Source organism: Paenibacillus sp. RRE4, assembly GCF_031844205.1.
In the GTDB taxonomy this organism is placed as follows: Bacteria; Bacillota; Bacilli; order Paenibacillales; family Paenibacillaceae; genus Paenibacillus; species Paenibacillus xylanexedens_B.
This window is the reverse complement of record NZ_JAUZUT010000001.1, coordinates 519,044-576,714: the sequence shown is the minus strand read 5'-3', so window position 1 is coordinate 576,714 and position 57,671 is coordinate 519,044. Positions and strand designations below refer to the sequence as shown.

The following is a 57,671-nucleotide window of genomic DNA, read 5'->3' as shown; positions in this document are numbered from 1 at the left end:
GACCGCCCCCAAGAAACTTTGCATGACCACACCTGCCAGAATGAGGCTATGCGTTGGTATTTTCCGCCCTTCACGAGCCAGCGACAGCACAAACCATAACGTGACTACCCCGGTCAAAAAAGCAACCAGCGGCAGTGTCCAAATACCAATGATAGCGTACTGCAAACCAAAGAATATCAGGAACGCCGCCCCCACCGAAGCACCAGAGGAAACCCCCAGTGTGAATGGATCAGCCAGAGGATTGCGTAATACACCTTGAAACCCCGCCCCTGCAATTGCTAGTGAAGCACCTACGAGCATCGCAAGCAAGACACGCGGGAAACGCACCTTCCATATGATTTGTTCGGCGGCCTTGTTCCAATCAGGTGTAATCCAGTCACCCACCCATGGCAATTTGTGAACGAGAATACCAGCGATGTCCCGGATGGGCAACGCCACTGAACCGATGCCCGTGCAGATGAGCACGGTAAGCACCAGCAGCGCCATGCCCATCGTTCCGAACAGGATCAGCTTTCTGCTCATTTGAACAGGTCAGGATAGATCGCTTTGGCAACATCTTTCAACCCTTGAGTTACGCGCGGTCCTGGACGGCTCAGCAAGTTAGCATCCAGCCCAATCACAGCATTGTTTTTCACCGCCGTAATTTGATCCCAACCGCTACGTGCCTTGATGATCTGATCCAGCGTCTTGTTGTCCTCAACTACGTCATTGGCGTACAAGATAACATCAGGGTTAGAGGCAATGACATTTTCCTCGTTAATTTGGTACCAACTCTCTTTGTCGGCAGCAATATTGATGCCCCCGGCTACGTTGATCAGTTCGTCCATGAACTCTCCTTTACCAACCGTCCAGCCTGGGGAGAACTCGATGTATACTTTTTTCTTATCTTCCGGTTTCACGGCTTTTACCGCTTCGGTTACATCTGTTACATCTTTCTTCATCTGCGTGACAAGCTTCTGCGCCTGCTCCTGATGATCGGTAATTTTACCGAAGGTTTCGATATTGTTCATCACATCGTCGATGGATTTAGGATCGGTTTTGAAAATGGTGATGCCCAGATCACGCAGCTTTTTCACTGCATCCTCGCTCAATGAAATACCTCCGAATACGATATCCGCATCTGCTGCAATAACGGATTCTTCATTCGGCTTGTTAATACCGCCCATTTTTGCTTTTGTTTTTGCCGCCTCCGGATAATCATCATAATCGGAAACACCAATAATTTCATTATCCAGTCCGAGAGCAAACAGGGACTCTGTTTCGGCCGGAGATACGGATACGATTTTGGTCGGTGCTTTTTCAAAAGTGAAAGACTCACCTGTCGCATCCGTAACGGTCAATGGATATTGGGTTTTAAGATCCGTTTGTGTTTGTTCCTGGGACTGCTCCTGTGCAGGCTGCTGTGAGCTGCCCGCTCCTTCTTTTGTTGCGGCATTACCGCATCCAGCCAGCGCCAGTGCCAACATTGCTGCGCTTAACAGGGATGTGAGTGCTTTCCAGTTCTTAATCATTGATTTAAACTCCCCTTCTCTATCTGTACTATTGTTGTTGCCTTTGTTATATACACGAGGCCACTCCGATTGCAGTACCATTTTCCGATCGCTGTTATCCCCAGATTTTTTTGATTTCCTTATTCAAATGGAATAAATCCGGCGATAAAGGCGAGCACTTCGTTTCTCCAAATTGGTTCTGCACTCTCCGTTAAACGTGTATAAAATGACTCCACTACATCGTGTACAACAAGAAAAATCCCTTATCCTTAAACAAGGATCAGGGATCACGTCTCGCATACGGCAATCTGTACATGTAACAGCGGCTAGCTGTCCATGGGCACAGAATGGCCCGAAACGTTGTCCTTTCCTCGAAGGAACACCGGCTTGTACGTCCAGGGCTGGTAATCTGACTTACAGGATGGCTCCTGTTTCACAGTGGCGGGACCGTGCCGGATTTGCACCAGCTTCCCCATTTTACCCTTGTGCGCATCATCACTTGTCCTTGTTCTTCATGAACAACGGATTGGCACGCGGGACCCTTGGTCGCTAAAGATGGTTAATTCAGATTAAACATAGTCGCAGTACTCTTCGCACGAATCACGTCAGTTCAGACCTCTCAGCCTACCACACTAAATATGTCCGTCCGAGTCACACTTCTGTTGTGATTATAGGGTATATTACACCACCTTACAACCCGATGGACGGAAAATCCACTCGTCTGCCAAGCCAGTGATCACCCTGCTTTTCAAGATCAACCTGAATTGCCTGTCCAGGGATGACATGTGTATCCCAAAACCCGACGCCGTTGATGAGCCGGGACATCATATAACGGATGACACCGCCATGTGTCACAATAAGTGCTCTGTGTGAATTTTTGTGTGAATGCTCCGACCAGATCTGTTCGTGCAGAAAAGAATCCACTCGTTCCGCAAAAGTCTGCCACGCTTCTCCTTCAGGCGGGGTTACCTTGTGGGGATCATCAATCCAGCTCCGGTACAAGAGGTTATCCTTCAATTGCTCATAATTCAGGCCTTCCCATTGTCCAAAATCATTTTCGCGCAAGCGCGAATCAAACTTCGCCTGTTCAATCAGCTGCGGTGCAATGTGGGCCAGCGTCTGACGGCAACGAAGCAGGTCACTGCAATACACCGCATCCCATGTGAGCTCGCGGCACTGCTTGCCTAGCCGAGCCAGCTCTTCTTGTGCATCAGGCAACAGTCCCTTATCGGTATGCCCCAGATATTTTTTTTCCACATTCCACCGGGTTGTTCCATGACGGATCAGTACAATGCTTCGCCTAGAGGCAGACTGCTCTGATCCATTCTGTTCTGATTCACTAATCACCACAACAGTGCACCTCCTGCTAACCACACACCCAAGGTTGCTAAGAAACAAAAGCCCACAAAAGCTCCCGCTGACCAAAACATCAGTCGTGTCGTTCGCACAATATCTTCCGACTCCATCGGCCGCGTAGCCTCACCCATATAAGCTCGAAATGAAGCAACGCCGTGATATACGTTGTGCCCGCCCAGACGAATGCCTAGCGCTCCAGCCACTGCCGACTCGGGAAAACCGCTATTCGGGCTGGGATGCAGTCTCGCATCCCGGGCAACCATACGCGCCGCGCCTTTGGCATCCAGTTTTAGCACCCATGCGCCTACAATTAACAGCAGAGCGGTCACGCGAGCGGGAATCCAGTTCGCCCAATCATCCAACCGCGCGGAGGCCCAGCCGAGATGCAGATATTTATCATTTTTATATCCTACCATGGAATCCAGCGTATTGACGGCACGGTAGGCCATAGCCAGCGGAGCACCACCGATGAGTGCATAGAATAGAGGCGACACAATGGCATCCACAATGTTTTCCGCAACGGTCTCCACCGTTCCCCGAACAACCTCCGGCTCATCCAGATGTGCCGTATCACGTCCCACAATCATACCGAGTGAACGCCTTGCTTCAGGCCAATCCTGCTGTTTCAGATGGCGGTACACTTCCACGCCTGCATCACGCAAACCTTTGGAAGCAATCGTTGTTGCGATCAGAACAATTTCGGCTATAGCCGCCAAGATCGGATGAATCAGACCCAGCAGAACGAGAAGACCCCATGTGACAGCAAAAGAACCCCCTGCAATCAAGATCGGGAACCAGATCCCCGCTTTTTTCAGTCCCTTGTCTGTCTGCACACGTGCCCGAATAACACGCTCCAGTGCCGAGATGCCTTTCCCCATGCCGATAACGGGATGCGGAATCCAGCGCGGGTCTCCGATGCATCGGTCTAATATGTATGCAAGAATGATGATCCAGGCTCCGGACATACCGATCCAGAACGATGATGTCCATAGACGCTCCAATTCAAATGTCATGACTGTGCCCGTTCCTTTCTTTCCATTGCAATCCGGCCTGTAAGCTTTCTGTCACCGTGTCATATACCAGTCTGCCGATGGCCGCTCCCAAAGCAGTAGCCGTGCCCGCATATGTGTGAAGTGGCTGGCTATCATCTGCAACAGTCTGACGTACAGCAAGTACAATGGCATCGGTTGTTGTGCCTGTGGCAGGAAGTCCGTTCTCCGAATCGGCAATACCTGCATCGGCAAGGGCCGCAGCCTTGGCCTCCACTGCCGTCTGAACCGCATTAACCATCGCTCCCGGGGTCATCTGTCCGTTGAACCACAGCATGATATTAATCGTACCGGGGATATACGGAATTCTGTTTTGTTTTTTCCCATGCACATCAAAAACAGTTCTCTCGGAACCTGCCCGTGCTGCATTGGATACGCCGGCAGTCGTACAGCACAACAGACCAAATGCCGAACTCGTGTACTCCTGAATGGAGGTATGCTCCAATCTGACCGCAGTTAACAATCCGGCACACTGATCGGTTTGCTCTTGCCATTCATACAGCGCCTCCGCGATATCACGGGGTGGATCATCACAGCGGTAGTGTTTGTCCACATAAATGTTAAAGACCCGGTTTAATTCCAGCATTCCGCCGCCATAGACCGCGCTAGACAGAGCAAGAGCAGGATGTGTTACCTGTGCTTTGATATGCCGTTCATGAGCAGTGATGTGCAGACCCGGCCAGGAAGCGGATGCATAGATATTCTCGTCTTTTTTTCCATCTGTAAAATAGGGATAAAACGGGAGTGTCACAACCGCTCCCCTCCCTTTATTTTTTCGGAGTGTTGCGTATGATCCTGCTGACTCCCCTGATCGGCAGATGCCAGACCTTCTTCCGGATCCCCGCTTCGTTCAAGCACACTTCCGAGCACGTGAAGCAACCTGTCGTTTGCCTCAGCACCTTTGACCGCAAAACGTACATGTCCTGCCTCAAGCCCTGGATACATGGCACAGCTACGAATCAGAATGCCCCTCCGCCCCAAAGCTTCCTGCATGGAAGCCGCTGTCCAAGGTTCCGGCACACGCACCAGAATAAAATTGGCTTCACCAGGCGTTACGCTACACCTATACGACTCCAGTGCCTGGATTAAACGTGTCCGTTCAAGCGTTATCTGCGATATCGTATCCCGCTCGAAACGTTCCCCGCTACGCAGACAGGCTTCTCCTGCGATAAGAGCCAATCCGTTCACACTCCAGGTCACTTGTTTCTCCGTCATCGCTTGAATGTACTTCGACTGACCTATAGCATATCCGAGACGCAGACCCGGAATCGCATAAAACTTCGTCATCGAACGGATGATGATCACATGCGGATATTGATTCAGATCCGGAGCAAGTGACTGTCGCAGGGCCGGTGGAATAAAATCAATAAACGCCTCATCAATAACGAGCACGGTATCCGTTTCTTCGGCTTTATGTGCTAACCTGTGCAGTATCTCCAGCGGATATTGTACACCGTTTGGGTTGTTTGGCTGTCCAAGAAAAAGCAGGTCTACCTTTTCCATCAACTTTTCGATCTGTTCAGGGGGTGCTTGCCAATTCAGCGTTTCAAGACCTTCCGTATGCAGAACCTCCGCACCGAATTGCCGTGCCAAAGCGCGATATTCCGAGAAACCCGGTTCCACTGTTCCAACCTTGCGCGGAGCAAGTGCCAGCAGGATCAACGCCATACTTTCAGCCGCACCATTCCCTACCGAAATTTGCTCTTGTGTTACTCCCAAACGTTCACCCAGAAGCGCTTTGAATCCCCGATGGCCCGGGTCAGGATAACGGAGCACCGAATGCAGACTTTGCTGCAATGCTTCCAAAACCTCTTTGGGAGGACCTAACGGGTTGATATTAGCGCTATAATCCAGAAAATCCGCTGCACTGCCTCCAAACCGCGAAGCCGCTGTCTCCACGTCTCCACCATGTCCGAACACTTCGATATAACCGGTCATTCTTCCGTCATCCTCTCTGTATGTTCTTTTTATTATGGATGGCATAGGAGGGATGGGTCAATCCTGTATTCCTTCTCCGTTCATCTGTTTATCATCAGTCGGGCCCAATTCCTTCGTGTCTACTTGTTTTCTTTGTGTCCCAACGACAATTCGTTTACAATAGAAGAGGAATTTCAGGAACTTCGGTTTTCTGATTCTTTTGTACGAGTATCACTACATAAGGGGCCAAGCGCCTCTCACATACATTAATGGAGGAATGACCATGCTGTTTGTAGATAACCAGGGCATTACAGATCCTTCTGTAAACCTCGCGATTGAGGAGTACATTCTGAAACATCTGCCGATGGAGGATGACAGCTACCTGCTGTTTTACATCAACCGTCCGTCGATTATTATCGGTAAACACCAAAACACGATTGAAGAGATTAACATCGAATACGTTCAGGATAACGGTGTGCAGGTGGTACGTCGTCTTTCCGGGGGCGGGGCTGTGTATCACGACCTGGGCAACTTGAACTTCAGTTTTATTACTGCGGATGACGGCCAATCCTTCCACAACTTCCGCAAATTCACCCAGCCTGTGGTTGAAGCGCTGCACGAACTTGGCGTCAATGCCGAGTTGACCGGGCGCAATGATCTGCAAGTGGGAGAAAAGAAAATTTCGGGCAACGCCCAATTCGCTACCCGTGGTCGCATGTTCAGCCACGGCACGCTGATGTTTGATCTGAATCTGGAGCACGTTCAGGCATCTCTGAACGTCAATCCCGAGAAATTCAAATCCAAGAGCACCAAGTCGGTACGCAGCCGCGTTGCCAACATTCGTGATCTGATTGACACCAATCTGACGATTGAAGAGTTCCGTGATGAGTTGCTTCGTCACATTTTCCGCATGGAACCGCAGGACGTTCCTCAGTACAAGCTGACCGAGAAGGACTGGGATAAGATCAAGGAAATCTCGGCAGAGCGTTATAACAACTGGGACTGGAACTACGGTCTGTCACCGGAAAGCAATGTGAAGCATACCCGCAAATTCCCGGTGGGCATCATCGATCTGCGCATGAACATCAAGGATGGACGCATCGAAGATATCAAAATCTTCGGCGATTTCTTCGGTGTTGGCGATGTAGCGGATATCGAGGACATGTTACGAGGCAAGCGTTATGACGAGACTGAAGTGCGTTCAGCACTGGCAGGTCTGGATGTGAAGCATTACTTCGGCAACCTGGAGCTGGAGGACTTTATCGGTCTTGTTTTCCTGGAAGAGTAAATAAAGAAGGAAATACGACATTTAGATGGGTAGAGATTGTTTGAACGAAATTTGGATTACACATTTAACGGAAAAGACGGAATTCATATGAAGAAGCGAAGCGCTCGCGTCTAATGCCGGATTTTTACCATCTATTAAGTTGAATTAGTCATTTACACAATAACGGAGAAGACAGAACAAACCTGGAGAAGCGAAGCGTTCGCCTTTATCACCGGATTTTCTCCCTTACAAAAGGGATTCAAAAAATCCGGGGATAACAGCGATCGTAAGGTTATTCTGTCTTTGGAGTGTCCGTGTAAATCATCGGTAGTTCAACTTTTATAAATAAGCACTAATAAAAATCCGGTGATGATTAGAGCGGTCGTAAGATGAATCTGCATTTGTAGTGACTTATGTAATCTATTTATTTCGTTCAATGAACATAGAAACAGATAAAAAAGGAGAGAAACATCATATGACTTACAAACTCATTGCTATCGACATCGACGACACCCTCATCAATGACAACAAGGAAGTTACACCCGCTACGCAAACGGCTTTGGAACAAGCGGTAGCACACGGAGTAGTAGTAACCCTCGCAACAGGACGCGCTTACGCTTCCGCACAGGCACTTGCACGCCAAACCAAGCTGAACGTGCCAATTATTACCTATCAAGGTGCTTTGGTGAAAAACCTGCTGGATGAGAAGGTGCTCTATGAGCGCTATGTGCCGCAAGAAGCTTCCCGCAAACTGTTTGATTATTGCCTGGAGAAAAATCTGCACTTACAAACGTACATCGACGACAAACTGTATGCTCGCGAAGAAAATCAAAAACTGCTCGACTATGCCAAGTTAAACGGCACGCAATACTACATCGAGTCTGACTTCATTAAAGTCATCGAACAACCAACACCAAAACTGCTCATCATCGACGAGCCAGACTATCTGGACCAAGTGGCTGTAGAGCTGCGTGAGTTGCTCGGGCCTGAAGTGCATATCACCAAATCCAAGCCTTATTTCCTCGAAATTATGCATAAAGAAGGTACTAAAGGTCACGCGCTGACGTTCCTGGCTGACCATTTCGGTCACGAGCTTAGTGAGTGCATCGCCATCGGTGACTCCTGGAACGATCACGAGATGTTGGAAGTCGCTGGTCTTGGTGTAGCGATGGGCAATGCCATCCCTGCGCTGAAAGATCTGGCAGACTATATTACAGCAAGCAACAACGAAGATGGTGTTAAAGAGGTTATCGAGAAGTTTGTACTGAACGCCGAGTAAAATCATCCGCAGTTTTGCAAAAACAAGAAAGCCCGGATACCACAATAATTTGTGGTTCCGGGCTTTCTTGTTTCTAGTTTTATTTTATTTTTTATTTTTGGCCAGCAACACTGCGGTTAAAAAAGAAATCTGTAACGACACAGTAATCCCAACCGAGACCATGATATTCGTTGAATCGGATATATGAACGAAAAATAAAACAAGAATGAATACCAAGATAGAAATGATAACGCTTGCTGTAAAATTTAAGAAGATTTTTTTCATATTATCACCAAGAGATTGTGATGGGATAATCTAATACCTCAGTACCAATTGAAGGGTTAACAGCTAAACCACTAGGAAAAACAGACACACTTACAGAGCCGGTTGCAAATCTGTGCCCATATCTTAAGTTAATGTTAGATTTCCCACTTTTTTTAGTGGTATAAACATACTGTGTTATATCCCCTTGCTTAAAATTGGAATCTGCCCAAATATCATATTTCGCTGCCACACCTTGTCCAATATCATGATCTGAAGGAACATTGGATGAAGTACAAGTCCATTGACCTTTATAATTACAATTATTACTTTCATGACCCATTATTTTTCCAGAAGATGTTTTTAAATACCACTCATTAGTAACTGGATAGCCAATCGACATCTTATCTGTTAAGGCAAACAGAGGCTTTACCTTCCAAGTATAAGATCCATAGATATAAATTTTCTTACTTCCTGGTACATCGCTATTTACCTCATAAGCATTAGCATACAATGTAATATCAGATGTCGTTAAATCCATCGTACCAACAAAATCGTCACCTCTCTTTTGACTAGATAGAGAATAGTCCATAGGCTCACTAGTAGAAAGTTTAACAGCATCATTTTCAATTAAATATCTCAAAACTTTCGTAGAATAATACTTAAGCTCATCTTCTTTAATACCTATGTCATTAAGTATAGTAGAACGTTCCTCTTGTGTTAACTCATCTTGACTAGTCATACTGTCAGTCTCAGTAGCAAAAACTGACGGCGATAACAATAGTAGCAAACTGATAACCAGACAAATCGAAATTGTTTTTTTCAACCTTACACCCTCATCTCAATTTAATTTTTAAAACTTATTTTCACCCTCCAAAATTAGTTGTATAAAGCTCTTTTTACAAAAAGTAACTTTATACAACTAAAATATACTAAAATATTACAAAAATCAACTATTTAGAGTAATTAATTGTACTTAATGACTTTAAGTTCTTTCTACGCTGATTACTAGTTTTGAGCGTTGTGTCTTGTTTATTTATGTTTTTTAAAAAACTCTGTAACGACACAGTAATCCCAACCGAGACCATGATATTAGTTGAATCGGATATATGAACGAAAAATAAAACAAGAATGAATACCAAGATAGAAAGAGCCACGCTGGCTACGAAATTCAGGAAGATTTTTCTCATCATTTCACACGACTCCTCAAAGTAAGAACTCTTACTATCATACTATAGAAGAGATTCATCCGGTATTCTAGGAGCCTTGCACAATCACCTTCGTACGTCTCCCTTTCTTTAACCAGTTGTTTACCTTCTCATTCATTGTTAACAGCCCCGAGATAACCAAAACGACACCGACCCACGTCACCCAGCTGACATGCTCTCCGTACACGATCGCACCGAGCCCAACGGCAATTGGTGGCGATATGTATAACCAGGTTGCAGGGAACAGCGGATTCGTGCGTGACATTATCCAATAGAACAGACTGTGCCCGACCATTGAACCGATGACCGTCAGATAGATTACGGACGAGACCGCAGGCAGTACATCCAATGCCGACATATTCCATAACTCCGTCAATCCTGACAGGAAGAATAACAATACGCCGCCATACATCATCTGCACCGCATTTATTGCAACAGGATTCATGTCGCTGAATTGATGAATGACTTTTTTGGAATATAACGTACCTGCGGAATAACAGACTTCCCCCACCAGCACCGCGATACATCCCCACAAAAATAAAGACCCTGCTCCCAGCGATATCCCTGGCAAAACGACAAGCACAACGCCCGTAAAACCAATCAGGCAGCCAACAAGCATGCGAGGTGATGTTTTCTGCCGTAACAATGCCGTTTGCATAAGCATAATCATCAGCGGCCCTGTCGCCGATAGAATAGCCCCAACACCGGAACTGACATGTTGCTCCGCCCAATATAAAGTGGCAAAGGTGCCGAAGGTTAGACCTGCACCCGTAATCAGCATTTCTTTGCGGAACAAGAGAGACAAGCTTACTTTCCCCTTCATCCACATCCATGTAAACATTAAAGCCCCCGCAATCACAAACCGCAGTCCGGCAGATAGAAAAGGCGGCATGCCTGCCTCTACTCCAATTTTAATCGCCAGAAACGTTGTTCCAAAAACGAGACACATTACCGTAAATGCAATCCCTACCATGTTAACCACTCCTTTATCTGTTCTCCATCATAGCTCATGGTCTATAGAACAGAATGAACAAAATAGAACAGTTACCTCCCTTTTGCTGTTACAATGGAGATCAAAAGGAGCGTGGATCGGGTGAGCAGAACGGTAATGATGGCAGACAACAGCATGAAACGGTACGAGCAAGTTATCCACTATCTCATGGTACGGATTGAGGCTGGGGAGTGGGTTGAACAGGAAAAACTGCCTTCGGTACGAAGCTTGTCCGAACTGCTCGGCGTACACCGGCTAACGGTTTTCAAAGCGTATCAGGAGTTAAAACAGCGAGGGATCGTCTATGTTAGAGACAAATCTGGTTATTACGTCAGTCCGGCCAAACCACTAGCCGATACAGATCAGGGAGATGATCCCTCCGTGTCGGCTTGGCTCCATTGGGACACACTTGACCGGGTGCAATCGCTGGAAGCGGAATATCAGTTTTCCAAATCGTTAATCGATCCTGCTCTGCTACCCAACCGATACTGGGGCGAGTTAATGCGCGACCTGCTGGATCAGTACCCTCGTCTGCTCGGTACGTATTCGACCATCCAAGGCGATCTAGAGCTTCGTACCAGTTTGGCCAGCCATTTGACGGCAAAAGAACGCTTCTACCTGTCCTCTGATGAAGTGCTGATTACATCTGGTGCTCAACAGGCGATTGATGTCATCTCCCGTGCACTGGTCAAGCCCGGAGATCGAGTACTGATTGAGCGACCAACTTACGGCCCTGCCATGGAAATTTTCCGCAAACAGGGTGCACGGCTTGTTTTTACCGATATCCATCCCGAAGGGTATGATCTGGAGCAGATTGAGCATCTGATGAAAACAGAGAAGCCACGCCTCTTTTATATGACACCGACGTTTCAAAACCCAACAGGCATCAGCATATCTGTAGAGCAACGCAAACAGTTACCTGAACTGGCTGAACAATATGGCTGTTTCCTGGTGGAGGATGATAGCACATATGATATTTATTTTAAAGAGAAACCACCTGCGCCGATCTTCACTTATGATACTTCTGGACATACACTGTACATCCGCAGCTACAGCAAATATGTTGTTCCGGGTCTGCGAATCGCAGCCATCATGTGCCGTCCGCATCTCATGGCAGGACTACAGGCGATCAAAGCCCTGACCGATAACGGATCACCACTCCTGAACCAGAAGCTGTTTCTTCGTTATTTCCAGTCGGATCGTATGCATCAGCATCTGTCCAAGCTACGAACTGCACTTCAACTTCGAATGGAAGTGATGGAGCAGTGTCTGCTGGAGACAGACTGGACATGGACACGCCCCGACGGTGGTCTGAACATCTGGGCCGAGCTTCCGGAGGGGATCGACACAGGCAGACTGCTACATCAAAGCATGGAGCACTCCATTGCTTTTGTACCTGGAACCGTATTTGATCCCTCCCACAGTTCAGGAAATCGCAAGCTTCGTCTCTCCTTCTCTTATGCCCGTGAGCAGCAAATCCGGGAAGGGATGGACCGACTGATCGCCTTGGCGGGCAAAAGGTAAAAACGAAAGTTAGTTTTGGAACTACATCTTTTTGTCTATCGTCCAAATCACGGTAGCAACTTTTTACTCGCCAGCGCTAACGGTCACCAGAGGCCTTATTTAAGCGTTTTTCACGAACTAAAAAATGTAACGATCACCAGTGGCCCTATTTCAATGAAAACGTGCGCTTTGTGCCCATTTTCCATCGAAATGACTAAAATAGCGTCTCCTGAGATCGTTACATTTTCAAACTACCTGAAATGCAGCAAATAGCTTCATCTGTGATCGTTAGCAATAGACCGCATGTCGATCAGTTGTCTGAGTTGATAAACGAGTAATTCCACAAATAGGTAGTTATTAATGATTAGGGAGCTGTTTAACATTTCTATTTCAATACAACATATTCGCCACGCAACATCCATTTTAACGATAAAAAATAAACGTATTCTGATTGATCCCATGTTGAGTGATGCCGGAACGCTCCCACCTGTGCCCTTCACTCGAAATTTTCGTCGAAACCCGTTAACCCCCTTACCTGTCCCACTCCATGTTTTTGAGGATGTAGATGCCATTCTATTAACACATCGCCACTTTGATCATTGGGATAAAAAAGCCATTTCCATACTTGATAAAAATATACCTGTATTTTGCCAACCCAGTGACCAGGCCTCTGTTCAATCCGCTGGTTTTCTGAAAGCAATACCCGTCGATCATTCTTTGGAGTGGGAAGATATTCAAATGAAACGAATTAGCGGGCAACACGCTTTGGGACTTTCCAGAAAGCTATTAGGACCCGTTTCTGGTTTTATATTGAATGCAACAGAAGAAGGATCTATTTATATCGTTGGTGATTGTGTTTATACAACTGCGATTGAAGCCGTTTTTCGTAAGTATAGTCCGGATATTGCTGTTTTAAATACAGGAGAAGCCCAAATGATGTGGGGGACTACCATCACCATGACACGTGAAGATGTCGCTCGCCTAGCCCGTTTGTCGCCAAAAACGAAGCTCCTTGCCGTGCACCTGAACACCATCAACCACTGCAAATTGAGCCAGGACCAGCTTACCGAGTATATAAAAAAACAAGAACTTGAAAATTCTGTTTGGATTCCTAAAGATGGTGAGATCATTTCTTTTTGAATCAGCTGCTCACAGATTTTTTCTCTCAAATAACCGGATCGTGACGACATACGAAACAAGAAACAAAGCCACTATGGCTATGGCAATCCCCAAGATAATGGGTGTTGTAATCAGCCCTTCTTTACCTGCAACATCAAGAATAAACGCGGTCGGTTGAGCAAGAACAATTAAACAAACGAAGAAAACCGTATTGATGATGCCCGCTCCCTTTTTGCTGAGTGCATAGAACAGTGGCATATATATAGATACCAGAATAAGTACCAACCCCATAGAAATGAGGATATCCAACAGGGAATAATGAGGTTTGTTGAGTTCAGGATAACTCAGGTTAACAATCTTGTGAATGCCGAAGGATACAAGCACTCCAAACAGGGAATAGAGAATGGAAGACAGGTACTTTGCTTGCACGATCTGTTTACGACTGACCGGAAGTGTAACTAAAAAGTTATGATTATGGTTTTTGATATCAATCATCGTAGCTAGCATAATCGAACCAAAAGCCGTATAAATCCCTACGAGATACATGGACATTTCCATCTTCGGGATAAACGCCCAACTGAAAACCACCACATACACACCCACAATCCACAACGAACTTCTCAGTGCAATAAAGTCTTTGCGAAGCAGATTAAGCATGTTGACGCCCCCCTTTTGCCGTGAAATAAATCAAGTCTTCCAACGCGGGCCTATGCAAAAGAGCCTCATTGCCAAACATACGCTGTGCCTCCACTTTGTTGTCCGATAACGCTTCAAAACCAATCGATGTTTCACGTATGCCCACGAATTGACGCCGGGTATCCGCATCCAGCAGACCCATATCCCCTTTCACAATGGTGTAACGCTCAAGCACATCGTCTTTGGCTTCATTGAAAATCAGCTTGCCTTGATTAACAAAAGCGATATAGTCCGCGATCCGCTCCAGATCCGTCGTAATATGTGTCGAGAAAATGATGGATTTGGTCTCGTCCTGAATCACGTCGGCCAGTAGATCAAGCAGCTCTCTCCGAAAAATCGGATCAAGACCGGATGTCGGTTCATCCATGACAAGCAGATCGGCATCATGAGACAGAGCAACCGCAAGGGAGAATTTGATTTTCATGCCTTTGGATAAATCCTGGATTTTCTTTTTGTGAGACAATTCGAATTGTTCCAAATAACTCTTGAACACGGCATGGTCCCAGCGACTGTAAAAAGGAGCGATTAAACGTGACATCTCCCGGATGGTCAAATGTTCATAATAATAGCATTCATCGGACACAATACCGAGCCGCTGCTTGACAGCCACATCACCGCTCGGATTCTCACTGCCGAGCGTTCGCACTGTTCCCTGATCAGGATGGATGAGACCGGTAATCATGCGGATTAATGTGCTTTTTCCGGCTCCGTTTGGGCCAATGAGCCCTGTGATAAATCCCTGTTTCACATCCGTAGATATGTTATCCACCTTAAATAATGGATACCCTTTTGTAACATTCCGCAATTCTATCGCATTCATCGTGCCTATTCCTCCTCTAACAGCAAAGTAAGATGATGAATCAAATCCTGTGCGTTCATGCCCAGTTCCTTGCTCTCCTGAATAACCTCAAGCATCTTCGCTTCTAATTGCTTCATACGTCTCTCCCGAATAAAATCCTGATTTGCACCGGATACAAAACTTCCCTTGCCAACCACGGAATCAATCAGTTGCTCCTTTTCCAGCTCTTCATACACACGTTTCGTCGTAATGACGCTGACTTGCAAATCTTTTGCAAGTTGACGAATGGAAGGCAGGTGGTCTCCTGCTGCCAGTTCCCCATTCAGAATGCTCTGCCGAATCTGGGATAAAATCTGGATATAGATGGGATCGCTTGATGCATTGGATATCCGTATATTCATGTTCGTTCCTTCACCTCATTGCCATTGTTTCATATAAATAACATAGTGTATATATATAATATATACACTATGCCTGGTTAAGGTCAACCTATTTTTATCCATTTTTCTTCTCTCCATCAGAAAACAAAAAAAGAACGACAGTCCCCTGTCGTCCAAATCTTTAAATTCGTTGTTTCGATTATACTTGTTTTCTGTTCCACTCGCTTCATCAGTTTCATTTACGGTGACACTTACGCACCTGTAACAACCTTATCTACCAATCCATATTCCACGGCTTCGGCTGCTGTGAGGAAATAATCCCGATCGGAGTCTTTTTCAATCCGTTCCAGCGGCTGGCCCGTATGGTCTGCAAGCAGCTCATTCAAGCGCTGGCGGTGCTGGATAATGCGGTTTGCATGAATCAGCATATCCGATGCCTGCCCGCGTGTGCCTCCATGGGGCTGGTGAATCATAATTTCGCTGTTCGGTAACGCCATTCGTTTTCCTTTAGTGCCGCCCACCAGCAAAATCGTACCGAAACTCGCCGCCATCCCGGTGCAGATCGTCGAAATATCCGGCTTCACGAACTGCATCGTATCATAAATGGAGAATCCCGCTGTCACCGATCCCCCCGGACTATTAATATACATCTGAATATCCTTATCCGGGTCTTCCGCAGTCAGAAATAGCAACTGTGCCACGATGGCATTGGCCATCTGATCCTCAATCTCTCCCGACACCATAATGATGCGGTCTTTCAGCAAACGTGAATAAATATCATAACTCCGCTCACCGCGAGCGGTCTGTTCTACAACATACGGTACTACGTTCATATGTGACGCCTCCTTATATTAGGCAGCCATGATAACCGTATACCCGCCTCCATAAGACATCGAATTCGTGCCCGAAGTGGCGTAACCGTACATCACTGGCTGCATTTCTTGAGACGGCAGAGTCTGTTGCAGAATCGTACCCGCCACAGCCATCGGATCATCCGTGCGATTCAGGCACAGATCAATTAGACGCGCAGTATCTCCTTGGCGAAAAGCCATCAGATAATGGCGCAGCTGCTCTTGCTCCAGATCAGCAGGCTCTTCCATCGTCCCTTGTTCCAATGCAGACTCTGTCCCTGCATTCTCCAAATTATGCCTGACCTTGCTTAAAGCTGTGCGGGCACGGCTTAATGCCGCTTTTACAGCACCTTCAGTTGTGCTCAGCATCTCAGCAGTCTCTGCCGCCTTATATCCCAGGATTTCACGTAGTATATAGATTGCTCGCTGCCACGGTGGCAAGGTGTGAACCAAAAGCTGCACCGCGGACTCCAGCTCTTCAAAGGTGTCTTCATTCGTATAGTCGGATATGACAGGTTCCATCTCAGTGAGTATAGATCGCAACTTCTCCTGCTTACGAATTCCGTCAATCCATGTATTGCGTGCAATACGAATCAGATAAGCCTCCCAGTTAAACGAGGCGTCTGATCTTTGAGAAGCTTGCACCACTTCAGACGATAATCCCTTGAGGCAGGTTTCCTGAACGAGATCCTCTGTCTCTGTCACCGATTTGGTCAGTGACATGCAATACGCATAGAGTGAAGCCATTAAATCAGGCAATATATCGTGTAACGCGGGATACGAAATACGTTTCTCATCAACATCCTTGGTACAATCAATGACATATCTCTGATTCGTTGTAGTAATTTGTTTTATTGGACTAGCTTGATTCGTTTGATTGGCAATTCCGCCATTTCCAACATGATCCGTCTTGTAATTACGCGTGTTACTCCATTCATGCTGCAGTCTGTTGACTTCGCAATCTGCGGACTTCACAAAGGCCATCTCGGGGGCCCCCCTTTGCTGGTTCCTGATTAAGTGTTTCATTATGTAAACGAAGAACCTCCCGTAAAGGATACGCTCTTCTTCATTTATTTTTTTACAACAAAATCTATTCCCTAATTCCTTAATCCCAAATTCACCAATTTCATTGCTGAATCCCGATTTCACATTAAATCTTAGCCCAGCGTCACCGTCATGCCTGTTCGTGCTATGGTGATGCCCTGATCCAGTTTATAGTCCTGCCTTACATCTACATCATGGGACATATGTGTAAAATAGGTGTGTCCCGGCTTCAACTCTCGCAAAAGCTCCTGCGCCTCCTGCATATCATACACCGAACGCGTCGAAAACTCCGCCAGCTCATGCACAAAACTCGTCCCCAGAACCAGCAGATCCAGTCCATGCAACAGTTCCTTCTCATCTTCCTTCAAATCTATAGCATCGGAACAGTACGCCCACGCATACTCCTCACGCTCCAGCCGATATGCATACGAAAAACCGTTATGTCCATGACATACCTTCCAGGAACGAACCATCCATCCACCGAGTTCGATCCCGTTATCGGTTTCTAAAAAATCCATGTGACGAGCGAGCCACGGAAATTGTCCCTGTATCGTAACGATTACCTCACGCGGAGCATACAGTTTTCCCTTCGCGCCTAGCCAGCGGCACGCATCCGCCCATTCCGGCAAACCGCCAATATGATCAAAATGAGCATGTGTAATCAGCAACGTATGCACCATCCGCATTCCGTGATCTTCCATCTGAGAACGCCAATCCGGCCCGCAGTCGATCATAAACATCCCGTCTTCATGCTGATCTCGAAAGTCACCGCCCCTGTGAATCAGGACCGATGAACGTTTCCGCCGATTTTCCCCAGCCTGCCTTGCCTCCGCACATACCTCACAACTACAATACACCCGCGGGACTCCCATGGCGTCGCCTGTGCCCAGAAATGTGAGCTGATTCATTCCGCATTCCCCTCTCGCTCCCTGAAGCCGATTCAGCTCAGATGTGATGTCTCTTCCTTCGTAATCAACGAAGTTGTGCCTCAAATATTCTATGTAAATTGTAATCCTCTACCTCCGCTTTTGCAAAAAAAAGACTCCCCCACTCACAGCTCATCACAGCTGGCCGGGAAAGTCTGTCGTCTGACCGGGCTGGAGAAACCCAGCCTCAGACATGATGATTCCATATGCGTCCGCTCACACCAGCGCACGCAGTTTCAACGTCAGTTCACGGCCAGCAGGAACCTCTATGGCATCCGTGATGACCCAGTTCCATGCCAGACGTTGCTCTAACACCTTAGCCTGTTCTGCGGTCAACTGCAAACCGGTGATGATTCCCTCACCCACCGCGAAATCCTTGTCTGCTTGCAGATTAAATGCTTTTTCCAGCCAGATGCCAAGCCCTCCACGCGTATTAAACGTAATTCGATACCCGTTCCGGACAGCCCCTTCCAAGTCCTCACCATGCTCGTCCGCATACGAGAAAAACGTATCGTACCGATAATGCTCCTCGGATACGCTATCAAAAGCCGCTACATCCTTGGCTTGAATCGCTTTTAATATATCCGCTTCTTGCATGCCCTTGCCACGGGCCTGCTCCAGTCGAATCGCTGTGCTCTGGGATAATTTGATCTCTGTACTCATTACGGTCACGCCTTTCTGCAATTACGATTATGACAACATGTGCATTAGTATACTCCCTATTATAACCTTTTCGCAGTAAAAAACCTCCATCTCGGCTTGCCGCAAATGAAGGTTCGCATTCCTGTATAAGTTGAACTGATTCCTCTTACACGGAGCACTCCGATGACAGAATAACCTGGAGAGTAGCGGTTATCCCCAGATTTTTTTGGATTCCCTTTTCCAAAGGGAAAAATCCGGTGATAAGCATATGCTTCCGATGTAGCTTTCTTGAAGAAAGCTTTTAGGCAATCGCTACGCTTTTCCAGGTTTTTTCTGTCCTCTCCGTTATTGTGTAAATAAATAGTTCAACTTATATAGTTCATTGTTCAATGGGCTACAGCCCCGCCAGTACCTGATACCAGACTCCGCGCTTGGAATAGAGCGTCTTACGCACCTCATTCCAGCCTCCCAGATAGTTGATATCAAACAGCCCCGCTGGTGTCGGGAACGATTCTTTCGTCTCGGCAAATACGTCCGGATCTACCGAGCGGAAGCCGTGTTTCGCAAAAATACGCTGCGCTTCCGGTGTCCGCAAGTATGCGATAAAGGCTTCCGCCAGCTCCCGATTACCATGTTTATCGGCGTATTTATCCACCACCACTGCAGGATTTTCGATGAGAATCGTATTTTTCGGCACTACGATATCATAATCTACACCCTTTGCGATTCGAGCGAGCAACTCATTTTCGTATGTTACGATGACGTCCCCTACACCGTATTCAAATGCCGCCATCGAGGAACGGCCACTCTTATCCAGGGATTCAACGTTTTGATGCACCTCTTCCAGAAATGCTTTGGCTGCGGCAGGGTCTTTCTTGCCCTCTTTCTCCTCCGACAGCTTCAACCCTGCACCATAGATTGCATTAATATCCCACTGTGCACCACCGGATGTTTTCGGGTTAGGATACAGCACCTTTACGCCAGGCTTGGTTAAATCCTGAAAATCTTTAATCCCCAGTGGATTGCCTGCTCGTGTACCTAGAACAACGATCGAACGGGTAATCATGCCCTCATTCGGCGTTTGTTTCCAATCCGCGGTGACCAGCTTGGCCTTCACCAGTTTATCGATGTCACTTTCCATCGCCAGCAGGGCTACATCCGCTTCGAACCCGCCAACAATGGCTCTGGCTTGTGTTCCTGAAGCTTCATAAGACTCCTGAAAGTTAACGGTTTGCCCCGTCTTCGCCTTCCATTCTGCCTGGAACTTGGGCAACAGTTCACCTACCGCATCCTTCGCTACGCTATATGCACCAATAACCAGTGTGTTCGAAGAATCCCCACTCGAAACCCCGGCTGGCTGCCCTGGCTCCTGCTTGCTACATCCGGCAGTCACACAGACGAGCACAAGCATCAGGATCACGTATAGAGGTATAAATTTCTTTTTGTTATGGCTCGTCTGCATGGCCGCTCCTTCTTTCATTTCTGCTTTATTCTTAACATAACAGGCTCTAGATCATGACAGGCATCGGATCTTCTTTCAGTCGGTTCTCGACAACCCAGCTCTCCGAGTCGTTGAATAAATAGGCGCGGTGCACAAGCACACGAATCGTTTGCCCGATCTCCAGTGTCGTTTTCTCCAATGAGCGATAGGTGATGAGCTTATGGCCCTCCACCTCAACTTCAACCATCCATTCACTACCGCGGAAGTGAAGGTGTTTCACGATCCCTTTTTCCGTTGCAGACAGCATGGTGAATTCATTCTTAAGTCCAATCTCGATGTACTCCGGTCGGATCAATGCACGCGTATTGCCACCTTGCACCGCATGCTCGAAACCTTTCAGCTGAGAGGCATCCTCCACCACCGTGGACTCCCCAATAAACGTCGCCACGAATGGTGTCTGCGGATTTTTATAAATATCCCAAGGGGTACCCTTTTGCTCTAAACGTCCTTGGCTGATAATCATAATCTCGTCTGCGACTTCGATCGCTTCATCCTGGTCATGAGTAACAAAGATGGACGTGATGCCTACCCGCTCGATCAACTCACGCAGCCATGAACGAAGCTCTTGACGGATCTTGGCATCAATGGCGGCAAACGGTTCGTCCAGAAGCAGTAACTGCGGCTCAGGCGCAAGCGCCCTGGCAAAGGCCACACGTTGACGCTGTCCACCCGACAACTGGTGCGGATAACGCTGTTCGAAACCTTTCAGCCCGGTCAGCTCAACGAGTTCCATCACGCGATCACGAATCTGGGCTTTGGGTGTCTTTTTCACCTTGAGACCAAACGCAATATTATCAAAAACACTCATATGTTTGAACAACGCATAGTTTTGAAATACAAATCCAATGCCTCGTTCTTGAGGCGGCAGATGATTCACGACTTTTCCGTGGAAACGAATCTCCCCCGAGCCTGGGCTTTCGAGTCCTGCGAGCATACGCAGAATCGACGTTTTCCCGCCTCCGCTGGGGCCGAGTAGACCGATCAGATGGCCTTTGGCGATATCGAACGAGACATCTTTTACCGCATGAAAATCACCAAAGTGTTTGTTCAGATCACGAACTTCTACATGCATCTCAATGCACTTCCTTTCGTTTCTTGGCCCATTCCATCAGGAGCAGCAGTCCTACGGAGAAGGTTACCAGCACCAATGCCACACCGTTTGCGGCTGACACGTTGAAATTCTCTACATCCTGATATACCAGCGTTGTGGCTGTCTGCGTTTTATTCATAATATTACCGGACACGACCAATACCGCCCCGAATTCTCCCAGAGAGCGCGCTACCGTCAGAACCAGACCATAGACAACCGCCCAGCGAATAGAAGGCCAGGTTACACTCCAGAACGTTCTCCAGCCGTAGGCTCCAAGTGTGGAAGCCGCCTCTTCCTGCTGCGAACCAAGCTCCTGCAGGACTGGCATAACTTCCCTTACCATCAGCGGAAACGTAACGAACAATGTGGCAATAACCATGCCTGGAAAAGCGTACACCACATTAAATCCGATACCCTCAAAAAATCCTCCCATGATGCTGTTTGGTCCAAGCAACAAAACAATCATCAAACCGCCAATAACGGGAGATACAGCGTAGGGTAAATCGACAATGCTGTTAAGCAGTCCTTTCACCCGATCACTCAGCCAGCCTGCGCGAACCAGATAAATCGCCATCATGATGCCAAACAATGTATTTAACAGGGTGACCACCAGAACGACAAGCCCTGTCATCATCAGTGCGTGAAGCGCCTCAGGGCGCATAATACCTTTGACAAACCCGCCTGCACCATCCTCGAATGCTCCAATCAGAATGCGACCGAGCGGAATGATCAGCAGCAGGGTAAACACCACAAACGTCAGTCCGATTAATAGCTTTCTCATCTTCTTCTCCCCCGCATCTGCACGAGATTGATCAGCCAGAGGATCAGGAAGGAGAGTGTAAGAAGCAATACGGATACAGCGGCCGCTCCTGTCGGGTTATCACTTTCAATCTCACCATAGATAAATACAGAAGCGGTTAGCGTTCTGCCCGGGATATTGCCAGCTACCAGTACAACGGCGCCGAATTCAGCGAGTGCTCTGGAAAAAGCCAACATCCCCCCGCTAATCATGCCGGGAGCCATGGATGGCAGAATGACCTGCATGAATGTACGTGCCTTGGAAGCACCCATCGTATACGAAGCCTCTTCCTCGGAAGGATCGATCTCTTCCAGCAAAGGCTGCACTGCCCGGATGACAAAAGGAAAGGTTACAAAGGTCATCGCAATCACAATCGCGGGCTGATGAAATACAATTTCAAACCCCATCGATTCAGCCAATTTCCCTACGGCACTGATGGGGCCGAGCAACAGCATGATCATTAGACCGCCTACAGCTGTCGGCAATGCAAAAGGCAAATCGACGAGACTGTTAAGAAATGATCTGCCAACGAATCGATATCTTGTTAACACCCAGGCAATCATGGTTCCTAAGACCACATTAATTATAGCGGCGACCACGGCCAGACGTACCGTTAACAGCACCGCCTTCCATGCGATCGGGTCCATGATGCTCTCAGCAAAATTGCTCCATCCTTCAGAGAAGGAATTGGCGTACACACCGATGATTGGCAGTACAATGAGTACGATGAAATATAACAATACGGTACTGCGAAAACCCCAAGTCCATCCCTTGTGACGAAGAACGGTGTTCATTACTGTGTTCCCTCCCAGCCTCCGGCTTTAACTCCGGTCGGCAGTCTACCTGACTCCATACGACATTTCCCTAAGTTGGATAAGTTTACTTTATTATTATTCCCATTAGTCTACTTGGTTTTTGCTTATCTGATACTTTACCAGTTTGCAGTGCTGGTCGTCAATGCTTTTATTCGAACTATTAGGGGGTTAAAATTGAGGAGAGCCATTACAACGACAAGGAGGAAAGACATGTTATACACACAAAATATATCAACATTTGCAAGAGATGAAATGAAGGATATCACAAGGGAAGTCAGACAAGTTGTACAAAGTAGCGGCGTGCAGAATGGCACCGTGCTCATTTATTGTCCCCATACAACAGCTGGCATTGCTATTAATGAAAATGCGGATCCCGATGTTAAACATGACGTCTTGTTACGTCTCGATGAGGTGTACCCATGGGAGCACCCTCAGTATCGTCATGCCGAGGGCAATACAGCCTCTCACCTCAAATCAATAACTACCGGTCCGTCACAGACTGTCATCCTTCATGAAGGCAGACTGCTTCTCGGACGCTGGCAAGGAATCTATTTTTGCGAATTTGACGGGCCACGCAATCGAGAATTTTTCGTCAAAATTATGGAAGGTTAAGTTCCTTCTCAAAAAAGACAAGCACAAACAGGCGCTCCACCCTGTACCGGGGTTAGGAACGCCTGTCTTCATCTTCAGTGTATGAAAATAATATCTTTCGCATGATAACGTAATAAAGAGTTAATGTTATGATCAATCACCGCCTTGAAGTGTAGGGGCAGGCATAAGCGGCAAATTATTGCACGCCAGGCTGCTGACCCAAGTTACGGCACAATACTTTTACATGAGACAACGCAGAGGATTCGATCTCCGCAAACGTTAAACGGTCTTGAATATGGTACGATATGAATCCGTGCATCGCCAGAAACAAAGTACGCGGCACATGCTGAATATCTTCTTCGGCACAGCCCTCTTCCTTCATATACTGCCTGATAATCGACGCAAACAGTTCGAAACAACGTCCCTGCTCCGTACGACAATAGGACAATAACTCCTCGTCCCGAATCATAAACATAATCTCGTATTGATATGGATTTTCCAGACCAAATCGAATAAACTCCATCAAAATATGCTCCACTTTGTTCACGCCGCCTGCAACTGGCCTGACCATGGCTTGCAACAGTAGATGTCCCAGATGGTTGAAATCCTCTACCACGATCGCATAGAACAACTCTGCTTTTTCCTTGAAATGATAATACAGCGACCCATGACTATAGCCAAGATGCTGGCCGATGCTCCGCATCGAAATGGCGCGGTATCCTTTGGTAATAAAAAGATGCCTCGCCGCCTCCAGTATCCGCTCCCTCGACAACTCCTGTTCGACTGCTCTTCTAGCCATATATTTTATTCCCCTTCAATAAAATAAAGCCGCTGTCCCTCCGTGATCCGGGATTGCCCTTGCGTCAAATCCGTGATCCAGGCGATAAATGCCTCGGTTTCACTATCCGGCGGAAGACACGTTAACGTAACTTTATCGGTGAAAGCCGTTTCACCTGTACGCACTTCCCGGCCTCTTAACTCATTTTCCACTTTCCCAAGCCACGTATAATCCAATTCGACAAATACTTCTCGATGCAGCACTTTGGTAATGGCTTCTCCCGCTTCAATCGCTGCCACAGCTCCTTCTGTATACGCACGAATAAGTCCACCAGCGCCAAGCATGATTCCCCCGAAGTATCGTGTAACAACAATCGCTACATTCTTTAATTGCTGATTCTTGATCACCTCAAGAATAGGTTTACCCGCTGTACCACTCGGCTCCCCGTCATCAGACTGCTTCTGAATCTCATCCCGCTCGCCAATCAAGTATGCCGAGCAGTTATGTGTCGCATTCCAATGTTTTTTCTTGATATCATCAATAAAAGCAATAGCTTCCTCCTCAGTTGAGACCGGCATAATATGACCGATAAACCGTGATTTTTTGATCACAATTTCCAGTTGTCCGGATCCTCGAACCGTTCGATAACGTTCAATCATTTTCCAATCCAACTTTCCGTAAATCATCCATTTTACAAGAAAGCAGTTCCCCGCATATTGCGGATGAACTGCCTTGGTTAATGACACCCGGGAAACGATACCCTGCAAAAGCTCGCATTCCCGGATGGACTTAACAATCTTATTTAACTATATGAGCGGAGCCATGAATTATTCAGAAAGTCTCGCTTCGAGCGCTGCTTTCTCTTCTTCAAAGCCTGGTTTGCCCAGCAATGCGAACATGTTTTTCTTGTATGCTTCCACGCCCGGTTGGTCAAATGGATTCACACCCAGCAAGTATCCGCTGATGCCACATGCTTTTTCAAAGAAGTATACCAGATATCCGAAGGAATATGGAGTCATATCTGGAATGTTCACAATCAGATTTGGAACTTGGCCATCTGTATGTGCGAGCAACGTTCCTTGGAATGCTTTTTTATTGACGAAATCCATCGTTTTTCCTTCCAGGAAGTTCAAACCGTCCAGATCGTCCGCATCAGCTTCAATGGAAATGTGCTCGGAAACTTCTGCGACTTGAATAACGGTTTCGAAGATGTTCCGGCTACCTTCCTGAATGAATTGACCCATAGAGTGCAAGTCTGTGGAGAAATCCACGGATGCAGGATAGATACCCTTGTAGTCTTTACCTTCGCTTTCACCAAAGAGCTGTTTCCACCACTCGGATACGAAGTGCAAGGACGGCTCATAGTTCACCAGAATCTCTGTTCCTTTGCCTTTACGATACAATGCGTTGCGAACGGCAGCATATTGATACGCTTCATTCTCCGCTACATTCGGATTGCTGTACTCTTTGGAAGCATCAGCTGCACCTTGCATCATTTCTTCGATGTTGATCCCTGCTGTTGCGATTGGCAACAAACCTACTGCTGTGAGTACGGAATAACGTCCACCTACATCATCCGGGATGATGAAAGATTCATAACCTTCTTCATTCGCCAGCTTTTTGAGTGCTCCGCGCTCTTTATCCGTTGTTGCGTAGATACGTTTGCGAGCTTCCTCTTTCCCGTATTTTTTCTCCAGAGCTGCACGGAAGATACGGAATGCAATCGCTGGTTCAGTTGTTGTACCCGATTTAGAGATAACGTTCACGGAGAAGTCTTTACCTTCTACCAGATCCAGCAAGTGTGTCACATACGTAGAGCTGATGTTGTTACCTGCAAAATAAATCTCAGGAGTTTTGCGTTTGTCTTTCGACAAGTTGTTGTAGAAGGAATGTGTCAGCATTTCGATCGCTGCGCGTGCTCCCAGGTATGATCCACCGATACCGATCACAATCAGCACTTCGGAATCGCTTTGGATTTTGGCAGCCGCTTTTTGGATGCGGGCAAATTCTTCTTTGTCATATGCTGTCGGAAGGTCGATCCAACCGAGATAGTCGGAACCTGTTCCTGTACCATTATGAAGTTGCTCGTGAGCCAAGCGGATCGGTTCAGCGAAATAGTCTACTTCGTGCTGGTTTACAAATTGCAAAGCTGTACTATAGTCAAATGTCACTTTTTTTGCCATGATCTCAAAAACCTCCTGATATCGGTATAATATTTCCGTTTTCCATGTTAAACAACTTGTCCTAAGGATACTTCAAATCCAACTTGCTGACAAGCTTATGCACGAACTTGGTTGTTAACATTCAAGAAGCAAAAAGGGCAAATCGAATCCGCAGCACTGCGGTTCGAGTTCCCCTTCTTGTGTTATTCCGCCGGGTACGAGCAGACGTAGTCGGTAACGCTGCGTATCTCCAGTTTGAATTTGGATTCAGCAGGCACGTGGAATGTAGCTTGGCCTTGAATCTCTTGCCACTCTTCTTCACCAGGAAGCAATACTCTCAGATCGCCGGACAGAATCTCCATAATCTCGCGGGAATCTGTACCGAACTCATAATTGCCTGGAAGCATGATGCCCAGCGTCACTTTGCTGCCATCCCCCAAAATAACCGTTCTACTGGTTACCTGGCCATCATAGTAGATGTTGGCCTTTTTCACTACACTGACTTGATCGAATTGTGACATGCGTACCCGCTCCCCTGAGGTTAATGAAAACAAAAGGCAACACAGGTCAGGGCAGCCATGCCGCCCTTGACTCTGCGGAAATAACAACTGCCATGAGCCGGAAGCGCCGGAAGACGTTCGGCCCATGACAGACGGTTGAAATATAAAGTTTTAATTACAGCAATGCTTTTACGCGGCTAACTACGTTATCCACAGTAAAACCATACTCTTGGATTACACGATCGCCAGGCGCGGAAGCACCGAATGTGCTAATTCCGAGAATGTCTCCTTGATCTCCAACATATTTTTCCCAGCCCATTGGATGAGCCATTTCGATCGCTAGACGAGCTTTAACATCCGGAAGAAGAACGGACTCTTTGTAAGCTTTGTCTTGTTTCTCGAACAGATCCCAGCTAGGCATGCTGATTACGCGAACTTGAATCCCTTGCTCAGCAAGTGCAGCTTGAGCTTTAACAGCGAGCTGTACTTCAGAACCTGTCGCGATAATTTGTGCTACCGCTTTACCGTCTTTAGCATCGGACACCACGTAAGCACCACGTTTAACGTTCTCACGTGCACCTTCTACAGTACCTTCGAGAATCGGCAAGTTTTGACGAGTCAGTACCAAGGCAACCGGGTTGCTCTTGTTCTCCAGCGCGTAAGCCCAAGCTGCAGAAGTTTCGTTACCGTCAGCTGGACGAATTACCGTCAGGTTCGGGATGATACGCAGGGAAGCCAATTGCTCGATCGGCTCGTGCGTAGGACCATCTTCACCGACAGCGATGCTGTCGTGAGTCAGGACATATGTTACTGGCAGGCTCATCAAAGCAGCCAGACGAACAGCAGGACGCAGGTAGTCGGTAAATACGAAGAACGTACCGCCGAATACTTTCACGCCGCTGTGCAATGCCATACCGTTCATCGCTCCAGCCATACCGAATTCACGGATACCGAAGTAGATGTTACGGCCGGAATAGTCTTCCGGAGTGAAGTTCGCCAGGTTGTTCAAGTGCGTCATTGTAGAGCTTTCCAAGTCAGCAGAACCACCAGTCAGATGAGGCACATTGTGTGCAAGGCCGTTCAGAGCGTTACCGGAAGCTACACGCGTAGACAATGCTTTGTCTGTTGCCGCATATTTAGGCAGATCACGATCCCAACCTTCTGGAAGGTCGCCGTTGATTGCTGTTTCGAACTGAGCAGCCAGTTCAGGGTATGCTTTTTTGTACTCCGCAAATTGCGCGTCCCATGCTTTGTTTGCAGCAATACCTTTTTCTTTGACTTGAGCAAAGTGATCGCGAACTTCAGCTGGTACGTGGAAGTTTTCTTCGTACACCCATTTATAATATTCTTTAGTCAGTTTAGCTTCTTCTGCACCCAGTGGAGATCCGTGAGTACCGCCGTGGCCGCCTTTACCTTGTTTGTTCGGGCTACCGTAACCGATAACGGTTTTCACTTCGATCAATGTAGGACGTGCTGTGTCTGCTTGACCTTCTTTGATTGCTTTTTCAATTGCAGGCAAATCGTTACCGTCTTCAACACGCAATACTTGCCAGCCATACGCATCGAAGCGTTTAGCGATGCTTTCGGAAGAAGACAGATCAAGTTTGCCATCCAGCGTAATGTCGTTGGAATCGAACAACATGATCAGTTTACCAAGGCCCAGACGTCCAGCCAGGGAAGCAGATTCATGAGATACGCCTTCCATCAGGTCGCCATCACCGCAGATTGCATATGTGTAGTGATCAACAACGTTGAATTGATCTTTGTTATAAGTCGCGCCCAGTTGAGCCTCAGCCATAGCCATACCAACTGCCATTGCGATACCTTGACCCAGTGGTCCGGTAGTTGCATCAACACCAGCTGTATGTCCGAATTCCGGGTGACCCGGAGTTTTGCTTCCCCATTGACGGAATTGTTTCAATTCTTCCATAGGAAGATCGTAGCCGCTCAGGTGCAGCAAGCTGTACAGCAACATGGAGCCATGTCCTGCGGACAGCACAAAGCGGTCCCGGTTAATCCAAGTCGGGTGGTCCGGGTTATGAGTCATCGTTTTTGCAAAAAGCTGGTACCCCATCGGAGCGGAGCCCATCGGCATACCCGGGTGTCCGGAATTTGCCTTCTCAATTGCATCAATCGCCAAAGTACGTACGGTTGTAATCGACAGGTTGTCGATTGTGGTGTTCTCGTCCTTTTGAATCGCTTCGTTCTTGTCAGTCATGGTTTGTCCTCCTCATGTCTTTAGATAAGTCGGGTGCGCAAGCGAGTCCCTCTCATCATACAAGCAAACCGCATAAACAATAAGTGAATCCGCTTGAATGTTTCATTTTGACTTATTCACTTTTGTATTGTATCACTTGCCGTGAAGCTTTTCCATAACCTTCTTTTAGAAAGTTACGGAAAAATTCGGCTGATTCTCGCTAAACCTTGCTAATCCATCGGATGAAGTATAACCTTTAAGCCGAAAACCATACACTTTTTAGAGATTAACGTGAAATTTGCATCTTCTAGTCTGTATCTCTCGATTCGAGAGCGAGGTGAACGGTTTATTTTCAGATAGTAGGTATGCTTCATACCCAAGGAGGGCTTGAAATGCCAGATCGAACGCGACACCCGTCTAATTCATTAAAATCATCATTACCCTGGTTTTTGGGGATCATAACCGGAATCGTCGGCGGTGTTTTTCTGGGACTGTTTCTGAAAGCTGTCCAGACAATAACTGGTGAAAAGGTATATACCTTGTTGTTGAACATTGATTTTGTGCCAGGGCTTCCTCCGCGGTTGCCCGAATGGATCGAATTTTCTTTACACCTGGCTGTATCTGTTGTCATCGGGATTTTCTACATCTGGTGGGTCAGACGTTCAGGCCATCCCGTCAGCAAAGGAATATTTCTCGGTGCCGCCTCTTCTCTGCTCTATCTCCCTTTGTCTCCGTTATCCTCACGTGTGCCCGATTTGAATGATGCTGGTGCGATTTTGTATTGGGTGGTTGGTCATCTTCTCTTTGGTGTCTTGCTGGGTCTTTGTGGAAAATACTTGCACGCCAAAAAACGGCACTCGGTTCATCGTTGAACCAAGTGCCGCCTGGCAGTATGACATATCATTGTCAAAGTTATATGAGTAACTCTCTTATGAGGTTACGGATCAACCTTGCACAGTATTAAAGCGTGATCTCAAACTTAAAATACGACTGTTTTATTTTCGTGAACAAGAACACGGTCTTCCACATGCCATTTTACAGCCCGCGCAAGCACAACACGCTCAATGGTACGTCCAATGCGTTTCAATTCAGTCACATTATCTCCATGGCTTACACGCTGAACGTCTTGCTCAATAATAGGGCCGCCATCCAGCTCTTCCGTTACATAGTGCGCCGTTGCACCAATGATTTTAACACCACGGTTATAAGCTTGAGCGTATGGCTTACCTCCAACAAAGGCTGGCAAGAACGAGTGATGAATGTTGATAATACGGTTACGGTAATGCTCAATAAACGTTGGAGAGATAATCTGCATATAGCGGGCGAGAATGATAACATCTACATCATTGCCGATCACTTCCAGCTGACGCTGTTCTGCTTCTTTTTTCGTATCGGCTGTAACCGGAATATGGTGATACGGAATGCCGAAAGACTCTACGTAGTTTTTCATATCTAAATGGTTGCTGACCACAAGCGCAATATCTGCGTCAAGATCGCCAGCCTGCCATTGCCAGAGCAGTTCTACCAGACAGTGGTCCTCTTTGGATACAAAAATAGCCAACCTTTTTTTGCGGCTCACCGCTGAAAGAGACCACTCCATCTCGAAACGTGCTGCCACATCGGCAAAATCCGCTTCCAGCTTCGCCAAGTTACTCTCCAGTTGCGGAAGATCGAACTCGATCCGCATAAAAAACATACCGCCTGACGGGTCCATCGTATACTGGTCAGACTGTACAATGTTGGCACCGTGTTGATGCAAAAAGTGCGATACCGCTGCTACAATTCCGGGACCATCCGGACAGGAAATAAGCATACGCGCTCGATTGGCGCGGTTTTGATCTTCAGGTCGTATTTGTTTGGCGTGAATCTCCATCGGGTTAATCTTCCTCCTTCAATTAGACAAGACATATATGAACTATATCAGACAAGACTTGCAGGGATTAACCTGCAAGCCAAGCAATCAAGCGGTGATTGATTTGTTCTTCATTCAAATGCGGGAACAATGCCGCCTCTGTCACCATGTCATACAAGCGTTCCAGCGGTTCGCGCGGATCAGCTTTTTTGGCTTTGGCATCGTTTTTGAGCAGTGTCCACACGTCAAGTACATACGCACGGGAATCCAGCTCTTTCCCCTTGAAGAAGTGTTGCATTTGCTCGACTTCACCCAGAAACTCCTGACCGAAGCGGCCTTCCACATCTCCTCGCAATAATGCAATTTCAATTTCATACATCGGTCGCTGGGTTTTGGCATCTTTACCAATCCACGGCGTTTCCAGAATGAATGGACGATTATTCAGCTTTTCATGGTTTACAATGCGGTTGATCGCTTCAAAACCAATCCAGCCCGATCCAATCGGTGTATGACGGTCTTTGCGTGCACCGGCAGCATTTTTACTATCGTTAATGTGCATTACAGCAATTCGGTCAAGTCCAACCGTTCGATCAAATTGATCCAATACACCATCCAGATCATTGACAATGTCATAACCCGCATCGTGAATGTGGCATGTATCCATACACACCGTCAGACGTTCGTTATGTTTCACTTTCTCAATAATCTGTGCAAGTTCCTCGAAGCTACGGCCCATCTCGGTTCCTTTACCAGCCATCGTCTCCAGCGCAATGTTCACATCGGTTTCCTGAATACCGTCAAGCACTTCATTCAAGCCCTGCGCAATGCGTTCGATACCGTAATGAGCATCCTTATCCGTGAATGCACCAGGGTGCAATACGATGTTTTTCACGCCAATGGCATGAGTACGGCGAATTTCCTCCTGAAGGAAGTCCACAGCCAGTCCATAGGTGCTCTCCTTGTATGATCCCAAATTGATGATATAGGGAGCATGAACAACAATCTCCTCGAATCCGCCTGCCTCCATCGCCAGCTTGCCTTCCTCAATAAACATTGATTCAATAGGCTTACGGCGTGTGTTCTGCGGTGCACCCGTATATATCATAAACGAACTGGAACCGTACGAGGACGCTTCCTTCGTTGCACTCAATAATCCCTTGTCCGAAAAGGACACGTGGGAGCCGATTTTCAGCATCAATAGATCCCCCTTTTTCTGAATTATCCCTTATCATAACGCGATTATCGAAATAAATCTAGAAATGCGATATAATTCGGATGAGAGGCTATTTTTGACAGCCGATTACGGAACATGGGACGCATTATTATCATGCCGTGAAAATCAATGAACCGAGGTGATTCCGCAATGATTTTTAATACGTACGCCCAGCTTTTAACGAGTAATTCTCCCAGCAACTGGTTTATGAATACGATTGCGTTCTGGACGCTTTTGTTGCTTGGCAGCATGTGCATCGGTGGATTTTTCATGATGCGCAAGTTCCTTAAGGTGCTACCGAAGGCTGACGGAAAGTCCAAGCTGGATTGGCAGAACCACTGGGTGGAGACAAGCCGCCACCTATGGACAGATGAAGCCAAAGCTTTTCTGGATCAGCTTGTTGAGCCTGTACCTGGCCCTTTTCGCGACATTGCCAAACATTCCATTGCTGCCGAGATTGGTAAAATTGCTGTGGAAGATCATGCAACCGAAGTGTCCAGAGATCATTGCATTAAAGGTTATATCATTGCGACACCAAAACGGGACAATAAATTTCTGGTTAAATTTCTGGAGAAAAATAAAATCGACTATACTCCCTATCGCCATTTAATGAAATAATCTTTTGATGTATTATAACGTATGAACCGATTGGAAAATAAAGCAGACCAGCATCGTTAGATATGGCACCAATTTGGTTAAATTAAACACATGTTAGCTCCGCTCGGTAAGTCCTTACATTCATTTAACTTACCTTGCGGGGCTTTTTGACCCATAAGAGAGGATGTTCAATATGAAAATTGCCATTTGTGGTGGAACCGGATTTGTCGGAGGCGCACTTGTAGATTACTGGTTACAGGCCGGACATCATGTGAAAGTAATCACTCGCAAGCTGCCTGACATGCATAATCCGAGTAAAAACCTTACATATATATCTTGGGATCAGCTGGAAGAAATGCCGCAGCAACTGGAAGGTTTTGATGCTCTGGTGAATCTAGCAGGTGAGACGTTGAATCAGCGTTGGACAACGAAGGCGAAACTGGAAATAGTAGAATCCAGAGTTACCACGGTTGCCCGGGTTGCTAAATTAGTGGAATCGCTAGAGCAAAAGCCGGAAGTTGTTGTTCAGGCTTCAGCCATGGCGATCTACGGAACCTCTCCCGATGAAACCTTTGATGAGAGTAGCCCGCAAAGATCGATGAATTTCCCTTCTCGCGTCTCGGAACAATGGGAAGTTGCTGCCGATGCCATCAAGGATGTAAGACTGGTCAAAATCCGGGTCAGCCTCGTTTTGGGTCATAAAAAAGGTGCATTCCCATTGATGAAGCTGCCCTATATGCTAGGATTTGGCGGCAAGATCGGCAGCGGCAAGCAGTGGACCAGTTGGATTCATATTATGGATATCGTTCGTTTGATTGACTTTACTATTCATAACAAAGAAATTTCGGGTCCAGTTAATGCTTCTTCGCCCAACCCGGTAACCAATGATGAATTCGGCCGTACAGTAGGCAAAGTCTATCATCGTCCTCACTGGTTCCCTGTACCTGGCTTCTTGATCAAAACACTGGTTGGTGAACTATCCGTCGTCCTGCTTCAAGGACAACGAGTCATTCCGCAAAAATCCTTGGATCACGGTTTTAAGTTTACCTTCCCCACATTGACTCAGGCTCTTGAGGACCTGAAGCATCGCGGGTTATCCGATTAAAACAAATTACATTGGGATCATACAGTTCATCCTGACACTCGATAAACGTAGACCGATTCGGCCAGGATGAACGTATCCCCATCCGTCAGTGGGTATTCTTTGTAAGGAGCCAGCAGATTTCCTTGAAGCATCGTTCCATTGACGGAGCCTAAATCCTTGAGAGCATAGCCGGACTTGCTCCGACTCAATTCCACATGTGCACGGGATACACCAGTCGAGTTATCTACATATTGAACCATATCCGCTGCTCTTCCAATGACAAAGGATGCGCCCTTCACATCAACACGCCTGCTCCCTTCACCTTTATTTAAAGTTCGTTCCAAGTAATATAATGGTTGTTTAGCGTTGCTGTCTTCATTTGATAATTCGTCCAAAGGCTGCAGATTAACTGTTGCCTCAACGGTTGAGTCCGTAATATGGAGTCTGGAAGTGCTCCCCCATTCTCTTTCCTGTTTCTCAGTATATGGTGGATTGAGCCTTTCTCCAGACGTTAGGTTCAAAGGGGATATGCTCATATTGCGAAGACGGAAAGAGGTATGATCTTCAGCAACCTCAGGCAAAGATTCAATGGATTTCCCCTTATCTTCTTTCGGCTTATCCATGGCATTCCAGCGCCAGCTCTCCTGAAACATTTCCTCTTCTACTTTAGCCTCCTTGTCCTTCTTCCTGCTTATGACTGATAAAGAGAAAGGCATATGAACGCCGGATTTACGAGCGGAATCACCCGTTCTTTTCCACATCCAACTCGCCACTGCGATGAGGCCAATACTCAGCGCCGTAGACAAAATCATTGCATTCTGACTTGGCTGTTGCATGTAGATGAATCTCCATACCAATGCCATGGAAACTAAGCAACCTAGCCAGATGTATGTTATACGTGAGGAGCCAGTGACCGAATTCTGCTCTTCCATCTCCACATTTTTCTGATCTGCGGAAACAAATGATGAAGAGGACTCAAGCTGAGTTGAGGTCTGATTCCGATCAAAGTAGTTTGTATTCCTCGTCGAGGGTTGGCCAGCTGTTGGCCAGTGTAACAAAGATTTCGAATAGGGGTCTACTTTTTTAATGTCTGTATCCGGTTGGATGATTTGCTGGTGCCCACGCTGATGACGATCTGATTGTTCTGTATCAGGTTTATTGTAATTAAAGCTGGCCTCGCTTTTCTTTTCAGGTAGCTGACTGGATATCGGTCTTGCTGGTTTACCAGTACACAATTCTAATAAAAGTTCACGTAATTGCCGAATGTCCCACCGCTCAACATCACATAACTGTAATACTCGTTGTATGCCCTCTCCTTCTAATTCCTGAACATGAGCCATAAGCTTGATTACCAAGTCACGGAATAACTGCGGCGTTTGCTTCTCCTGCCGGGCATGGGCATTCATCATGGGTACGTAAACTAAACCAAGTTCCCCTTGCCCCATTGCCCCCTGAATAAATATATAGTCTTCCTGAATACACAAATTTTGTGGTTCCAACATGTAGTGCCTGCACTCCATAAGAGCTTCAGCCAACTGAAACAAAAAATTATACAACACTGGCAAGCTGATTTGGCTCGATTTTAACATCTGGGACAACATCTTATACCCTGAGATGTCATACTGTAACGTTACATTCTGATCAATCTCCCGAGTGAATAAAGGTAGCAGACGAGGAATTCGATTTGAGGTTAACATACCGATCTGTATCCTGCTAAGTTCCTCCATTCGCAGCCCGTCCGCTTTTTCCAAAACCATAAATGTCCCGCCGTTACGTACAAAATCCCTCGTTAATCCATACATACCGCTCCTCACTTTCCATTGCCATTGTTAATAATAAAATAACTAACTAACAGTCATCCACACGGATACACCGATGACAGAGTAGCCTTTCAATCGCTGTTATTCCAGAGCAGAGCAACTACCCAAACATATAAATCCATGAGCTAACGAAACCGGGAAGTACAGCGAGCATAAACGGGAATTTCAGCGTTTTTTCGTGACTTACGAGTTTAAGAGAGCCCAGTTTAAAGAAACCGAATATATTAAACATCATTGTACGTATTCGCTGCGACGCATCTTTGCGAAATAAAAGGATAACTAAGCCGATTAATCCAGCGTACAGAATGGAATATATGATCACGTGTATACCAAATGTAAACCCCGTCCAAGCTCCTATACCTCCAAATAACTTCACATCTCCTGCGCCGACTGCACCGATGACGTACATTAAAAACAACATACCAAAACCAACAGCAAATCCAGCTAAAGAGAACCACATACCTCCCCAGCCTCCCCATGCAAGATGAGCAAGCATTCCCATTGCCGTTACTGGTAGAGTCAGCCGATTCGGAATTTTCATAGACCGTATATCGGTTACAAACGCCACCAGAAGATATATACAACAGATCACATAAAACCATCCCATCTATATCATCGCTCCTTACTTTCTGGATGCTACCGTAAATGAAGTTTCCGTCTGCATACCCTCCGCAGTCTCTACAACAAAACTCCAAGTCCCTTCCGTTGTTCGAGTGCCTACAAACCATGTCCATTCTATGATTCCATTCTCGTCCGCTGTAGCCCAGCCAATATGCTTTGCAGAACTCTCACCAGACTTGTAAAAAATCGTGAGATTAGCCGTTGCACCTGGCTCGACCTGAACCTTTATCGTTGCATGGTTGCCTATGAATGCTGGATCTGGCTTTGATATAACAGTTGCTGAACCCGTGCCATTTTCTACTCCGCTTCCGTTACCGCTTCCTTCTCCTGTGTCACCAATCCATATCCGCTCTGCTGCAGCAACCTGAATTCGTAAAGACTTGCCGAGAAAAGGAACCTTCACAGGCAACTCATAACTCAGCTCTAATCTGAAATACGGATTCGTCTTATTCTTCAAGTTAGGAACGGATACTCCGTTAACATGAATACGTTCCATATCTAGCAGTGTGGTTTCAACAAAAGGTTGCAACAACGGCTTCACAACCGGATCAAGTATGGCTTCCGTTGCCGACGTTTTGATTCTTTGCAGTGGCTCTTCACCACGTTTCGCTGCATCTCGCACCCAGTCACTTAAGGGTGAAGGCAAGGAAGAAGCGTAACCGTCTGCCCATTCTGTCAGGGAGAGCCGGGGCCATTTCCAACTCTCCTCCAGGCCCTCACCTCCAGCTGAATCTGAAGGCGCGAAGGCAAGCGATACTGGATAGATCTTCGTTGATAACTGTTTTACCGTTTCCCCCGCTGTACTCTGCAATGCGGTGGAAATCAGTGTCATCTGAACAATGAAGATAAGAAATAGAATAAAGAATAGAAAAATGGGTAGAACCAGCGAAGCCTCCAGCACCATAGTGCCCTGTTCTTTTTTCGCTTCAAGCACCTGTTTTCTCATTGACTTCAAGCGTTCCAATCTGCTTATCCGCATGATCCGATGTTGCATCTGCACACATTTCCTTTCATCCTGAACCTGAACCCTTTTTTCCATCATGCCTCCATCCACATGTTTTCACCTGTTCAATAGGAATAATCCGCCTTCCGTTCAACGAAAAAGCGTCCATCCTGTACTTGATCCTCACTGCCCGTTACAGCGCCTATACTTCGCACAATTCCAGGCAAAAACCATAGCTTGATGCTACTGCGCATCCGTCCGGAAGCATAAGTCTGTTTCTCATCCGGGTTAGCTCCCGTATTCAATCGGATCAAGGCTAACATTCGGGACATTTTGCGATCATTATTGCTATGCATAAGCAGGAACAATCTAAGGTGATCCCTGTATGTCAGCTTCACCTTGATATATTTGGATAATTCAACATTACCGTCCTTCGCCAGCTTCACCATATCTTCTATTGCATGCGTGATCCCATACAGGATCGCGGCAGATAACACAAGAAGCGGATTCCCAAGCTTACTATTCTCACTTAGTCCTTCAGCTGTACGAATCGCCAGACGCATTCCGAAGACCTCGGCATATGCAGATGCGATGTTACCTGAAGGGTTATGAAAACCGTATAGGATATACTCCAGCTCCTGATTCTCCAGTTTGAACACGTCATTAACATCTCCACTGCCTTCCGTCCAGGAGAACAATTGACCAAAGTCCATGGATTCAAAGTAAGCAAGCGCGTATTCATTTTGAAACAGCTCATCGCCAAGTTGTCCCAGTAGTCCTGACATCCCTCCAAACAGGCGATCCATTCCCTTCATGGCATTTCCACCGGAATCATACGGATCACTCGCAATCTCTGCCTTTTCCGATTGCTCAGAGCTTTTTTGGTTAAACGCTATGTTAGCCTTATAAAATTGTTCCAGCTGTTTGAATGTCTGCAAGGAACCGGAACTTCCGTTTTCTATCCGGCTGAATAACCGTTTCATTTCCTTCAATTTCCCTTTGGATTGTTTGTCATTCTCTTTACGCTGGGCATCCGATCCACGGCCGCTTTCAAGTTCCTGTTGGCTCTGTGTGATAAGATTGGAAGGGCCTGTTCTCCCAAAAGAATTCATATAACGTTCCGTAGTCTGACTTGCCTGCCTGACCGCAGGTTTAATTGGAACACCACTCATACCCGTCACGCTCCGAAGCTGGGTATTGAGTTCCATGCTATCTTTTCGCACGCCAGAGAAGTCTTCATTTTGCGAAATCACACGAGATTTTATCCGATCAAACAGAGCATCTTCCCTGACAAGCTCCGAAGCGAGCGAACGTGCGCTTTTGGCTTCATTGCCGGACCCCGCAGAAGTCGGACTCGTTCCAGGGAGTGTAGAGCTCCCCACGTTATCATAACTGGCATTCTCGGAACGACTTCCCCCTTCCGCAATCACTCGTTTCATTTCTTCATTAATCTCACGCGCCTCTTCGATCTTGTCCTGTGCTTCCAATAGTTTGGTCTTATGCGCCTCTAGCGCTGGTTGCATCAACATGCTGATTCCTGTCACAATCTGATTTACACCTGTCCGGTAACGCCCCAAGTCCAATATGTACAGCTGTTCAATTAAAGGCAGTCCTTCGTCTGCTTGCTTCTTGCTTAAGTAATCGGCATAACGTGCCGCCGCTTCTGCCGCTGTCTCTGGTGCTGCCTCAAGCATTTCTTCATAGATGGCCTGCGCTGGCGGTTTCATGATCAAGTCTGGAAGTTTCATTACCTTCTCGGCAGATTCAATCTGATTCCCGATCGCTTCATCCAGCAATTTCTCACGTTTGTCATAAAGCTTTTGTAATTTTTTCAACAGGTCCACGGTATGTGCTGCTTCCTTCATCTCCTCTGACATCGGTTTGAATCGATTAATGACTTCAATGGCAAAATCAACCGGGGCTCTATACTTCATCTCTTCCTGAATTTGACGATTAAAAATATCATACCTGCCCAGTTCACGTTCCATACCGAGTGATGTGGTATCCCATTGAATATCCAGAATCGGGAAACCATCCTTTACGGAAGAAGGTTTCACACTATCATTCAGCACTTTGGCCATAATGGCATCTCCGCTACTGTCGCCATACGCAAACAAACCATACTCCCGAAGTGATGTATCATAAGCTGACATAACGGATCTCATTGCGGCATGTGCCATCCGCTCCGTCTGTACTTTAAAAGCAGCAATTCTCGCATAATCAATAAAAATTGCCACAAACATATATACTCCTGCCAGAATCAAGATCAGAAATAACGTTACAGCTCCTGATTCACCATCTCTTTTTCTAAACAGTGCCTCCCTCCCCCTTTCCTCATTTTTCGTTTTTTCCAAAATGCTGTATAACTTGCCCTGCTTCCACAGCTGATGTCGCTTCCTTTCCACCTTTCCCTTTAAACTTGGCACCGTAATAACGGATCAAATCCACCGTTCGGATGAATTCAACCGGTTCTACAACAGCAGAGGAGCCCTTCGTAAGCACAAGTTTGCCGGAATCAAACAAAAATGAGGGCAGAGGCAACGATATAACCTGCTCAAGCTCAGTGGTTACCTTCCGCTGGATCAATGCATTTTGATATGTGATTTTGCCCTTCATGGCTGAAGGCATATGGCTGGATGCTTGTGCTAGTTTTGTTTCCGAAAGACTAGCGCCTTCAGATCCAGGTATAGAAACGCTAACCTCATTGTCCGCTCCCGCCCAACCAAACAATGCCCCTAACAGCCGATCGTCGCTTAACCGCCAGTACAAGTTATCATATTCCCCAGTAGCATATTCGCCTGTCAGCGCCTGTCTGTGACTGTTATCCCAGCTGTAGGCAGCTCGTTCAGAAGCCGCATAAGCATGCTGGTTCAAAAACGTTTTTTGGTACGTATACATCGTGAAGAAAAGTAGCAACACAAGGATAAATACTATGATCGGGAAGACCAGGGAGGCTTCGACAGTGAAGCTCCCTTCTTCCTTTCTGAAACGTCTATTCAAAAAACTCATCACTTTTGCTACTGACATTAACCAGCAGTCTTGTTACCAACTTTTTAATCTGGTCTTTGAAAATTAACGCTATAATGATAATTACACCAATGATTAGAATCAGTTCCAGCGTACCCAAACCCTCTTCTTCTTTCCAAAATGCCGCTACCTTGTTCTTCATCCCAATTCCTCCTACATATTCATCATCATAAAAGCTGGCGCACCGATCATGACCACGATTGTAAAAAAGATCAGCACCATCGGAAACACTAATTTTGAAGAGGCCTGCTCTCCCTTGGCCCGGCTAACCGCCTTGCGTTTCTCCCACAATACATGTGACAGATCCCGCAGTGCCAATACAAAGTCACCTCCTCCACGCCGGAAATTCAGTAAAACTGTCGTTGTAAAAATCGTCACTTCCTGCACACCGCATCGGCGGCTGAACTGCTCTAAAGATTGCTGGAACGAGTACCCGTTATTCCAGTCTCCTGTTGCTCTACGCAATTCGTTGTACAAAGGATGATTCCGTTCTCCCTGGCTATTCACACTATGATTGATTGCACGTTGAACTGTTTCCCCCGCTCCAACCAAGAGCAAAATTCGATTAAGCAGTTCAGGCAGCTCTATAAGGATATCTTGATCTCTTCGCTTCACCTTGGTGTAAAGATCCTTATACATCGCAAACGGCAAAGCGATTGCAAGAATAAACCCACCAGCTAATCCTCCCGTGCCTATTTCCCTCACGAGGGATAGTAAACATCCTGCCAGCATCACTAGCCATGAGTACGTCAGCATTTCAGCACAGTAGAGTAGCGTTTTCTCACCACTATGCTGTATGCCGTACATCTTCTGGATCGCGTGTTGCATCCGGAACATAAGTACAGGTAGTTTGCGGCCGATCTCGAACTTGTCCAGCATAAACAGAAACGGGGCATGCATTTTTTTCAAACGCAAACCTTCCATATGCAGCTTTCGTAAATGTTTGTAAGTTTTTCCCCGGGTTCGATCAAGCACAATCCAGCCCGCACTGAGTACTCCTCCAATCATGAGGGGAAACCACATCTTTTCATCTCCTCACACTTTGATATCCATAATGCGATGAATCCATAGATAACAGCTGACCAGCACAGCAAGTGCACCTGTAGAAATGAGATATCCGAGCCCGCTGTATAGTGGTTCCATAAAATCTTTGGCGGTCAGGTTGAGAAATAAAAGAAAAATGAAGGGAGCCGCAAACATCACTTTGGATTCAAATCTTTTCTGTGCCACAGCAACCATAATGTCCTGCTGAATATCCAGCTTTTCTCCAATCACTGCGGAGGTACGGCGAACCACTTCAACCAGATCACCGCCCGTTCGTTTACAAGTAATAAACACGTCTGCGAAATTCGTAATATCTTCAATCTGTGCCCGTTCCGAAAAATCCTGCAACGCCTCTTCAATCGGCTGCCCGTATTCCATGCGTGTCCGCAATATAGTGAACTCTCGAATCAAATCGGTATCAGCCTCAGGGTTCAACATCCGCAGGTCTTCAACGGATTCCTTAAAACCGTTTTCTACTGACTTCCCGGCGGCCAGGGCCGAGGATAGTGCATACAGTGCTTGCTTGAAATGCAGACTAAGTGTCATCCTTCTGCGTTCCAGTAGCACCTTTGTCCAAAACCTGGGTACCCATATACAACCCGCAGCCAGTATCGTGCCTGCCAACCAGTGATGATAAAATAACAAGCCAACTCCGAAAAATAAACATCCGCTGACCAGCATACAGACAAAGCGTTGTCTTGAGCTAAGTGTATATACGGTATAATTCGTTAATGCTTGCTTGCCCTGCACCGTCCTCTACACCCTCTTTCTCTCACAACATGGTTTGGAAGTTCCTCACTTTATTTTCACAATGTACTACTTGTTTTCTTGTCCCGCCTGCTCAACTATCTGTTCTATGTATCCCTCAAGCCACTCTCCAAGTCCGGCCATTTGAATCTTATCCACCTTGGTCAGGTTGCCCACCCGGATGAGTCCACCGATGATACGCCCTTCCCGTTCCTCCTGCTCCTGAAATCGAAACAACGGGTTCAGTAGCACTTCACCATGATGTAAACCCATCACTTCACTAATTTCTGTCACACGGCGTGAACGGTCTCGAAGCCGGGAAAGATGTACAAAAATATCGATGGCCGAGCTAATCTGCTGTCTTACGACAGTAATGGGAAGTTCAGCACCGCTAAGGACCATCGTTTCAAGCCTACTGATCATGTCCGAGATCGTATTTGCGTGACCAGTCGACAACGATCCATCATGTCCAGTATTCATCGCCTGTAACATATCCAGCGCTTCCGCTCCCCGTACTTCCCCAATCACAATCCGGTTTGGACGCATCCGCAAGGAGGACTTGATCAGATCCCGGATAGAGATAAGACCTTTGCCCTCTGTATTGGCATTTCGGGTCTCCAGGGAGACGAGATTGGGTACGGTCACGATCTGTAACTCCGCTGAGTCCTCAATCGTAATAATCCGCTCATCAGCAGGGATGAACTGGGATAACGCGTTTAGAAAAGTTGTTTTCCCGGAACCTGTGCCTCCCCCGATAAAAATGTTGTACTTGCTTCGCACTAACTGCTGTAATAACACGGCTGCTTCCTCATGCAAAGCCCCCTTCTGAATCAGATCAGACATCTTCATCGGCTCACTTGGGAACTTCCGAATTGTCATCGTTGGCCCCTTTAGCGCAATAGGCGGAAGCACAATGTTAACCCGTGAACCGTCCTTCAGGCGGGCATCCACAATGGGAGAAGATTCATTGACGATGCGGTTCACATCAGACACGATCATTTGAATAATATCCTCCAGCCGCTCTCTGGACTCGAATTGCAGTGGAATCTGTCTGACCTCCCCTTCTTGCTCCACAAAGATCTCCCGATGGCTATTGATCATAATCTCCGTAATGTCCGGGTGATCCACCAGAGGTTGTAAAATATCCAATCCGCGAAAAGAATCGTACAATCGTTGCACCAACTCATGGCGCTCACCTGAAGTCAAGTCTTCCAGGCCCGAATCACCGAGAACTTTTCTCTCAATCCCCTGCCACAACTCCTTATCCCCGGCAGAAGAAGTCATATCGAGCGAAGCTCGCACCTCTCTGCGAAGCATTTGAAATTGTTCTTCACGGTCTGTGATGCTCCATGAATGATCTGTCATAACTCCCCAGGCTCCTCCTGTATATAAATGCATCCTGTCTTTCGGCTAGCCATCTTTTTCAGCCTGCATCAGCATTTCACACAATCTGTTGACTTCACGCTGAAAGATCGGTGAGCTCAGCATGACCTCTTCCTGATTCATCTGTTTCCAAGAAGGAATATAAGGCAACACCGCATCCACATACAGATCAGGTCTTGGCAATGGATTGATCACTTGCTCTCGATATTTGTTAATAACAAAATACGTGCGCTCCAGCATATTTCCTAACCGTTCCGTTCGGGTACGCTCGTTATGCTGAAGCCATTGCCCCCATCGATGCATCGCAGCGATATCATCTTCTACTAGCCAGACGAAGGTATCTGCCGCTTTCAGAATGCCATCGCTACGTTCATCCCAGCCTGAGTCTCCGTCCAGAATCAACACTTCATATTGCCCGGAATCGGTCAGATACCGGATGAGATCTACTGTATCCGCTTTAGACATCTGTAACATTTCCTTACGGTTGGCCAACGGCCAGAACACATCCGCCTTTAATGCCTCATGCCCGACTACATACTCAACCATTGTTTTCATTTTTCCTGTTACCGAGATATCCGAATCCGTACCAGACGTTACCTCCCTTTTACGAGCCTTCAGATCATATAGTAGTCGTGATAAACCTGTCTCTACTTCTACATGATGCTGGCTACCACGCCGCAACCCTTTCTTCAGGAAAGGAAATGAGCTGTCCAGAGTTTCCAGATTGAGATACAACACAGAATATCCAGCGAGTCCAAGCTGCTTCGCCATATGCAGAGCTACGGCTGTTTTACCGCTCCCACCCGATGCCGATAATACACCGATGGCTAACGTTTCTTGACCCGAATGTCGACTCCCCTTACTACGTGGTTGCCTGCAAGCCCTCCTAACGGCTTCAAGCAACGCAGGCAACGGCTGATACTTCATAAGTCGCTTCGCCTCGTGTCCCTCGTCGCCTCCTTCGCTAAGCATAAGCCATGGGATACCTGAGGCATCCCCACCATTCATCAACCAAGGGTTTAGAAACTCAGGTTCAGCGATAATCAGATCAGGTAGCTCGTGTTCATCCTGTTCATCCATATGATTCCTGAATGCCTCCCACTGTGAAAAAGCGATGAATCGCATCGTGGAGCCTGACGAGCTACTCTGTACATAGTCAAGCCAAGCTTGGATATAATCTTTATCCCTCGATACCAGCACTGCCTTAAGGACAATCAATTACCTTTCCCTCCCCATCAAAAAAGCACAAAAAAACACCGCCCATTTCCCGCATGAAATTGCAGGATATGGACGGTGCTTCCGTCACGTGCTATGAATGTATGCACACTATAACATACAATTTTTGGACTAGCAAGGGATTTATTCTAACCATCCCACCTAGGAACCATAAGGCGCTCCAAATTCAATGATATTTCGATCCGGATCAAGGATAAAAATCTGAGCGAATCCAGCCACACTATCCGGTCTCGCTTCATATTCAATCCCTTGCTCTTCCAGCCAAGCGATCGTCTCCGAATAACTGACCACCCAAAGTGCAAAATGTCCGTCGGTCGTATCAATCCCCGCTTCCCTTAGCGTATGACCTTCCGGATGCTGCAATAGATGAAGTTGCTGACTGCCAATCGCATACCACGCTCCCATGGAGCGAAAAGGAGGACGCTCAATCTCCTGCATTCCGAGCAAACCGGAATAGAATTTTTTTGCCGTTTCCAAATTTCGAACAGCCAGACTTACGTGATGAATATGTGCATATCTGATCATCCGGTATCCCCTCCCTATTGAAACAATGATGAATTAACCTTACGCAACCACATGTTTACACTCACAGCAGATCCTTTTACAAATGTCCAAATTTTAAAAATTAATCATACAAGTCCATATTATAACACTCTAAAGAACTTCCAAAATCAAAAAACACCCCTGATCCTTATCCGGTCTACCGACAGGTATTCCGAAATCAGAATCAAAGGTGTTTCAGGGCTTCACTTATTTTGCGCTATCCAAAGCCTCTTGCGGGATTTTAATTTCTGCAACTTTGTCATGGTTGGAGAACGAAGTGTCCATTTTCATGTCCATCGTCATTTTCTGATTGTTTTGCTCCATTTCCATCACCATCTCTACATCGATCTTCTCCATAAGAGATGTCTCTTTGTTAATCAGATATTTCATTTTCATGCTCTTAATGTTCATTTGATCAAGCATAGCCTGCATTTGAGCGTCTGAACCGTTTTGTTCCATAACGGATTTAGCCAATTCCTTGACATTGTCACCCGATACATCTGCGTTCAGGACATAGTTGTCGCCCTCTTCGGTGATCTTAACGTCTTCTTTTACTTTTTTGAATTGGTCCAGCTCTTTTTCCGGATTCATGCTAGCTTTCAATTGTTCGATGAGCGCCTTCGTTTGATCTTCTGGAATCGCTACCCACTGGTCACCCACTTGGGAGTAAATTTTGTCTGAGGTAATATACTGTTTTACGTTTTGCTTCTGTCCAGACATATCCAGTTCCATCTCTTGATAGATCATCATTGGATCTTTAATGATATCCATTTTCAAAGACGTTTTTACTTGCTGATCCTGGGAATTCTCGCCAGCATCCAATTTGATTTTTTGATCGATGTTAGCTTCCGTAGTGAAGCTTTTCAACGCTTTCGTTGCTTCACCTGTTTTGGCAAGCAATTCATCCAGTGTTGGAACAGCCGCATTCTGCTCCGTTGTATTATTGCTTTCATTCGTTGTTTCATTACCTGCTGGCGGCGTTGCAGATTTATCTGTGTCGTTTCCGCATGCTGCCAAGCTTACTGCCAATAACGCCCCAATAATCATTGTCGTCCATTTCTTCAAGTTGTTATCCTCCCAATAATGTAAAAAATAATGTAACCCACAGTAATTACCCAGTAATTACCGATATTAATCACCTTACATGAAACTTCTTTCTTATGGAAGCTTATCCTGAAAAACTGATACTTTTATACTTATAAAAATCGATCTTTAGTCTCGGGTGTAGGTAACATACATGCATCGTCCTTCCCAAACCAGCGGTACCGATTGCGCGCAACCCAGTTGTATACTGCATTGCGAATGAATTTGGGCACAATAATAAACACATAGAGTAACGGATAAGGGAACTTGAGACCTTTGGCCAACCTTAACGCTGCTGTGGAGCGTGTATAGTATTTTCCATTTTCAATCAACACAAACGTATCCATGCTATCGGTTCTCAAACCACCCTTCTCCAGCAATCCTTTCGCCACATCCGACTGAAGTGAAGCAAAGTGATATTTCCCTTCCGGATCACGCTTGATGATCCATTTCGTTATTCCCTGGCAAAAGTTGCATACGCCGTCTACAAGAACAATCGGGTGTCCCTTGTGCTTATCCTCTTGGTCTACTGTCATATCTCATGGCCTCCTCTATGGTGCTGTTAGATTACTTACCCATTTTGAGCCAACTTTTCTCGCCTAACCTGAATTTGATCTGCTAAACTCCCTGGCAAAACAGAAAAAAAGCGCAGGCTTAATGCCTACGCTCATAACTGTCCGACAATTACTCAGCCAGTGCTTTTTCCATCCACTCGTCGTTAATCATTTGTTGATGCAGGTCACCTGACCATTGATCCATACATTTGCAGATGAAGTCTTTACGACATACAGGGCAAGGTGTTTTCTGCAGACGGCTGATCGCAGTCATTTTCCAATCCGGAGATTTGGAGTAGAATACACGGCACTGTGTACCATCCACCAGTTTCATCGTAAATTCGTACAATCCGTCTTTTTCGTTTTTGCTGGCTACTTGCAGTTGTGCAATGCTTGGTTTATAAGACATGGATATCACCCGTGAATTCAAATTTGGTTCATGCTAATGACACTGACACTTTCAGTACTAAACCATATTAAAGAAATTTCGGGTCGATGTCAACTCACGCATGTCTATCCACCAAACAGAATATCCAGAATTGTGCCAACTTGTCCCTGTTTCTTGCCTTTTAGCACGTCCGGGTTAAACACTTCCACATATCCACAGGCCGTACAGCCCACAAACAAATAATGGTTATGCTGAATATCAAATACTTTGCTGAGCCCCGCTCCTGACATAGAGACTTCTTTGATGTTGCATTCCGTCCCCCGGCATTTGGTGCATACAAATTTTCTCTCAATCATCTCTTCAATACTCATCGCCGTTCCTCCTTAATGGAATATGTGGCATGAAGCGACTGTACGTTTATGTAAAAGAGTACGACCTAACACGGAGAAATCCTCCTCCGCTTTCAGATTAGGTGATTCATGGGTGGTATATGTTAGAAAACAAAACCCTGCTGAACTACCAGCAGGGCTTGTGTGCTTGAAGATCAGATATCACTGGATACCTTGCTCTTTATTTTACCTGTCACTCTCAAAGAGAAAGAGCCAGGAATTATCCTATCTATTAAACGACGTTGAGTACAACGTCAATGTTGCCGCGTGTTGCTTTTGAATACGGACAGAAGTCATGCGCTTTACGGGCAAGATCCTCAGCTTGGCTGTGATCCACTCCCGGCATACTCACATCCAGGCGAACCGCTAGCTTGAATCCGTCATCTGTTGGATCTTTGCCGATCGATACGTTGCTTGTTACGACGACATTCTCCAATTTCACACCTGCTTTGCGGGCCACGTTAGCCAGAGCGCTCTCGTAACATGCACCGTATCCAGCCGCAAAAAGTTGCTCGGGATTTGTGCCTTCTCCACCGGCACCGCCAAGTTCTTTCGGCATTTTCAGATCATGTTGCAGCACACCGTCCGAAGAAGCCACCGAACCTGTTCGTCCACCTTTTACTGTCGCTGTTGCTGTATATAAAGCTTCCATCAGAATCTCTCCTTCGCTAATAAAGTTTTGACTGCCTACAATTCATTTTAAACTTCTGGCTCGATTTGAAACGTCTGATTGTGTACTTTATCAGCTTTTACATTTGGCTACATTTCATGCGTACCTGATAAAAGTCGTATCTTTTTACAAAATGGGTACGATACAAAGAGGCTCTTCGAAAATATAACTTCAGATTCTCCTTATTTTTTGTCCGACTACATAAAAGTTGCACTAGACAAAAATTATTGACGGTGTACAATGTAAACATGAACATAAAATTTTAGATATATGAGCATTCTTATTCATCCCGTTCATTTGCCGCAGTATTTGTGCCAGAGCACATCCTAAAATTGAATTTTTCCCGGCTACAAGCCGGCCACATCTTATTGTAAAGTCAGGTGATCCATGTATGAGTCAAAAAAATCCGTTCAACCCTTCATCCAGCGAATATGCACCCGCGTCTGCTTCTGCAGCTACGATGACTCCCTCGCTAGGTGAAGCTCACAGTTCCATGAAAGTACCCCAGAATGCGGCATGGTGGAAAAAGTTTCTCGCCTTTGTCGGCCCAGGTTATCTTGTCGCTGTCGGCTATATGGACCCCGGCAACTGGGCTACGGATATCGCCGGCGGCTCGCAATTTGGATATACGCTATTGTCCGTCATCCTTTTTTCCAACATGATGGCCGTCGTGCTTCAATCCCTCGCAGGCAAGCTAGGGATTGTCACTGGGCGCGATCTTGCCCAGGCGTGTCGTGAACGTTTCAGCGCTCCCGTTGTCATGATGTTATGGATTCTATGCGAACTGGCTATTGCGGCTACGGACCTCGCTGAAGTGATCGGCTCAGCAATCGCTCTTAAACTTTTGTTTAACATTCCCATGTTATACGGTGTGATTATTACCGCCGTGGATGTATTACTCATTCTCGTGTTGCAAAACAAAGGATTCCGTGCGCTGGAAACGCTCGTCATCGTGCTGATGGCAACCATTGCTCTTTGTTTTGGCATCGACCTATTTTTGGCGAAACCGGATATGGGCGGTGTTCTTCACGGATTCGTTCCTAGCACCGAAATTTTGCAGAACCCGGCCATGCTCTACATCGCCATTGGTATCATCGGAGCCACCGTTATGCCGCACAATCTGTACTTGCATTCTTCCATTGTGCAGACCCGCCAGATTGAGCAGACGACTCAGGGCAAAAGAGAGGCTATTCGCTACACCACGATGGATTCAACCATCGCTTTGACGCTAGCTTTGTTCATTAACGCGGCTATCCTGATCGTATCTGCGGCTGTATTCCACAGCGCTGGCATGACACAGGTAGCAGAGATATCCGATGCCTATCATCTGCTAACTCCGCTACTTGGCACAACGATCGCCAGCGTCCTGTTCGGCGTAGCTTTGCTCGCATCAGGTCAGAACTCTACTCTTACAGGCACGCTCGCAGGACAGATCGTCATGGAAGGCTTCCTCAATATCCGTATCCCGGCATGGTTGCGTAGACTGGTTACCCGACTGATTGCGATCATCCCTGCTGTCATCGTCACTGCGATTGCCGGTGAGCGCGGCACAGAAGAGTTACTGATCTTAAGTCAGGTCATCCTGTCTCTGCAACTGCCGTTCGCCGTCATCCCACTTGTGATGTTCACAAGTGACAAAAAAAGCATGGGGCCTTTTGCAAACAAACTATGGCTCAAAATCGTCTCTTGGACTATTGCCGCTATCATCGTTGTCCTGAATGTGTATTTAATCATCCAGACCTTCATGCTGTTCTAAGCTTCTATATAAAAAGGCCGATTCGCTGTTGGTATTGATCCCAACGCAAATCGGCCTTCTTTGTGTCTTTATATTGATATACTTCCGATCTACATATACCTGCAATCTAATCCCACATAGTCTAACCTAAGACTCATATAGATTTACCTGCATCCTCATCAGGTATGAGTAGCGGCAGCAGTTCATCCAGGGACTCCACCGTCCAGTCTGCACGCTCGGCATCCGAAAGCTCTGGCTGGAACCTTCCGTACCCTTGCAAAATACGAATGGTGCGTAAACCTAAACTACGTGCTGGCATAATATCATTATCGATTCGATCGCCAATCATAACCGCTTCTTCGGGCGCGCAATCAGCCTGCTTCAGAGCAACCGCATACAACTCCGGATCAGGCTTGGACACCCCTTCTTCTGCCGAACAGGCCAGAACATGGACATATTTACGAAGTCCGTAGCTCTCCAGCCTTGCTTCAGTCCCAGGGCTCTGATTGGCGATGATGCCAATACGATAGTGATGCGAAAGCTGTTCAAGCACCTTGGTTGCAGAAGGAAACGGTTGCTCCAGTTCTTTATGAAATTTCAGCTTCTCCTGAATCAGAGTGCGGTGATTTTCATCATGAATATATGTACGTATGGCTACTTTCATGGGCCACTGTTCATAATTACGGTAACAGGTAGCAAACAGTTCTCTTACCGCCTCGATCTTTACTGGATAGCCGTAATCATTCGCCTCCCGAACGAACTGCCCAATAATATCATCTACTGGCTCCCATTCATCCACCAGCGTATCCCCCACATCAAAAAACAACCACTTCAATCCGGCAATATCCGGCACGCTGATTCCTCCTCGTAAGCTGCAGGTTATCCCTCGCTTCTATACTACCGTACTGTTTCCATAAAAAAAGAAGACCCACGACAAGCATGAGTCTCCTCAAATTCCGTTAGTCTATACCTGCAATTATAACAGGCGTCTTACCTTGGATCAATGTCAATCACAAGCTGCTTACTTCAGCTTCAGGTTTATTGCAACTATTAAGAAGGAACCCGACTTCTCCATTCAATGAATAGACAATTTTATCCGCTCCCATTCCACGATAAATCCCTTTAGGATGGCTCTGCTCCGTGATCACACACAAAGACTTCGATGTCCATGAGCGACAAATTTGAAGATAGCGGCATGTCAAGTTCAGACTGTTCTCAAAAATAAATACATTGCCTACACTGCCTTGCGGCAAAAACCATTTCTCAGCAGCTGCTGTATTCATACGGATGACGTGTTCTACGCCAAGACGGCGAAGTTTGCGCTCCTCATCAGCACTGTTCGTCAGAACGGCAAATGGCATTTTTTTATACATCAGCAATTTCACAAATTTACGTCCTGCTTCATTTGGAGCGGTTACCAAAATCATCTCTTTATCCATTCTTCGTTCCTCCCTTGGCGTGAAAAGACAACAAAAAAGAAGCGTGGGGACCAAGGCCTCCGAAACGCTTCTTAAATAATCCATGACGAAAGCGCCATGAACCAGCGTGCGGTTTGTTGCCTCTCCCTTTAACGCTTACGAGGTTAGCTGACGGATTCGGGCGCGAGAGTCGCCCTATTTCCGGCTTTCACCGAAAAATTCACCCCATGAATGTCCGCTGCTGTCATACAGCCCATTCTGTTGGTTCCCCCGTTTTCCATCCACAATGAATGGAAACTCAGCGATTAAAACATCGTTCGTAAATCTTGAGTATAAGACCGATCGATATTATCGTTTGTTTCGTTTTTCAGGTACAATTTAATTAAAATTCAAATTACGCTATGAATCATACACCCGTACCATGATCATGTAAAGTGCATACAGATCACCGAATCGCCAGATTTCCGGCAATAACCTATGATAATAACGCTTACAATGAGCTTATACGCTATCCTCCTCTTCCAAGCTATCTAATTCTCAACCGTACAAAAATTGATTCATGGTTTTTTCGTCCATTTTTGAGTCCAGAAAGCGAATGGTTATAACAACGATAATCCCAAATAAGTTTTGCATTATTTAATTGTTTAAAATATAATAAGCATATTAAGAATAACAGGATGGAGGCGTTTCCCATGTCAGTCTATGATTACAAAGTAAACACCCTTCGCGGACAAGAGATTGAGATGTCCCAATATCGCGGCAAAGTGTTGTTAATTGTGAATACCGCAAGCCAGTGCGGTCTCACCCCTCAATTCAAGGGCTTGCAAGAGCTTCAGGATAAATTCCAGGATGCTCCGTTTGAAGTGCTTGGATTCCCAAGCAACCAATTCGCGCAGGAAAAAGGATCTTCCGACGATATTGCTGAATTTTGTCAGATGAATTATGGCGTAAGCTTCCCGATGTTTGAAAAAATTGACGTCAATGGTTCAAGCGCTCATCCGCTCTTCCAACACATTTCCAAAGAAGCACCAGGCTTGCTCGGCTCCAAAGCCATCAAATGGAACTTTACCAAATTCCTTGTCGATCAGGATGGTAAAGTTGTGAAACGATATGCTCCGCAGACTACACCGGACAAAATCGAAGAGGATATTCAGAAGCTGATTAACAAATAAATATAGATTTTCGAACAAACATATAAACAAAAACAAGCCACCTATAAAGCAAAGAGCCAGACACTGCTCAAGCTTTTGGGCGGCTTTTTTGCGTCCTCTCTTTTAACACATGTCCTCATCCTGAATAATTCGCCCTTGTTGCTATATGAAAACAAAAAAAGCTCTCCATCACGGAAAGCTTCTCTCGTAAATCTTCATATAATGCGGTCGAGAGGACTCGAACCTCCACGGGCATACGCCCACTACCCCCTCAAGATAGCGTGTCTGCCATTCCACCACGACCGCATGTCGTAAATTATCGGCAACAGAATTGATTATACTGGATTCTTAAACAAAAGTAAAGTCCTTATTAATCACTTTATGAATGACATTTTACTACAACCGGATTTACTCTAAATGGATAACAGTTCTTCTTCCCTTCCTATTCCACACCTCTTGCAAAATTCAGTCATATTTCTTCGAAAATTACATATCATTAATCTGATTCGGCAAAAAGGCCTAAGGGACTTTAGACATAAATATATGACACAGATAGAATTTATAATGTTATATTATATAACTCTAATTCTGAATTTTATTTAATCAAGTTTTTATTTTCTCATAAATTATTGACAAAACACGGATATTTATGTGAATATATATATCATATAATTCGGATTTACACATTAAACTTAAAAAAAGATCATCATATGTAATTAAACATAACACAATAAAGCACAGGAGGCGAAAGATCGTGAACCGTGGGAATAAGCTACTCGATTATGCGAAACTGCTTGATCCCTCTGTCCAGGTGGGAGGATTCACCCATTTCTTCGGCATGGATACCCACATCAAGGAAGGTACCATTCGAACAGCTGAGGAACTCGAATCATTTATGCGTTGCCAGCTACACCCCAGTCTCGTTCGTCTAGAAGGTATGGCCATCAAGGGGATTTATAGCGCCACAGACCATAAAGACACTTGGCGAATTGCCCTGATCGACAAACTTGTGCATGTACAACGTACCCCTCCTGAACTTAGAGAGCAAGCAACAATCATAGGCAAACGTTTAATCAAACTGTCTCGCGCCTTGCATCCTTGGATCGATCTCAGCCCGCTTGAACAAATCTTCGTAAAATACAATTCAGTCGGTTGCCTCCCCACCGTTCACGCCTGGATCAACCACCACCTCGATATCCCCGTCGAAGAGGCGGTTCTCGGTTACTTACATTCAGCCATGAATGCATGCGTATCCGAAGCTTGCAAAGTTATTCCCCTAAATGAAAATGCCACTCGGGAACTGCTGGCCCGCCTGACCGCCGACCTTGAGAATGAATGGGCTACTGTGAGCGCCTCCTCACCGGATGCCCCTCTGCATCCTACGTCCATGTCTATGAAGTCGTTATTTCCCAGCTTCCACATGCTTGGAGCAGGCCTCCACGCTTACAGAGCATAATTCCGCACTCCTCTTCGAAACCTCCTTTTCAGAGCACACCAAAAACACGCCGCAACTCCCCTTGCTGGCGTGTTTTTTTATTTTGCACAATAAAAAATACGAATTTACGTCATTTTAATTCAAAAAATACACTTATTTCCGTATTTTTTAATTGTTAGATGACGGATTTACGTATATAATAGAACTAACAGCACGTATCTATATCTATTTTACACAAAGAATAACCTGCTGAATACTATAAAATCCACTCAGGGGTGAACCCTATTGAACAAGAAAAAACCAGTCACTCCGTTCGGATGGGCTATCAAACGACGCTTAACCGAACTTCAGGTCGATCAGAAAACCTTTTGCGAGCAACATGATATTCCGCCTTACCGTCTATCCAACCTTATTCACGGCACGCGCAAAGCAACCCGATTCAGACATCAGGTCGCTGATATTTTGAACATACCGGAGGAATTGAGATAAGAACACTTTCATCCATCATAAGGAGGACTTCTCCCATGGGAACTATTACATCCGACCTGGAAAGCCTATCTTTTCAGGCGACCAATCATCAGTTGATCATTATTGATCATCAATGGATGATACGAAGCTGTAACCGTGCCTGGCAGCACGGACTTCATAAACTCTTCTTACGAGTAGCCAGCCGCCACAATCATTACCTCCACCTGATGGAAGCTTGGGAAGCTCAACAGAAAAACCACTATCCAACCAAGTTCGCGAGGTATCTGAGGCATAATGTTGTTCCCTTTAAAAAAAACCATACATACGATATCTCTGTTACTACACCACACAACGAAGAGAAATGGTTTCGCGTAGAACTTACTCCCTTACAGAACGGTCCTACGATAGATACCAACCTCGCTTTGGTGGCCCACACAGATATTACAGAACAGAAGACGACAGAGCTTCAGCTACGACAAGCCTTGACTGAAGCGCGCACCCTCCACGGACTGTTGCCTATTTGTGCCGTTTGCAAACATATCAAGGATGAATCAGACGAATGGAACAGCGTTGAGCGCTATCTGGAAAAACACACTTCCGCCGAGTTTACACACGACATCTGCCCAGATTGCATCCGCCAGTTGTACCCCAAATACTCCAGTATTCTTGATCAGCATCACTAAACGGATATTTCTACAGAAAAAAACCTCCCTACTGTCCCGGAAATCATTCCCTTGGGCACAGATGGAGGTTTTTTTATCAACCAGAGACACCTACGTCCCTTCCTGCTCTGACTTATTTTCGTCTTCCGCTTCAGGTTGGTAGCTATAGCTTCCGGCATCTTTACTCTCTTTAAATTTGCGATAACGAGTGAACTCGATATATTCACTAATAAAAGACTGTTCCACAGTCGATAATTCACTCTCTTGGCAATTCAATTGCCGCAACACGTTAAAAAAATAATCTTCCCGCTTTTCCCGCACAATGGCTTCCTTCGATAAACGCCCAATCATTAACCAGTCCAGACTCACATCAAAAAACGAAGCAATTTCAATGAGTTTATTTGTACTCGGGATTGATTTACCACGTTTCCAGTCACCCAAATTGCCTGTGCTTATTTTCAGCTGTTCACAGAAGGCCTTCTTTGTCATCCCTCTTTCGGCAATCAGGTGCTCAATTCGCTCATAGATTGACTGCATGCAAGAACCGCCTTCCAACCGTAATTATCAACTTAAATGCCATATGATTGAATTATAGCACAATATTTCTGAATCCTCAGCCCTTTTATCCAGACCATTAGAGTCCCAAACCAACCTTGAAATAAATATAAAATATTATTATAATTACCATAATATTCATCAAAAGAGTCATTACATACATATTGTACCCTGCTGAATAATACATATTGAACCTAAAATATTCTTTTTATAATGACAGAGATAACCATAAACATAGATTACAACACCATAAACTAAAATATCATTTTGGGAGGGAACAATATGGAAGCGCTATATCCAATAGAGATGGATTATTACTATACCCCTCAAGGAAAACCGAATGCTGAAGTGCAGGCGATTGGAGACTGTTATACTCGTAATATTTTCTTCATGTTAAAAAACGAATTAAAAAATTCAAATCTATCTTATAAAATGTTTCTCGATGATTTTAATCTTAAGATCGTTAAAGATCTCGCGAATTACCCTCTTGACGTTAAATTAAACGACATTAAATCCCCAGAAGATTATGTAATTAAATCAAACCAACACACCTTTAACAATGATGCTTCATCCGCCATCGATAAATTAGAGACCCTTCTGGCTAACGGCGAGGTTGTGTTTGTTAACACTTTCATGAAGAAAGTCCCCTATTACAAAACATATGAATTAAATTCAGCATATGAAACAGATGCTACTATTGACGGACATATATTCTTAATTCTGGGACAAACCGATACAGACTTTTATTTTTTAGATAATTACATAAACTATAATCCACAATTCTTTAAACCCCACCTCGTCAACAAAGGCATTGGCCAAGATACTAAACGTTCATTTATGAATGCCTTTAATCACCAATTCAACTGTTTTACGATACACCCTAATCAAGACGAACTCCAAGATTTACCCGATAGAGCACCCATGATTTTTAAGAGAACACTGGAAAATTATTATAAGCCCGACTCAATTGTTGATGGATATATCGAATGTTTCGGAAGATCAGCGATTTTGGAATTGAACAACCTGTTAGCTAGCGGGCTCATCCCACTTAACAGAAAGATCCCTAACCGAATACACGATGCCTATTCTCTGCTTCACACAATCTTGAATCGACACTGTGACAGAAAAAAAGTACTAATATCACTACTAAGTTCATCCACAAACCCCAATGCATTGAATGAAATCATTCAAACTACACAACAAGCCATCAAACAATGGGATCTTTTGAGAAAATACTTAACCAAACAATATTTAACAAATAATTTCACACTCTCTCATTCGTTCGAAAAACGTATGAACAACGCACTTCTTGCAGAGGATCAGTTTTTTCAATCCATCGAAAAAAATATAGACACCTTAAATAGAATCTAGGCTACTAATTTTTCCATAGACCATTTAATTGATACATCACTTTGACTTACATAAAAAGAAGCAAAAACCCTGGGTATCCAGGGTTTTTGCTTCTTAATCTGATGCGGTCGAGAGGACTCGAACCTCCACGGGTATACACCCACTACCCCCTCAAGATAGCGTGTCTGCCATTCCACCACGACCGCATATTAAATTGTTAAATGGTGAGCCATGAAGGACTCGAACCTTCGACACCCTGATTAAAAGTCAGGTGCTCTACCAACTGAGCTAATGGCTCTCAATGTGCCTTCACCTGATGTTATGCCATGCTTCATATCGGATGTTACAGAGCAATGACTTTCAAAGAAACCCTTTATTAAAACGAATCTCTTAGCGGTGAAGAATGAGGTAATACTATGACCCGTAGGGGATTCGAACCCCTGTTACCTCCGTGAAAGGGAGGTGTCTTAACCCCTTGACCAACGGGCCTTATAAACAATTTGTCTTCTTGGC

At 45.9% G+C, this 57,671-nt stretch carries 59 protein-coding genes, 4 tRNA genes and 2 riboswitches (1 of these 65 cut by a window edge); of the genes, 14 read left to right on the top strand and 49 right to left on the bottom strand.

What is annotated here, in order from left to right:
• From Q9R46_RS02585 to cobD, 6 genes are all read right to left on the bottom strand, one after another.
• On the bottom strand, positions 1 to 522 hold the start of the coding sequence (locus Q9R46_RS02585; protein ID WP_154982780.1) for a FecCD family ABC transporter permease. 525 nt of this gene lie to the left of the window's left edge; the window shows 522 of its 1,047 coding nt (coding positions 1–522); the start codon lies at positions 520 to 522; its stop codon lies beyond the left edge, outside the window.
• Complete coding sequence (locus tag Q9R46_RS02580) at positions 519 to 1,511, bottom strand: ABC transporter substrate-binding protein (RefSeq protein WP_311278834.1); 993 nt, start codon at positions 1,509 to 1,511, stop codon at positions 519 to 521. Before Q9R46_RS02580 ends, Q9R46_RS02585 begins: the two co-directional genes overlap by 4 nt.
• Before the next feature lie 362 nt (positions 1,512 to 1,873).
• Positions 1,874 to 1,990: riboswitch (cobalamin riboswitch) on the bottom strand.
• A gap of 190 nt (positions 1,991 to 2,180) precedes the next feature.
• Entirely contained in the window at positions 2,181 to 2,840 is a 660-nt protein-coding gene (locus Q9R46_RS02575) for a histidine phosphatase family protein (RefSeq protein ID WP_311278833.1), read from the bottom strand.
• A complete protein-coding gene (gene cbiB / locus Q9R46_RS02570) occupies positions 2,834 to 3,811 on the bottom strand; it encodes an adenosylcobinamide-phosphate synthase CbiB (RefSeq protein ID WP_311280933.1) in 978 nt (325 codons plus the stop codon). Before cbiB ends, Q9R46_RS02575 begins: the two co-directional genes overlap by 7 nt.
• Before the next feature lie 37 nt (positions 3,812 to 3,848).
• Complete coding sequence (locus Q9R46_RS02565) at positions 3,849 to 4,646, bottom strand: adenosylcobinamide amidohydrolase (protein WP_311278832.1); 798 nt, start codon at positions 4,644 to 4,646, stop codon at positions 3,849 to 3,851.
• Positions 4,643 to 5,833, bottom strand: a complete 1,191-nt coding sequence (cobD, locus tag Q9R46_RS02560; protein ID WP_311278831.1) for a threonine-phosphate decarboxylase CobD — start codon at positions 5,831 to 5,833, stop codon at positions 4,643 to 4,645. Before cobD ends, Q9R46_RS02565 begins: the two co-directional genes overlap by 4 nt.
• 262 nt (positions 5,834 to 6,095) lie before the next feature.
• Between cobD and lplA the strand changes: the two genes are divergently transcribed.
• Positions 6,096 to 7,100: a lipoate--protein ligase gene (gene lplA / locus Q9R46_RS02555; RefSeq protein WP_145333446.1), complete on the top strand. Its 1,005-nt coding sequence runs from the start codon at positions 6,096 to 6,098 to the stop codon at positions 7,098 to 7,100.
• Between the two features lie 454 nt (positions 7,101 to 7,554).
• Positions 7,555 to 8,358 (top strand): Cof-type HAD-IIB family hydrolase, encoded by an 804-nt coding sequence (locus tag Q9R46_RS02550; protein WP_311278830.1) that lies wholly within the window; start codon positions 7,555 to 7,557, stop codon positions 8,356 to 8,358.
• A 268-nt stretch (positions 8,359 to 8,626) separates the two neighbouring features.
• Here Q9R46_RS02550 and Q9R46_RS02545 read toward each other — a convergent pair whose 3' ends face one another.
• Positions 8,627 to 9,424, bottom strand: a complete 798-nt coding sequence (locus Q9R46_RS02545) for a hypothetical protein (protein WP_311278829.1) — start codon at positions 9,422 to 9,424, stop codon at positions 8,627 to 8,629.
• A 431-nt stretch (positions 9,425 to 9,855) separates the two neighbouring features.
• Positions 9,856 to 10,779, bottom strand: a complete 924-nt coding sequence (locus Q9R46_RS02540; RefSeq protein ID WP_311278828.1) for a DMT family transporter — start codon at positions 10,777 to 10,779, stop codon at positions 9,856 to 9,858.
• A 120-nt stretch (positions 10,780 to 10,899) separates the two neighbouring features.
• Here Q9R46_RS02540 and Q9R46_RS02535 point away from each other — a divergent pair, with 120 nt between their 5' ends.
• Together Q9R46_RS02535 and Q9R46_RS02530 are read left to right on the top strand one after the other, a co-directional pair.
• Positions 10,900 to 12,321 (top strand): aminotransferase-like domain-containing protein, encoded by a 1,422-nt coding sequence (locus tag Q9R46_RS02535; protein WP_397386321.1) that lies wholly within the window; start codon positions 10,900 to 10,902, stop codon positions 12,319 to 12,321.
• Between the two features lie 339 nt (positions 12,322 to 12,660).
• On the top strand, positions 12,661 to 13,440 hold the full coding sequence (locus tag Q9R46_RS02530) for an MBL fold metallo-hydrolase (RefSeq protein ID WP_311278826.1): 780 nt from the start codon (positions 12,661 to 12,663) through the stop codon (positions 13,438 to 13,440).
• A gap of 9 nt (positions 13,441 to 13,449) precedes the next feature.
• On the opposite strand, the gene Q9R46_RS02525 is transcribed toward Q9R46_RS02530, so the two are convergent.
• From Q9R46_RS02525 to cysT, 11 genes are all read right to left on the bottom strand, one after another.
• A complete protein-coding gene (locus tag Q9R46_RS02525; protein WP_311278825.1) occupies positions 13,450 to 14,076 on the bottom strand; it encodes an ABC-2 transporter permease in 627 nt (208 codons plus the stop codon).
• A complete protein-coding gene (locus tag Q9R46_RS02520) occupies positions 14,069 to 14,935 on the bottom strand; it encodes an ABC transporter ATP-binding protein (protein ID WP_311278824.1) in 867 nt (288 codons plus the stop codon). The genes Q9R46_RS02525 and Q9R46_RS02520 overlap by 8 nt, the downstream gene beginning before the upstream one ends.
• A 5-nt stretch (positions 14,936 to 14,940) precedes the next feature.
• Positions 14,941 to 15,315, bottom strand: a complete 375-nt coding sequence (locus tag Q9R46_RS02515) for a GntR family transcriptional regulator (RefSeq protein ID WP_145333439.1) — start codon at positions 15,313 to 15,315, stop codon at positions 14,941 to 14,943.
• Between the two features lie 230 nt (positions 15,316 to 15,545).
• Positions 15,546 to 16,127, bottom strand: coding sequence for an ATP-dependent Clp endopeptidase proteolytic subunit ClpP (clpP, locus tag Q9R46_RS02510; RefSeq protein WP_311278823.1), 582 nt, complete (start codon positions 16,125 to 16,127; stop codon positions 15,546 to 15,548).
• Between the two features lie 18 nt (positions 16,128 to 16,145).
• Positions 16,146 to 17,129, bottom strand: a complete 984-nt coding sequence (locus Q9R46_RS02505) for an RNA polymerase sigma factor (protein ID WP_311278822.1) — start codon at positions 17,127 to 17,129, stop codon at positions 16,146 to 16,148.
• Positions 17,130 to 17,302: 173 nt separating this feature from the next.
• Complete coding sequence (locus Q9R46_RS02500; protein WP_311278821.1) at positions 17,303 to 18,097, bottom strand: MBL fold metallo-hydrolase; 795 nt, start codon at positions 18,095 to 18,097, stop codon at positions 17,303 to 17,305.
• A 234-nt stretch (positions 18,098 to 18,331) separates the two neighbouring features.
• A complete protein-coding gene (locus Q9R46_RS02495; protein WP_311278820.1) occupies positions 18,332 to 18,778 on the bottom strand; it encodes a hypothetical protein in 447 nt (148 codons plus the stop codon).
• Positions 18,779 to 19,151: 373 nt separating this feature from the next.
• On the bottom strand, positions 19,152 to 20,219 hold the full coding sequence (locus Q9R46_RS02490) for a sulfate ABC transporter substrate-binding protein (protein WP_311278819.1): 1,068 nt from the start codon (positions 20,217 to 20,219) through the stop codon (positions 19,152 to 19,154).
• Positions 20,220 to 20,265: 46 nt separating this feature from the next.
• Positions 20,266 to 21,330, bottom strand: a complete 1,065-nt coding sequence (locus tag Q9R46_RS02485; protein ID WP_090918047.1) for a sulfate/molybdate ABC transporter ATP-binding protein — start codon at positions 21,328 to 21,330, stop codon at positions 20,266 to 20,268.
• A 1-nt stretch (position 21,331) separates the two neighbouring features.
• Positions 21,332 to 22,129, bottom strand: a complete 798-nt coding sequence (locus Q9R46_RS02480; protein ID WP_311278818.1) for a sulfate ABC transporter permease subunit — start codon at positions 22,127 to 22,129, stop codon at positions 21,332 to 21,334.
• Entirely contained in the window at positions 22,126 to 22,941 is an 816-nt protein-coding gene (cysT, locus tag Q9R46_RS02475) for a sulfate ABC transporter permease subunit CysT (protein ID WP_090918051.1), read from the bottom strand. The genes Q9R46_RS02480 and cysT overlap by 4 nt, the downstream gene beginning before the upstream one ends.
• Positions 22,942 to 23,172: 231 nt before the next feature.
• On the opposite strand from cysT, the gene Q9R46_RS02470 reads away from it, so the two are divergent.
• Positions 23,173 to 23,574, top strand: coding sequence for a secondary thiamine-phosphate synthase enzyme YjbQ (locus Q9R46_RS02470; protein WP_311278817.1), 402 nt, complete (start codon positions 23,173 to 23,175; stop codon positions 23,572 to 23,574).
• Between the two features lie 175 nt (positions 23,575 to 23,749).
• On the opposite strand, the gene Q9R46_RS02465 is transcribed toward Q9R46_RS02470, so the two are convergent.
• From Q9R46_RS02465 to tkt, 5 genes are all read right to left on the bottom strand, one after another.
• Positions 23,750 to 24,352 carry a TetR/AcrR family transcriptional regulator gene (locus tag Q9R46_RS02465; RefSeq protein ID WP_090918057.1) on the bottom strand — a complete coding sequence of 201 codons (603 nt, stop codon included), beginning with the start codon at positions 24,350 to 24,352 and terminating at the stop codon, positions 23,750 to 23,752.
• 5 nt (positions 24,353 to 24,357) lie between these two features.
• Entirely contained in the window at positions 24,358 to 24,990 is a 633-nt protein-coding gene (locus Q9R46_RS02460) for a YigZ family protein (RefSeq protein WP_311280932.1), read from the bottom strand.
• A gap of 168 nt (positions 24,991 to 25,158) precedes the next feature.
• Positions 25,159 to 26,514 carry a glucose-6-phosphate isomerase gene (locus tag Q9R46_RS02455; RefSeq protein ID WP_311278816.1) on the bottom strand — a complete coding sequence of 452 codons (1,356 nt, stop codon included), beginning with the start codon at positions 26,512 to 26,514 and terminating at the stop codon, positions 25,159 to 25,161.
• 182 nt (positions 26,515 to 26,696) lie between these two features.
• Complete coding sequence (gene ppnP / locus Q9R46_RS02450) at positions 26,697 to 27,014, bottom strand: pyrimidine/purine nucleoside phosphorylase (protein WP_090918062.1); 318 nt, start codon at positions 27,012 to 27,014, stop codon at positions 26,697 to 26,699.
• A 154-nt stretch (positions 27,015 to 27,168) separates the two neighbouring features.
• Positions 27,169 to 29,211: a transketolase gene (gene tkt / locus Q9R46_RS02445; RefSeq protein WP_145333434.1), complete on the bottom strand. Its 2,043-nt coding sequence runs from the start codon at positions 29,209 to 29,211 to the stop codon at positions 27,169 to 27,171.
• 371 nt (positions 29,212 to 29,582) lie between these two features.
• On the opposite strand from tkt, the gene Q9R46_RS02440 reads away from it, so the two are divergent.
• On the top strand, positions 29,583 to 30,062 hold the full coding sequence (locus Q9R46_RS02440; RefSeq protein WP_311278815.1) for a hypothetical protein: 480 nt from the start codon (positions 29,583 to 29,585) through the stop codon (positions 30,060 to 30,062).
• Between the two features lie 107 nt (positions 30,063 to 30,169).
• Here Q9R46_RS02440 and purU read toward each other — a convergent pair whose 3' ends face one another.
• Together purU and Q9R46_RS02430 are read right to left on the bottom strand one after the other, a co-directional pair.
• On the bottom strand, positions 30,170 to 31,063 hold the full coding sequence (purU, locus tag Q9R46_RS02435; protein ID WP_311278814.1) for a formyltetrahydrofolate deformylase: 894 nt from the start codon (positions 31,061 to 31,063) through the stop codon (positions 30,170 to 30,172).
• Between the two features lie 67 nt (positions 31,064 to 31,130).
• Positions 31,131 to 32,237 carry a deoxyribonuclease IV gene (locus Q9R46_RS02430; RefSeq protein ID WP_311278813.1) on the bottom strand — a complete coding sequence of 369 codons (1,107 nt, stop codon included), beginning with the start codon at positions 32,235 to 32,237 and terminating at the stop codon, positions 31,131 to 31,133.
• Positions 32,238 to 32,405: 168 nt separating this feature from the next.
• On the opposite strand from Q9R46_RS02430, the gene Q9R46_RS02425 reads away from it, so the two are divergent.
• Together Q9R46_RS02425 and Q9R46_RS02420 are read left to right on the top strand one after the other, a co-directional pair.
• The gene (locus tag Q9R46_RS02425) at positions 32,406 to 32,873 is read left to right on the top strand and encodes a DUF2621 domain-containing protein (protein WP_186331459.1); all 468 of its coding nucleotides are present in this window, start codon (positions 32,406 to 32,408) and stop codon (positions 32,871 to 32,873) included.
• 172 nt (positions 32,874 to 33,045) lie between these two features.
• The gene (locus Q9R46_RS02420; protein WP_311278812.1) at positions 33,046 to 33,957 is read left to right on the top strand and encodes a TIGR01777 family oxidoreductase; all 912 of its coding nucleotides are present in this window, start codon (positions 33,046 to 33,048) and stop codon (positions 33,955 to 33,957) included.
• 26 nt (positions 33,958 to 33,983) lie between these two features.
• Here the strand turns inward: Q9R46_RS02420 and Q9R46_RS02415 are convergent, their stop codons facing one another.
• The 16 genes from Q9R46_RS02415 to Q9R46_RS02340 form a co-directional block, all read right to left on the bottom strand.
• Positions 33,984 to 35,738, bottom strand: coding sequence for a DUF6382 domain-containing protein (locus Q9R46_RS02415; RefSeq protein ID WP_311278811.1), 1,755 nt, complete (start codon positions 35,736 to 35,738; stop codon positions 33,984 to 33,986).
• Positions 35,739 to 35,856: 118 nt separating this feature from the next.
• Positions 35,857 to 36,363, bottom strand: a complete 507-nt coding sequence (locus Q9R46_RS02410; RefSeq protein WP_311278810.1) for an A24 family peptidase — start codon at positions 36,361 to 36,363, stop codon at positions 35,857 to 35,859.
• 15 nt (positions 36,364 to 36,378) lie between these two features.
• Positions 36,379 to 37,419, bottom strand: coding sequence for a pilus assembly protein (locus Q9R46_RS02405; RefSeq protein ID WP_397386320.1), 1,041 nt, complete (start codon positions 37,417 to 37,419; stop codon positions 36,379 to 36,381).
• A 26-nt stretch (positions 37,420 to 37,445) separates the two neighbouring features.
• Positions 37,446 to 39,557, bottom strand: coding sequence for a hypothetical protein (locus Q9R46_RS02400; RefSeq protein ID WP_311278809.1), 2,112 nt, complete (start codon positions 39,555 to 39,557; stop codon positions 37,446 to 37,448).
• Between the two features lie 97 nt (positions 39,558 to 39,654).
• The gene (locus Q9R46_RS02395; RefSeq protein WP_397386319.1) at positions 39,655 to 40,329 is read right to left on the bottom strand and encodes a TadE/TadG family type IV pilus assembly protein; all 675 of its coding nucleotides are present in this window, start codon (positions 40,327 to 40,329) and stop codon (positions 39,655 to 39,657) included.
• Positions 40,313 to 40,489 carry a Flp1 family type IVb pilin gene (locus tag Q9R46_RS02390; RefSeq protein WP_090918085.1) on the bottom strand — a complete coding sequence of 59 codons (177 nt, stop codon included), beginning with the start codon at positions 40,487 to 40,489 and terminating at the stop codon, positions 40,313 to 40,315. The genes Q9R46_RS02395 and Q9R46_RS02390 overlap by 17 nt, the downstream gene beginning before the upstream one ends.
• Positions 40,490 to 40,500: 11 nt before the next feature.
• A complete protein-coding gene (locus Q9R46_RS02385; RefSeq protein WP_311278807.1) occupies positions 40,501 to 41,370 on the bottom strand; it encodes a type II secretion system F family protein in 870 nt (289 codons plus the stop codon).
• Positions 41,371 to 41,382: 12 nt separating this feature from the next.
• The gene (locus Q9R46_RS02380; RefSeq protein ID WP_311278806.1) at positions 41,383 to 42,141 is read right to left on the bottom strand and encodes a type II secretion system F family protein; all 759 of its coding nucleotides are present in this window, start codon (positions 42,139 to 42,141) and stop codon (positions 41,383 to 41,385) included.
• A 66-nt stretch (positions 42,142 to 42,207) separates the two neighbouring features.
• On the bottom strand, positions 42,208 to 43,503 hold the full coding sequence (locus tag Q9R46_RS02375; protein ID WP_311278805.1) for a TadA family conjugal transfer-associated ATPase: 1,296 nt from the start codon (positions 43,501 to 43,503) through the stop codon (positions 42,208 to 42,210).
• Between the two features lie 45 nt (positions 43,504 to 43,548).
• On the bottom strand, positions 43,549 to 44,739 hold the full coding sequence (locus Q9R46_RS02370) for a P-loop NTPase family protein (protein ID WP_311278804.1): 1,191 nt from the start codon (positions 44,737 to 44,739) through the stop codon (positions 43,549 to 43,551).
• A 159-nt stretch (positions 44,740 to 44,898) separates the two neighbouring features.
• Complete coding sequence (locus tag Q9R46_RS02365; RefSeq protein ID WP_311278803.1) at positions 44,899 to 45,282, bottom strand: VOC family protein; 384 nt, start codon at positions 45,280 to 45,282, stop codon at positions 44,899 to 44,901.
• 225 nt (positions 45,283 to 45,507) lie between these two features.
• A complete protein-coding gene (locus tag Q9R46_RS02360; RefSeq protein WP_311278802.1) occupies positions 45,508 to 46,365 on the bottom strand; it encodes a DUF6612 family protein in 858 nt (285 codons plus the stop codon).
• A 131-nt stretch (positions 46,366 to 46,496) separates the two neighbouring features.
• Positions 46,497 to 46,919 carry a thiol-disulfide oxidoreductase DCC family protein gene (locus Q9R46_RS02355; RefSeq protein ID WP_311278801.1) on the bottom strand — a complete coding sequence of 141 codons (423 nt, stop codon included), beginning with the start codon at positions 46,917 to 46,919 and terminating at the stop codon, positions 46,497 to 46,499.
• A 148-nt stretch (positions 46,920 to 47,067) separates the two neighbouring features.
• Positions 47,068 to 47,346 carry a hypothetical protein gene (locus tag Q9R46_RS02350; protein WP_311278800.1) on the bottom strand — a complete coding sequence of 93 codons (279 nt, stop codon included), beginning with the start codon at positions 47,344 to 47,346 and terminating at the stop codon, positions 47,068 to 47,070.
• Between the two features lie 104 nt (positions 47,347 to 47,450).
• Positions 47,451 to 47,696 (bottom strand): zinc ribbon domain-containing protein, encoded by a 246-nt coding sequence (locus tag Q9R46_RS02345; protein ID WP_090918105.1) that lies wholly within the window; start codon positions 47,694 to 47,696, stop codon positions 47,451 to 47,453.
• 250 nt (positions 47,697 to 47,946) lie between these two features.
• Positions 47,947 to 48,366 carry an organic hydroperoxide resistance protein gene (locus Q9R46_RS02340; protein WP_090918107.1) on the bottom strand — a complete coding sequence of 140 codons (420 nt, stop codon included), beginning with the start codon at positions 48,364 to 48,366 and terminating at the stop codon, positions 47,947 to 47,949.
• Between the two features lie 478 nt (positions 48,367 to 48,844).
• Here Q9R46_RS02340 and Q9R46_RS02335 point away from each other — a divergent pair, with 478 nt between their 5' ends.
• Positions 48,845 to 50,140, top strand: coding sequence for an Nramp family divalent metal transporter (locus tag Q9R46_RS02335; protein ID WP_311280930.1), 1,296 nt, complete (start codon positions 48,845 to 48,847; stop codon positions 50,138 to 50,140).
• A gap of 133 nt (positions 50,141 to 50,273) precedes the next feature.
• On the opposite strand, the gene Q9R46_RS02330 is transcribed toward Q9R46_RS02335, so the two are convergent.
• Both Q9R46_RS02330 and Q9R46_RS02325 read right to left on the bottom strand, forming a co-directional pair.
• Positions 50,274 to 50,972, bottom strand: coding sequence for an HAD family hydrolase (locus Q9R46_RS02330; protein WP_311278799.1), 699 nt, complete (start codon positions 50,970 to 50,972; stop codon positions 50,274 to 50,276).
• Between the two features lie 157 nt (positions 50,973 to 51,129).
• Entirely contained in the window at positions 51,130 to 51,558 is a 429-nt protein-coding gene (locus Q9R46_RS02325; protein ID WP_090918114.1) for a hypothetical protein, read from the bottom strand.
• A gap of 117 nt (positions 51,559 to 51,675) precedes the next feature.
• A riboswitch (cyclic di-AMP (ydaO/yuaA leader) is annotated at positions 51,676 to 51,851 on the bottom strand.
• A 378-nt stretch (positions 51,852 to 52,229) separates the two neighbouring features.
• Between Q9R46_RS02325 and Q9R46_RS02320 the strand changes: the two genes are divergently transcribed.
• Complete coding sequence (locus Q9R46_RS02320; RefSeq protein WP_090918116.1) at positions 52,230 to 52,709, top strand: glutathione peroxidase; 480 nt, start codon at positions 52,230 to 52,232, stop codon at positions 52,707 to 52,709.
• 202 nt (positions 52,710 to 52,911) lie between these two features.
• Here the strand turns inward: Q9R46_RS02320 and Q9R46_RS02315 are convergent.
• A tRNA-Leu gene (locus Q9R46_RS02315) sits at positions 52,912 to 52,994 on the bottom strand.
• A 448-nt stretch (positions 52,995 to 53,442) separates the two neighbouring features.
• Between Q9R46_RS02315 and Q9R46_RS02310 the strand changes: the two genes are divergently transcribed.
• The 3 genes from Q9R46_RS02310 to Q9R46_RS02300 all read left to right on the top strand — a co-directional run bounded on the left by Q9R46_RS02310 (position 53,443) and on the right by Q9R46_RS02300 (position 55,274).
• Positions 53,443 to 54,144: an urease accessory protein UreF gene (locus Q9R46_RS02310; protein WP_145333416.1), complete on the top strand. Its 702-nt coding sequence runs from the start codon at positions 53,443 to 53,445 to the stop codon at positions 54,142 to 54,144.
• Positions 54,145 to 54,408: 264 nt separating this feature from the next.
• Positions 54,409 to 54,612, top strand: a complete 204-nt coding sequence (locus tag Q9R46_RS02305) for a Rha family transcriptional regulator (RefSeq protein WP_090918120.1) — start codon at positions 54,409 to 54,411, stop codon at positions 54,610 to 54,612.
• Between the two features lie 35 nt (positions 54,613 to 54,647).
• The gene (locus Q9R46_RS02300) at positions 54,648 to 55,274 is read left to right on the top strand and encodes a nitrogen regulation protein NR(II) (protein WP_145333415.1); all 627 of its coding nucleotides are present in this window, start codon (positions 54,648 to 54,650) and stop codon (positions 55,272 to 55,274) included.
• Positions 55,275 to 55,364: 90 nt separating this feature from the next.
• Here the strand turns inward: Q9R46_RS02300 and Q9R46_RS02295 are convergent, their stop codons facing one another.
• On the bottom strand, positions 55,365 to 55,790 hold the full coding sequence (locus Q9R46_RS02295) for a helix-turn-helix domain-containing protein (RefSeq protein ID WP_145333414.1): 426 nt from the start codon (positions 55,788 to 55,790) through the stop codon (positions 55,365 to 55,367).
• 300 nt (positions 55,791 to 56,090) lie between these two features.
• Here Q9R46_RS02295 and Q9R46_RS02290 point away from each other — a divergent pair, with 300 nt between their 5' ends.
• Positions 56,091 to 57,179 (top strand): hypothetical protein, encoded by a 1,089-nt coding sequence (locus Q9R46_RS02290; protein ID WP_311278798.1) that lies wholly within the window; start codon positions 56,091 to 56,093, stop codon positions 57,177 to 57,179.
• Positions 57,180 to 57,281: 102 nt separating this feature from the next.
• Here the strand turns inward: Q9R46_RS02290 and Q9R46_RS02285 are convergent.
• From Q9R46_RS02285 to Q9R46_RS02275, 3 genes are all read right to left on the bottom strand, one after another.
• Positions 57,282 to 57,364, bottom strand: a tRNA-Leu gene (locus Q9R46_RS02285).
• A gap of 16 nt (positions 57,365 to 57,380) precedes the next feature.
• Positions 57,381 to 57,456, bottom strand: a tRNA-Lys gene (locus Q9R46_RS02280).
• A gap of 119 nt (positions 57,457 to 57,575) precedes the next feature.
• A tRNA-Glu gene (locus Q9R46_RS02275) sits at positions 57,576 to 57,647 on the bottom strand.
• Positions 57,648 to 57,671 lie beyond the last annotated feature (24 nt).

Bases quoted from the DNA above. Each gene is read 5' to 3' on its own strand.
- Q9R46_RS02580 (WP_311278834.1), bottom strand. From the start codon at position 1,511: ATGATTAAGAACTGGAAAGCACTCACATCCCTGTTAAGCGCAGCAATG.
- cbiB (WP_311280933.1), bottom strand. From the start codon at position 3,811: ATGTCCGGAGCCTGGATCATCATTCTTGCATACATATTAGACCGATGC.
- cobD (WP_311278831.1), bottom strand. From the start codon at position 5,833: ATGACCGGTTATATCGAAGTGTTCGGACATGGTGGAGACGTGGAGACA.
- lplA (WP_145333446.1), top strand. From the start codon at position 6,096: ATGCTGTTTGTAGATAACCAGGGCATTACAGATCCTTCTGTAAACCTC.
- Q9R46_RS02550 (WP_311278830.1), top strand. From the start codon at position 7,555: ATGACTTACAAACTCATTGCTATCGACATCGACGACACCCTCATCAAT.
- Q9R46_RS02540 (WP_311278828.1), bottom strand. From the start codon at position 10,779: ATGGTAGGGATTGCATTTACGGTAATGTGTCTCGTTTTTGGAACAACG.
- Q9R46_RS02530 (WP_311278826.1), top strand. From the start codon at position 12,661: ATGATTAGGGAGCTGTTTAACATTTCTATTTCAATACAACATATTCGC.
- Q9R46_RS02525 (WP_311278825.1), bottom strand. From the start codon at position 14,076: ATGCTTAATCTGCTTCGCAAAGACTTTATTGCACTGAGAAGTTCGTTG.
- Q9R46_RS02520 (WP_311278824.1), bottom strand. From the start codon at position 14,935: ATGAATGCGATAGAATTGCGGAATGTTACAAAAGGGTATCCATTATTT.
- Q9R46_RS02515 (WP_145333439.1), bottom strand. From the start codon at position 15,315: ATGAATATACGGATATCCAATGCATCAAGCGATCCCATCTATATCCAG.
- clpP (WP_311278823.1), bottom strand. From the start codon at position 16,127: ATGAACGTAGTACCGTATGTTGTAGAACAGACCGCTCGCGGTGAGCGG.
- Q9R46_RS02505 (WP_311278822.1), bottom strand. From the start codon at position 17,129: ATGGCCTTTGTGAAGTCCGCAGATTGCGAAGTCAACAGACTGCAGCAT.
- Q9R46_RS02500 (WP_311278821.1), bottom strand. From the start codon at position 18,097: ATGAATCAGCTCACATTTCTGGGCACAGGCGACGCCATGGGAGTCCCG.
- Q9R46_RS02495 (WP_311278820.1), bottom strand. From the start codon at position 18,778: ATGAGTACAGAGATCAAATTATCCCAGAGCACAGCGATTCGACTGGAG.
- Q9R46_RS02490 (WP_311278819.1), bottom strand. From the start codon at position 20,219: ATGCAGACGAGCCATAACAAAAAGAAATTTATACCTCTATACGTGATC.
- Q9R46_RS02485 (WP_090918047.1), bottom strand. From the start codon at position 21,330: ATGCATGTAGAAGTTCGTGATCTGAACAAACACTTTGGTGATTTTCAT.
- Q9R46_RS02480 (WP_311278818.1), bottom strand. From the start codon at position 22,129: ATGAGAAAGCTATTAATCGGACTGACGTTTGTGGTGTTTACCCTGCTG.
- cysT (WP_090918051.1), bottom strand. From the start codon at position 22,941: ATGAACACCGTTCTTCGTCACAAGGGATGGACTTGGGGTTTTCGCAGT.
- Q9R46_RS02470 (WP_311278817.1), top strand. From the start codon at position 23,173: ATGTTATACACACAAAATATATCAACATTTGCAAGAGATGAAATGAAG.
- Q9R46_RS02465 (WP_090918057.1), bottom strand. From the start codon at position 24,352: ATGGCTAGAAGAGCAGTCGAACAGGAGTTGTCGAGGGAGCGGATACTG.
- Q9R46_RS02460 (WP_311280932.1), bottom strand. From the start codon at position 24,990: ATGATTGAACGTTATCGAACGGTTCGAGGATCCGGACAACTGGAAATT.
- Q9R46_RS02455 (WP_311278816.1), bottom strand. From the start codon at position 26,514: ATGGCAAAAAAAGTGACATTTGACTATAGTACAGCTTTGCAATTTGTA.
- ppnP (WP_090918062.1), bottom strand. From the start codon at position 27,014: ATGTCACAATTCGATCAAGTCAGTGTAGTGAAAAAGGCCAACATCTAC.
- tkt (WP_145333434.1), bottom strand. From the start codon at position 29,211: ATGACTGACAAGAACGAAGCGATTCAAAAGGACGAGAACACCACAATC.
- Q9R46_RS02440 (WP_311278815.1), top strand. From the start codon at position 29,583: ATGCCAGATCGAACGCGACACCCGTCTAATTCATTAAAATCATCATTA.
- purU (WP_311278814.1), bottom strand. From the start codon at position 31,063: ATGGAGATTCACGCCAAACAAATACGACCTGAAGATCAAAACCGCGCC.
- Q9R46_RS02430 (WP_311278813.1), bottom strand. From the start codon at position 32,237: ATGCTGAAAATCGGCTCCCACGTGTCCTTTTCGGACAAGGGATTATTG.
- Q9R46_RS02425 (WP_186331459.1), top strand. From the start codon at position 32,406: ATGATTTTTAATACGTACGCCCAGCTTTTAACGAGTAATTCTCCCAGC.
- Q9R46_RS02420 (WP_311278812.1), top strand. From the start codon at position 33,046: ATGAAAATTGCCATTTGTGGTGGAACCGGATTTGTCGGAGGCGCACTT.
- Q9R46_RS02415 (WP_311278811.1), bottom strand. From the start codon at position 35,738: ATGTATGGATTAACGAGGGATTTTGTACGTAACGGCGGGACATTTATG.
- Q9R46_RS02410 (WP_311278810.1), bottom strand. From the start codon at position 36,363: ATGGGATGGTTTTATGTGATCTGTTGTATATATCTTCTGGTGGCGTTT.
- Q9R46_RS02405 (WP_397386320.1), bottom strand. From the start codon at position 37,419: ATGATGGAAAAAAGGGTTCAGGTTCAGGATGAAAGGAAATGTGTGCAG.
- Q9R46_RS02395 (WP_397386319.1), bottom strand. From the start codon at position 40,329: ATGAGTTTTTTGAATAGACGTTTCAGAAAGGAAGAAGGGAGCTTCACT.
- Q9R46_RS02390 (WP_090918085.1), bottom strand. From the start codon at position 40,489: ATGAAGAACAAGGTAGCGGCATTTTGGAAAGAAGAAGAGGGTTTGGGT.
- Q9R46_RS02385 (WP_311278807.1), bottom strand. From the start codon at position 41,370: ATGTGGTTTCCCCTCATGATTGGAGGAGTACTCAGTGCGGGCTGGATT.
- Q9R46_RS02375 (WP_311278805.1), bottom strand. From the start codon at position 43,503: ATGACAGATCATTCATGGAGCATCACAGACCGTGAAGAACAATTTCAA.
- Q9R46_RS02365 (WP_311278803.1), bottom strand. From the start codon at position 45,282: ATGATCAGATATGCACATATTCATCACGTAAGTCTGGCTGTTCGAAAT.
- Q9R46_RS02355 (WP_311278801.1), bottom strand. From the start codon at position 46,919: ATGACAGTAGACCAAGAGGATAAGCACAAGGGACACCCGATTGTTCTT.
- Q9R46_RS02350 (WP_311278800.1), bottom strand. From the start codon at position 47,346: ATGTCTTATAAACCAAGCATTGCACAACTGCAAGTAGCCAGCAAAAAC.
- Q9R46_RS02345 (WP_090918105.1), bottom strand. From the start codon at position 47,696: ATGAGTATTGAAGAGATGATTGAGAGAAAATTTGTATGCACCAAATGC.
- Q9R46_RS02340 (WP_090918107.1), bottom strand. From the start codon at position 48,366: ATGGAAGCTTTATATACAGCAACAGCGACAGTAAAAGGTGGACGAACA.
- Q9R46_RS02335 (WP_311280930.1), top strand. From the start codon at position 48,845: ATGACTCCCTCGCTAGGTGAAGCTCACAGTTCCATGAAAGTACCCCAG.
- Q9R46_RS02325 (WP_090918114.1), bottom strand. From the start codon at position 51,558: ATGGATAAAGAGATGATTTTGGTAACCGCTCCAAATGAAGCAGGACGT.
- Q9R46_RS02320 (WP_090918116.1), top strand. From the start codon at position 52,230: ATGTCAGTCTATGATTACAAAGTAAACACCCTTCGCGGACAAGAGATT.
- Q9R46_RS02300 (WP_145333415.1), top strand. From the start codon at position 54,648: ATGGGAACTATTACATCCGACCTGGAAAGCCTATCTTTTCAGGCGACC.
- Q9R46_RS02295 (WP_145333414.1), bottom strand. From the start codon at position 55,790: ATGCAGTCAATCTATGAGCGAATTGAGCACCTGATTGCCGAAAGAGGG.
- Q9R46_RS02290 (WP_311278798.1), top strand. From the start codon at position 56,091: ATGGAAGCGCTATATCCAATAGAGATGGATTATTACTATACCCCTCAA.